This is a genomic window from Sinomonas sp. R1AF57, from assembly GCF_002224485.1.
Taxonomy (GTDB): Bacteria; Actinomycetota; Actinomycetes; order Actinomycetales; family Micrococcaceae; genus Sinomonas; species Sinomonas flava.
This window is the reverse complement of the sequence record NZ_CP022463.1, coordinates 1,980,406-2,037,514: the sequence shown is the minus strand read 5'-3', so window position 1 is coordinate 2,037,514 and position 57,109 is coordinate 1,980,406. Positions and strand designations below refer to the sequence as shown.

Here is a 57,109-nt window from a genome sequence, read left to right as displayed (position 1 = left end):
CCTCCGCGTGGCACGCGCAACGGTCCAGGCGCGGCTCGACCGGATGGTCTCGAGCGGCGTCATCTCCCGCTGGGTGCCCCAGCCCGATCCCCGGGCCTTCGGCTTCCCGGTCGTCGCGTTCTGCTCCCTCACCATCAGCCAGGACCTAGGACACGAGGCGGTGGCGGAGGCGCTCTCCCGGATCCCGGAGGTCCTTGAAGTGCACACCGTCTCGGGCGACAGCGACCTCATGGCCCGGGTCGCGGCGAAGTCGAACTCGGACCTCCAGCGCGTGCTGGACGCCGTCACTGCGACCAAGGCGGTGCTGCGCTCTTCCTCGGTCATCGTGCTCAACACCCATTTCGAGGACCGCACGCTTCCCCTCCTCGAGTCAGCTGCGCGTTCCTGACGCCCCGCGGCGCTGACGCCCCCGCTGCCTTGGCGCAACGTCACCTTTTGCGCACGGTCACGGATGCGCGTACCATGACTTAGAGTCAAATTGACTTTAACTGCCCGTGAACGGGCTGCCGGTGCGAAGGGAGGCACAGGGATGAGCCAGATCTTCTTCGGAGCGCCTCCGCGGCCCAGCGCCCCCGCCGGGGCGAACGTCTCGGAGCGCGCCCAGCTGCCGCCGTCGCTCGCCATCTCGACCGTGATCTTCGCCCTCAAGCCCGATCCGCTGGCCAACGGCGCCCCGACGCTCTGGCTGCCGCTGGTGAGGCGCATCAAGGAGCCCTTCCGCGGCCAGTGGGCGCTGCCCGGCGGCCCCCTCACGGCCGAGGAGTCCCTCGAGGATGCCGCGCGGCGCAACCTCCTCGAGACCACCGGCCTCGCGCCCGCCTACCTCGAACAGCTCTACGCCTTCGGCGGCCTCAACCGCTCGAGCAGGCCCGAGCGCGGGAGCCAGCGCGTCGTGTCGATCGTGTACTGGGCCCTCGTGCGCGCCACCGAGGCGCAGCTCTCGGTCGGGGGCGCGGGCGGCGACGAGAACGTCGCGTGGCACCGCGCGGACACGGCCGGTGCCGGGGAGGGAGGCCTTGCCTTCGACCACCGCGAGATCGTGGACTACGCGCTCTGGCGGGTACGCACCAAGATCGAGTACGCCCAGATCGCCTACCACTTCCTGGGCCCGACCTTCACCCTGGCCCAGCTCCGCGAGGTCTACGAGGCGGTTCTGGGCCGGTCCCTCGACCCGGCCAACTTCCGCCGCCAGCTCAAGTCGGCACCGCAGATCGAGGCCACCGACGAGTTCCTCGAAGGCGGCCGGCACCGGCCGCCCCGGCTCTACCGGTACACCGGGCCGCTCGACGCGACCCCCGGCGGCCCTGGCCCCGGCAGCACCCAGTCCTAGCCATCACCCGACCCCTCCGCCACCAACCCCAGCCCGTCCCAGGAGCACGCCATGACATCTGTCGCCACCGCCATCAGCCTCATCTCGCGCGCCGAAGCCGAAGCGTCGTCCGAGGCCCGTGCGCTCGGCGGTGCGGGCGCGAGCACGTGCGGCGCTGACCTCGCGAAGGGCCCGTGGGAGTTCGACGCCGCCGAGGCCCTCCGCGGCCTGCCCGCCTACGGCCCCGGCGCCTCCGTCGCTGACGCTGCTCCGCGGTCGACGCCCCGCCAGGGCCAGCTGCCGCAGGAGTACCGGGAGGCCTCCGAGGACGAGCTGCGGGCCCGGATCACCGCCGCGAAGGAGGCCCTGGGCGAGCGCGTCGTCGTGCTCGGCCACTTCTACCAGCGCGACGAAGTGGTGGAGCACGCCGACTTCGTGGGCGACTCTTTCCAGCTCGCCAACGCCGCGCTCACCAGGCCGGATGCCGAGGCGATCGTCTTCTGCGGCGTGCATTTCATGGCCGAGACGGCCGACATCCTCTCGCGCCAGGACCAGGCCGTCATCCTGCCCAACCTCGCCGCGGGCTGCTCGATGGCGGACATGGCGGACATCGACTCTGTCGAGCAGGCGTGGGCCCAGCTCGAAGCGGTGCTCGGCACCGAGCCGGACGCCGACGGCCGGGTCCCGGTCATCCCCGTGACCTACATGAACTCCTCGGCCGCGCTCAAGGGCTTCTGCGGCGAGCACGGCGGGATCGTGTGCACCTCCTCGAACGCGGCCACCGTCCTGGAGTGGGCCTTCGAGCGCGCCCAGCGCGTCCTCTTCTTCCCGGACCAGCACCTCGGCCGCAACACCGCCAAGGCCATGGGCGTGCCTCTGCAGCAGATGCCGATGTGGAGCCCGCGCAAGCCCCTCGGCGGCAACGACGCCGCGACGCTTCTGGAATCGCGCGTGATCCTGTGGCACGGCTTCTGCTCGGTGCACAAGCGCTTCACGGTGGCCCAGATCGAGCAGGCCCGCGCGGAGTACCCCGGCGTCCGCGTGATCGTCCACCCGGAATGCCCCATGGAGGTCGTCGACGCCGCCGACGAGTACGGCTCCACCGACTACATCCGCAAGGCCATCGCCGGCGCGACCGAGCCGACGGTGTTCGCGATCGGCACCGAGGTCAACCTCGTCAACCGCCTGGCGGCCGAGTACCCGCAGCACACCGTCTTCTGCCTCGACCCCGTGATCTGCCCGTGCTCGACCATGTACCGGATCCACCCCGGGTACCTCGCCTGGGTGCTCGAGGGCCTGGTCGAGGGCGAGGTCCGCAACCGCATCGAGGTCCCCGCAGACGTCGCGGCCACCGCGCGGGTCGCCCTCGAGCGCATGCTGGCGGCCCGTCCGTGACCACCCGTCCAGCGTCCGCCCGGCGCCGCCGGCTCGTCGTCGTCGGCAGCGGGGTCGCGGGGCTCACGGGTGCGATCCGGGCCGCCGATCCCGCCCGGGGCGAGGGGGCCGACGTCGTGCTCCTCACCAAGGCGCGGCTCGCCGACTCCAACAGCATGCTCGCCCAAGGCGGCTTCGCCGCTGTGCTGCCCGAGGGCCAGTGCGCACCCGGCGACTCGGTGGCGAGCCATGCCGCGGACACCGTCGCGGCGGGAGCGGGCCACGGGAACCGTGGCGCCATCGAGGCGATGTGCGCCGCGGCCGCCGGCGCCGTGGAGGCGCTCGTCTCCCGTGGCGTCGGCTTCGACCGCGACGCCGACGGGCGGCTCGCGCTCGGGCTCGAGGCCGCTCACTCCTTCCCGCGGATCCTGCACGCAGGCGGGGACGCGAGCGGCGCCGGCATCAGCCTCGCGCTCATCGCGGTGCTCCGTCGGCTCGAGGCCGAGGGCCGCGTGCAGGTCCTCGAAGGCGCGGCCGCCACCGAGATCCTCCTCGAGGCCGGGGAGGCCGTCGGCGTCGCGTACACGCTGGCCGGCGGGGCGGCCGCACCGCACACGTCGGGCCGCATCTCCGCCGACGCCGTCCTGCTCGCCACCGGGGGAGCGGGCCAGCTCTACGCGCAGACCACGAACCCCGCCGTCGCGACGGGCGACGGCGTGGCCCTCGCCTACCGCGCCGGGGCCGTCCTGCGCGACCTCGAGTTCTACCAGTTCCACCCCACCGCGCTGCAGACGAGGGACGCCGACGGCCGCCTGCGCTCGCAGCTCGTGTCCGAGGCGGTCAGGGGCGAGGGCGCGGTGATCCGGGACGCTGCCGGCCGCCGCTTCGTGGGCGACTACCACGCTCTCGGCGAACTCGCCCCGCGGGACGCCGTGTCCCGGGCGCTCGCCCTGCACGCCCGCGCCGGCGGAGGCCAGGCGTTCCTCGACGCGACGGGGCTCGAGGAACGGCACGGTCGGGGGTTCCTCGCGCGGCGCTTCCCCGGCCTGGACGCCATGACCCGCGCGGCCGGATTCGACTGGCGGCGTGAGCCGCTCCCCATCGGCCCCGCGGCCCACTACTGGATGGGCGGCGTTGCGACGGACCTCGACGGCGCCACGAGCGTCCCGGGCCTCTACGCGGCGGGTGAGACGGCGTGCACCGGGGTCCACGGTGCCAACAGGCTCGCCTCCAACTCGCTGCTCGAAGGCGCGGTGTTCGCGGCCCGTGCGGTGGAGCACGCCCTCTCACGCGTCGGGGGAGCGTGGCATGGTCCATCCCCGGCCGGGGAGCACTCGATCCTCTCCCCTGAGGCCGAGGACCAGGGCACGCCCGGAGACCTCCTGGCCGGTGCTGCCGGACGTGCGCGCCTCGCCGCCGCCATGCAGGCCGACGCCGGCGTGCTGAGGGAGCGGGAAGGCCTGGACCGGCTCCGGTCGGCCCTCGGCTCGTGGGCCTCCGAGGAGCCGGAGGCGGCCAACCTCCTGACGCTCGGACGCCTCCTGGCCGCGGCCGCCGCCGCCCGCGGGGAGTCCCTCGGCTCCCACTTCCGCCTCGACGCCCCCCAGCGGCGCGCCGACGGCCTCGGCGCGGCGGCGAGCATCGACGTCGTGCGCGCACCCGCCATCGCAGGAAGGACCTCGTGAGAATGACAGCCACCGCCACATCCACCTCGCCCGCTGCACGGGAGGCCGGGGGCACGCCGGCGCCGATCCCGCTCGCGCCCGCCGCGCTGCGCCGCGTCCTCGAGGCCGCCTACGCCGAGGACGCGCCCAGCGGCGACCTGACCTCGCTCCTGCTCATCCCCTCCGCCGCGCGGGCCACGGCCGAGCTGCGCGCCCGCGTCCCGGGCGTCTTCTCGGGCGGACCGGTCGTCGCGGCCGGTTTCGCCCTGCACGATCCCGCCGCGGACGTGCAGGTGCTGTTCGCCGAGGGGCAGGCGTTCGACGCCGGCGACGTCCTGGCCCGGGTGTCCGGCCGCGCCCAGTCGATCCTCACCGCGGAGCGGGTCGTGCTCAATCTGGTCCAGCGCATGAGCGCGATCGCGACCCAGACGGCGCAGTACGTGGCGCTCGCCCGCGGCACCAAGGCCAAGATCGTGGACACGCGCAAGACCACCCCCGGGCTGCGCGAGCTCGAGCGGTACGCCGTGCGCTGCGGCGGCGGACGCAACCACCGCTTCAGCCTCTCCGACGCCGTCATGGCCAAGGACAACCACCTCGCCGTCCTCACCGGGGGAGACCCGTCCCGGCTGACCGGCGTGCTCCGGGGCGCACGGGACCGCCTCGGCCACACCACGCACTTCGAGGTCGAGGTGGACCGACTCGAGCAGATCGAGCCGGTCCTCGCCGCCGGGGTCGACACGATCATGCTGGACAACTTCTCCCTGGCCGACCTCCGGACCGGAGTGGAGATGGTGGCGGGGCGCGCCACCGTCGAGGCGAGCGGCGGCGTGACCCTGGAGACCGTCGCCGACATCGCGGCCACCGGAGTCGACGTCATCTCGGTCGGGGCGCTCACCCACTCCGTGGTCAACCTCGACCTTGGCCTCGACCTCGTCATCGGCGGCCCCGCGGGGCAGGCGGCCCCGTGATCTACCTCGACGCCGCCGCCACGGTCCCCGTGCGCCGCGAGGTGCTCGAGGCCATGTGGCCGTACCTGACCGGCGACTTCGGCAACCCCTCGAGCCACCACGAGGTGGGGGACCGGGCCCGGGACGGCCTCGAGGGAGCGCGTGCGGATGTCGCCGGCGTCCTCGGCTGCCGCCCGTCCGAGGTCACGTTCACCTCCGGGGGCACCGAGGCGGACAACCTCGCCGTGAAGGGCATCGCCCTCGCCCGTCGTGCCGCCGACCCGCGGCGCACGCGTGTGGCGGTCAGCGCCGTCGAGCATCCCGCGGTCCTCGAGTCGGCGCGGAGCCTGGCCCGCCTGCACGGCTTCGCTGTCGACCTCGTGCCCGTCGACGCGCAGGGACGCGTCACGCCCGAGGCGCTCGCCGCCGTCGTGGGTCCCGGGACCGCCGTCGCGTCGGTGATGTACGCCAACAACGAGGTGGGCACCGTCCAGCCGGTCGGCGAGCTGGCCGCCGTCGCCCGGGCGGCGGGGGTTCCGCTCCACACCGACGCCGTCCAGGCAGCCGGCTGGCTCCCGCTGGGCGTCCGCTCCCTCGGTGTCGACGCGCTCTCGGTCTCGGGACACAAGCTCGGCGCCCCCAAGGGCGTGGGGGCGCTGTTCGCCGCTGGGCGCATCGCGGTCGAGCCGCTCGTCCACGGCGGCGGCCAGGAGCGCGGGCTGCGCTCCGGCACCGAGAACGTCGCGGGCGCCGTCGCGCTCGCCACCGCCCTGCGCCTGGCCGAGGCGGAGCGCACGACGGCGGCGGCGCGCCTGTCGCTGCTGCGCGACGGGTTCATCTCCCGGGTGCTCGAGCTCGTGCCCGATGCCACCCTGACCGGACACCCGACCGAGCGCCTCCCCGGGAGTGCGTCGTTCTGCTTCCCGCGTGTGAGCGGGGAGTCGGTGCTGCTCGAGCTCGAGCGGCGGGGAGTGGTGTGCTCGTCGGGCTCGGCGTGCGCCGCGGGTTCCAGCGAGCCGTCACACGTCCTGACCGCGATGGGCATCGCCTCCGACGTGGCGCAGACGGCTGTGCGCTTCACGCTGCCCGCATCAGTCACCGCCGAGGACCTCGACCGGGCCGCGGCTGCCCTCGCCGACGCCTGCGCGGCGGTCGCCGGGATCGCACGCCGCTAGCGCCTGCGCGTCGTCCAGTCGTCGGCGCGGCCTCAGGCGTCCCGCGCCCGGCGGAAGATCCACAGCCGCAGGAGCGCGAACCGCACGGCGGTGGCGGCCCAGCCCGCGACCGTCGTCGTCCACAGCTCCGCCACGACCCCTGCGGACGGGTCCACCCAGTGCAGGACCGCGAGGCTTCCGGAGGTGAGGGCGAGCGCGACCGCCATCGCCACGAGCCCGTTGAGGTGGTCCTTGGCGAGGCGCTCGGCACCGCGCACCTTGAAGGTGAACCGGCGGTTCAGCCCGGTGTTCATGATCGAGGTCAGGATGAGCGCCACCGCGTTCGCGGCCTGCGCGCCCAACCACGGCCGGCACAGCGCGAACAGGGCCAGCGAGCTGAGCGTGCACACGATGCCGACGCCGGTGAAGCGCGCCAGCTGCCGGGCCATCGGGACGCGCCAGAGCCGCAGGCCAGGGCTGGCCGCCGCGGGGCTGGCCGCTGCAGGGCTTCCCGCTGCAGGGCTGGCTGCCAGGGGCTCCGACGGGCGACGGCCCCGGCGGGAGGGCGCGATCGCCGATCCTGCCGAGGCCGTCGTCTCAGCCGGCTGGGGGTCCATGTAGCCAGACTCTCATGCTTCGCTGTGCCGCCGCTGTGCCGGGAGTGTGCCCCGGCACAGCGGGGCCCGCCCCTACGGGCGGGGTGCTGGCCGGTTGGCCACGACCGGGGCGGCGCCGGTGTACCCCTCGCGGGCCTCGGCGATCTCGTGGATCCGCTGCCGAAGCGCGTACCAGCCGATCACCATCAGCACGCAGGCGACGGCGGTCGCCAGGAGCGTCCAAGGGGAATCGATGAGGACCATGACCAGGACGGCGGCGAGGAACACGAGGGTGACGTAGCCCGTCCACGGGGCGCCGGGCATCCGGAAGGCCGGGCGCTGGGTCCAGCCCTTCTTGGCCCAGCGGGCCAGCTGGATCTGGCACAGCACGATCGTGGCCCACGTGGAGAGGATGCCCACGGAGGCGACGTTCAGGACGATCTCGAAGGCGTCTGCCGGGACGAGGTAGTTCAGCGGGACGCCCAGGAGCGACACCGCGGCAGTGATCGCAATGCCGCCGTACGGGACGCCGGCCTTGTTCATCCGCAGCGCGAACTTCGGCGCGGAGCCGGCCGCTGCCATGGAGCGCAGGATGCGGCCGGTCGAGTACAGGCCCGCGTTGAGGGAGGACAGGGCGGCCGTGAGGACGACGAGGTTCATGATGACGTCCACGCCCTGGACCCCGATCGAGCCGAAGAAGGTCACGAACGGGCTCACGCCCTTCTCGAAGGAGGTGTAGGGGAGCAGGAGGGAGAGCAGGATGACCGAGCCGACGTAGAACACGGCGATGCGGAAGACGACCGAGTTGATGGCCTTGGGCATGATCTTCTCGGGGTTCTCCGTCTCGCCGGCGGCGGTGCCGACCAGCTCCACCGAGGCGTAGGCGAACACGACGCCCTGCATGAGCAGGATCATCGGTGCGATGCCCATGGGGAAGATGCCGCCGTGGTCGGAGATGAGGGAGAAGCCGGTGGGGGCGCCGGTGGGGGTGCCGAAGAGGACGAAGTAGATGCCCAGGGCGAGGAAGGACACGAGGGCGGCGACCTTGATCAGGGCGAACCAGAATTCCATCTCGCCGAAGACCTTGACCGAGACGAGGTTCAGCGTCAGGACGAGCACGAGGGCGATGAGCGCCCAGAGCCACTGCGGGACCGCGGCAATCCACGGGACGTAGCGGCCGAAGAAGTGCATGTAGAGCGCGGCAGCCGTGGTGTCCACGATCGTGGTCATGGCCCAGTTGATCCAGTAGAACCAGCCGGAGACGTAGGCGGCCTTCTCGCCGAAGAATTCGCGGGCGTAGGAGACGAAGGAGCCCGAGGAGGGGCGGTGGAGCACGAGCTCGCCGAGCGCGCGCAGGATGAGGAAGACGAACGCGCCGCAGATCGCGTAGGCGAGCACGAGCGAGGGGCCGGCCGCGGCGAGGCGGCCGCCGGCGCCGAGGAACAGCCCGGTGCCGATCGCGCCGCCGATGGCGATCATCTGGATCTGGCGCGCCTTGAGGCCCTTGTGGTAGCCGGCGTCCTCGGCGTGGAGGACATGGTCGGCCGCGTGCGCGTGGCCGTGGTCCTCGAGGTGGTCCGGGATCTCCAGGCCGCCTTTGGCCCGGGTGGGGTCGACGGATGACATCCGCGTCCTTTCGGTTGTGTGGACAGGGTGCAGACAGGGGGAGGGGGTTCTGCTGATGGGGTGCGTGGGGCGGCCCCGCGAAGCCCGGGGGCAGCCGTTGCCGAGCTAGGCGGTGAGGTTCGCGAGCCGCTCAGGCTGCAGGAGCTCCTCCAGCCGCTCGGCGGTGAGGAGGCCGCGCTCGAGGACGAGTTCGGCGACGCCGCGTCCGCTCGCGAGGGCCTCCTGCGCGATCTGGGTCGCCGCCGCGTAGCCCACGTGGGGGTTCAGGGCGGTGACGAGGCCGATGGACTGCTCGACGCCCTCGCGCAGGCGTTCCGCGTTGGCCGTGATGCCCCGCACGCAGCGATCGGTGAGGGTGCCGCACGCAGCCGCGAGATGCGTGATGCTCTTGTGGAGGCTGTGCACGATGACGGGTTCGAACGCGTTGAGCTGGAGCTGGCCGCCCTCGGCCGCGAGGGTGATCGTGACGTCGTTGCCGATGACCTCGAACGCCACCTGGTTGACCACTTCGGGGATGACCGGGTTGATCTTGCCCGGCATGATCGAGGACCCGGACTGGACGGCCGGGAGGGTGATCTCGGCGAGCCCGGCCCGCGGGCCCGAGGAGAGGAGACGGAGGTCGTTGCAGATCTTCGACAGCTTGACCGCGACGCGCTTCAGCACCCCGGAGAGGTGCACGAACGCGCCCATGTCCTGGGTGGCCTCGATCAGGTCGGGGGAGGTCACGAGCGGCAGCCCGGTGACGTCGGCGAGGTGGCGGCATGCCGCCTCGGCGTAGCCCGCGGGGGCGTTGAGGCCGGTGCCGATCGCCGTGGCGCCCAGGTTGATCTCGTGGATGAGGGCCGAGGCGTCCCGCAGGCGCTCGCGGTCCTCGCCGATCGTCACGGCGTAGGTGCCGAACTCCTGGCCCAAGGTCATGGGCACGGCGTCCTGCAGCTGGGTGCGCCCCATCTTCACGACCGTCCGGAACTCCGCCGCCTTCTCGGCGAAGGCCGACTCGAGCCGGTGCAGCGCGGCCAGGAGCTCCTCGATCCCGGCCACCGTCGCGACGCGCACCGCCGTGGGGTAGACGTCGTTGGTGGACTGGCTCAGGTTCACATGGTCGTTCGGGTGCAGCGCGGCGTAGTCGCCCTTCTCGCGCCCCAGCAGCTCGAGGGCGCGGTTCGCGATCACCTCGTTGGCGTTCATGTTCGACGACGTGCCCGCGCCGCCCTGGATGACGTCGACGACGAACTGCTCCGCGAGCCGCCCGTCCAGGATCTCCCGGCAGGCCGCCTCGATCGCGTCGCCGCGCTCGGAGTCGAGGAGGCCGAGCTCGCGGTTGGCGCGTGCGGCGGCGAGCTTGACGGCCGCGAGGCCGCGCACGAGGTGGCCGTTGCGGGAGAGCGGCTGGCCGGTGATGGGGAAGTTCTCCACGGCGCGGAGGGTGTGCACGCCCCAGTACGCGTCCGCGGGGACGTCGCGGTCTCCGAGGAGGTCGTGCTCGGACCGCACTCCCGCGGAGGGGGCAAGGGTGGTCGAGGTCATGGGTGCCTTTCGGGTTCTGGTGTGGGAGGGGTCAGAGTGCCGATGCCGGGAAGGCCGCCTCGAGCGCGACAAGCTCGCCGACGCGGCGCCCCCCTCCGAGGACCGGCTGGGCTGCCAGGGCCTCGAGCGCGCCCGCGGGGGCCGCCTCGGGGACGCCCAGCGTCGACAGGGCGCGGACGGTGATGGGCATGCGGGCCCGGTCGCCGCCGTCGGAGACCTTGACCGCCACCGCCCGCCCGTCCGGCAGGCCGACGAGCTGGACGCCCTCGAAGCCGTCCTTCGCGACCGCACCGGGCAGGGCGCGCATGAGGGCGGTGACGTCGCGGCCCTCGCCGGCCACCATCTCGGGGTGCTGGGTCATGGCGCGGGCGACGGCGGCCTCGGCACCCGGGTGCGCGTCGTCGCCGTCGTGCGTGGGGGCCGCGGCACCCGCTGCGGCGAGGCGCCCGTACGCGCGGGCCATCCCCGCGAGGGTGAGGGCGGGCAGCGGCGTGCCGCAGCCGTCGGTGGTCCACGCGGCCGGCGTCTCGCCGGTGAGCTCGGCGATGGTCTCCGCGACGAGGAGCTGGAGGGGGTGCTGGGGGTCGAGGTAGGTGTCGGCGTCCCAGCCGTTGAGCTTGCACACGGCCGCCATGGCGGCGTGCTTGCCCGAGCAGTTCTGGCAGATCCGGTCGGCCCTGCCGCCGCTGCGGAGCCAGTCCTCGCGCTCGGCGGCTCCGTAGGGGAGGTCACGCGTGTTGCGCAGCGCCTCGGCGGTGAGCCCGTGCTGCCGCAGGATCTCGAGGGCGCCGCCGCGGTGGGCCGCGGAGCCGCTGTGGCTCGCGGCGGCGAGCGCCAGCAGCGCGTCCCTGACGCGGAGGCCCGCCCGGACGAGGGCGACGGCCTGGAGCGGCTTGAGTGCGGACCGGGGGAAGAACGGGACCGTGGACGCCCCGGCCGCGAAGACGAGTGACCCGTCCGCCTCCGTCGCCGCGACACTCCCGTAGTGAACCCCCTCGACGACGCCACCGCGCACCTGAGCGGCGAGCGGGACGTGCGCCGGAAGCGCCGGCAGGACCGGGGCCCCCGCGGAGGCCGTGGGGTTCTCCTCGTCGGTCTCGGCCGCGGGCATGGTCAGGGCAGGGCTGCGCATGGAGGGAGGGTCTCTTCCGGTGTCGTGGTGGGCGGATGCAGGGCCGGGTCGGCTCAGCGGCCGATGAGCGTCCCGAGGGCGCGGTCGACTGCGGCGAGGTGCTCGGCCATCGCCGCGCTCGCGAGCTCCGCGGACCCCGCCTCGATGGCGGCGACGATCGCGCGGTGCTCGATGTCGGAGGCCCGCTGGCGGTCGTGGGCCACGAGGTTGAGGGTCTCGGACTGGTGGGCGAGCGCCTCGCGGAGTTCCGCGACGACGCTCTCGAAGACCTTGTTGCCGCTGGCCCGGGCAATCAGCCCGTGGAACGAGGCGTCGAGAGCCACCCACGCAGCGGGGTCGTCCTCGACGGACATCTCCTCGATGATGCCCTTGAGGGCGGAGACGTCCTCCTGGGTGTGGCGCCGGGCGGCCAGGGCGGCCGCGGGGACCTCGATGTGCGGACGGGCCTCGGTCAGGTCACGCGCCGAGTAGCGCCCCAGGACGAGGTCGCCGGACGCGCGGGGGGAGACGACGAACGTCCCCCGCCCGGTGTGGGTCTGCGTGAGCCCGAGGGCGGCACAGGAGCGCAGTGCCTCGCGCACCACCGAGCGGCTCACCCCGTAGCGGGCGGCGAGCGCCGCCTCGGAGGGCAGCTTGCTCCCGACCGGGACCCCGCCGGCTTCGATCTCGCCGCGGAGGTCGGCCAGGACCGCCTCGGCCGCGCTGAGCCGGGCGAGGGGCCGGCGCGTGGCCCCGGGCTGGTCCAGCTGTCGAGGTGTCGGGCTGTCGGACAGGTTCACGTCCAGAACTATGGCAGACGTCACAGAGGGCTGTCAAGCCGTGGGCCCGCGACGAGGCCGGGCCCGCGGGGAGGCCCGGCGGGGCCTATCCCCGCGTCAGGGACGGGTACAGCTCGCCCACCGGGACCTCCGCGGGCAGACGGTTCTCGGGGCCGGGCAGGGGGCACGCCCAGGCCTCGTTGTAGGCGCAGCTCGGGTTGTACGCGAAGTTGAAGTCCAGCACGTACAGCGGCAGGTGGGGCTCCGGCGCCGGGTGGGTGCCGCAGTCGTGTGTGGCGTCCACGGCGTCCCGGGCCCCGAGGAACGCGCCCTTGATCGTGTCGACGAGGTAGCGGCCCGCGCCGTAGGAACCGCCTGCACGGCCGGCCGTCGCATCCCGGAACGGCACGAAGACCCCGCCGCCGTAGCCGGCGTGCCGCCAGGCCGCGAGGCTGCCGAGGCCGGGCAGGTCGAACGTGCCGATCCGCACGAAGGGCACGATGCCGTCCGTGCCGGTCCGGACCGGCCGCTCCTGCCCGCGCCCGAGGGGCAGGAGCGGGACCTCGAACCGGAACGCAGGGTCGTAGGGGGCCACGCGGAGGCCAGCGAACGAGGCCCTCTCGTGCGGCAGGAGCGGGGACGCGGGGTGCGTGCCCATCAGCCGGTCCCTGCCGCTGCGCCACAGCGCGTGGCCGTCGCGGGGCGTCGCCGCGGCGCGCACGCGCTCGTAGAGGGAGAACATTCTCAGGCGCCAGTCGGCCACGGCGTGCGGCGGGAGGTCGAGGGCGGCCTCGGACTCGTCCCACTCCACTTCGTCGGCCGCGCCGTCGTCCGCGTGTTCGCGCATGGCGCCACAGTACCCCGGACCGCCTTCGCTAGGGTGGTTCCATGGCACGCCTCGCCCCGGCACTCCTGATGGCATCAGTGCTCCTTGTCACGACGTGCGGCGTCACCGCGTGCGGCGGCGGCTCGACCGGGCCCGTGTGGACCGGCGCCACGTCGGCCTCGGGCGGCCCCTCGGCCTCGGACGGGTCGTCCTCGCCGGGCGCGACGGCGTCCGCCTCCACAGGCGCGGCGAGCACCCCCAGCGGCTCGGCGTCCGCTTCCGGCTCCGGTGGGGCCACGCCGTCGCCCGCTGCCACGAGCGCGGAGTGGAAGACGTACACCGACCCGGGCAAGACGCTCAGCTTCGACCTGCCGGCCCAGTGGATCGTGCAGACTGCCGCGCCTGCCGAGGGAGCCTCCGCCGGCGCGCTCAACATCGAGGTCAAGACGGCCGACGGCGCGTTCGTCGCCGCGCTCAAGACGGGCCTTCCGCTGCCCTCGCCCGCTCCCTGCGACTCCGCGAATGCCCGGTCCTACACCGTCCTCAACAGCGTCCCGGTCGACCTTCCCTTCACGGACGGGCCCGGCGTGATCACGCCGCGCTTCGTGTTCCGCGTCATCCAGGGGTACAAGTTCTTCGGGTCGTTCGGCCTGACCGGTGTGGCCACCGCGGCGCAGGACGGGAAGGCTTGCGAGCTCGTGAACGTCGTGCCGGGACCGCCGGGTGTCGGCGGGTACTCCTTCGCGGACGTCACCGAGGTGACCGCGCCCGCGCCCAGCGCCAGAGTTGCGCCGCTGGCATCTTTCGATAGCCTTGCTCAGGCGTCGGACTACGTGCACACGTCCGCGAAGTTCGCCGACGCCCAGCGCATGGTCATGTCGCTGAAGTTCACCCCGAAGAACTAGTCTCCCTGGAGCCCCATGCAGCGTACTGTCGGCGCCCGTCTCTCGTTCACCACAGCGGCGCGGACCAAGCTTGCCATGGCCATCGCGGTCGCCCGCAACCCGGGCTACGAGTCGCTGGAGGAGGAACTCGTCATCACGTCGGGCGGGGAGCCGGTCGCCCCGCGTGAGCTGCTGGACGGGCACGGCGGCCGCTTCCACGTCCTGGAGCTCGACGAGCCGGCGGAGGTCGAGGTCGAGTACCGTGCGGTTGTGGTCGGCAGCGGCGAGCCCGAGCCCGCCGACGAGATCGAGCTGATCCGGTACGTCCGGCCCAGCCGCTACGCCGAGAGCGACCGGCTCCTGCCGACCTCGTACGCGCAGTTCGGCTCCCTCGGCGGGGCGGAGCTCGTCCAGGCCGTGCGCGAGTGGGTCCACGGCCAGCTGGCGTACGTGAGCGGGTCCTCACGGGGCACGGACGGGGCTGTCGAGACGCTCCTGCACCGGCGCGGGGTGTGCCGCGACTTCGCGCATCTCGCTGTCGCGCTGCTGCGCGCGAAGGACCTCCCCGCCCGGATTGCCGCCGTCTACGCCCCGGGGCTGAAGCCGATGGACTTCCACGCCGTGGCGGAGGCCTACGTCGACGGCGCGTGGCACGTCATCGACCCCACCGGGCTCGCTCCGCGCGGGTCGATGCTGCGCATCACGGCCGGGCGGGACTCCTCGGACACGGCGTTCCTCTCGACCGTCGGGGGGCGCCTCACCCTCAAGCGCCTCACCGTCACCGCCGAGGCCGACGCCCTCCCCGACGAGGACCCCCACCGCCTCCTGCGCCTCGCCTGAGCCCCCGCCTCCCTTGCCGTTTCGGGTACGGGTGTTTCGCCTTCTGGGCGTTTCGGGTACGGCTTTTTCGCCCCTCGCCGTTTCGGGTACGCACGACGGCGGGTGCGAACCCGGCGGTGGCGGCGCGCGGCGTCGTGCGCGGGAGGCGGAAGGGGAGGCGCCTCAGCGCACATGAGACGCCCTCCGGACCCCCGCGAGGCGCCCTGCTGCAGGTGAGATGCCTCCTGGCGATCTCGCCCGCAACAAGCCGTCTCGGACGAGCCCTCGCAGCCACGACCCGGAAGTCGCCGGCGTACCCGAAACGGCGCTGGGCGCGAATTGGCGTACCCGAAACGGGACGAGGCGCGACTTGGCGTACCCGAAACGGCGCCGGGCGCGACTTGGCGTACCCGAAAGGGGAGGAGGCGCGGGGAGGCCGGCGTCAGAGCGGGTGGTTCTCCACGACGCGGGAGCGGAGCCGCGTGGACAGGTCCTGGAGCTCGGAGAGCTCGCCGGGAGTGAGCGCGTCGCCGAAGATCCGCGCGATCTCCCGGACGTGAGCGCGGCCGATCTCGCGCTGGACCCTCTCGCCCTCCGCGGTGAGCCGCACGACGACGCCGCGCCCGTCGCCGGGCGCCGCCTCCCGGGCGACGAGTCCCTGCTTCACGAGCCGTTCCACGAGCCGCGAGAGGCTCGACTGCGCGAGCAGCACATGGTCGTTGAGCTCGTTGAGCCGCAGCCCGCCCGCAGGGCACTTGCTGAGGGTGAAGAGGACGTCGTACTCCTTGATGTCAAGGCTCCCGAACGCGGGATCGCGCGCGAGGCGCCTCATGACGGCGACCTGGGCACGGAACAGCGCCTCCCAGGCCTCGGCAGCCTCGCGCACCGTCGGGGTCCGGTCGCCCGGGTCCGGCACTGCGGTCACGAAGGCGAGCCCGGCGCTGCTGCGGTCGCCCCCTCCGGCGCGGCGCCGTCGTCGGACGCAGCGTCCCGCGCGAGCCTGGCGGCGACCCGGGCGGCGTGCGTGGGGGCTTCGGGGACGTCGGCGGGACGGCCCTGCGCGAAGCCGGCCTTCAGCTCCGGGAGCACCTCTCCGAGGAGGTCGAGCTGCTCCAGGACCGTCTTGAGCGGGAGGCCGGCGTGGTCGATGAGGAAGAGCTGGCGCTGGTAGTCCCCGAAGTAGTCGCGGAAGGCCAGCGTCTTCTCGAGGAACTCCGTCGGGCTCCCGACGGTCAGCGGCGTCTGGGCCGTGAAGTCCTCCATGGAGGGGCCGTGCCCGTACACGGGGGCGTTGTCGAAGTAGGGGCGGAACTCGCGCTTGGCGTCCTGGGAGTTCTTGCGCATGAAGAACTGTCCGCCCAGGCCGACGATCGCCTGGTGGGCCTTGCCGTGGCCGTAGTGCTCGTAGCGCTCACGGTAGAGGTTGATGAGCCGGATGTAGTGCTCCTTCGGCCAGAAGATGTTGTTGGCGAAGAAGCCGTCGCCGTAGTACGCGGCGAGCTCGGCGATCTGCGGCGTCCTGATCGAGCCGTGCCACACGAAGGGCGCAACCTCGTCGAGCGGCCGGGGAGTCACGGTGAAGTTGTGCAGCGGCGTGCGGAACTTGCCGCTCCACGTGACGGTCTCCTCGTCCCACAGCCGGCGCAGGAGGGCGTAGTTCTCGATGGTGAGCTCGAGCGCGTCCTGCGGGTTCTTGCCGAACCACGGGTATACCGGCGCCGTGTTGCCGCGGCCCAGCACGAGGTCCGTGCGGCCCCCCACGAGGTGCTGGAGCATGCCGAAGTCCTCGGCGATCTTCACCGGGTCATTGGTCGTGATCAGGGTCGTGGTCGTGGAGAGGATGAGGTTCTCGGTCTGCGCGCCGATGTACGCGAGGAGCGTCGTGGGCGAGCTCGGGTAGAACGGCGGGTTGTGGTGCTCGCCCGTGGCGAAGACGTCGAGGCCCACCTCCTCGGCGTGCTTGGCGATCTTCACGATGGCCTGGATGCGCTCGCCTTCGGTGGGCATGTGGCCAGTCGTGGGGTCGAGCGTGACGTCGCCGACGCTGAAGATTCCGAACTGCATGGGGGGAGACCTTTCCTCGGGTGCCAGCCAGTCTAGCAAGATATATGCGTTTGCATCTATCTGAACCGGTTCCGGTGCCCATTCATTCCCCGGGCCGACGTCGGCGCGCCGCCGGCCCCGCGGTCAGCGTCAGCCTTCGGCGGCCCGCCTCCCGGACACCTTGGGGACCTGGCCCGTGGTCCAGTCGCCGCCCGGGGCAGCGGGGGAGGGCGCCGCGGCGTCGGGCGCGGCAGGGGCCCGCCTGAGGTCGCGGAGCAGGCGACGGCGCTCGAGCCGTCCCTCGACCAGCCGGTAGAGCACGGGGACGAGCACCAGCGTCAGCGCGGTCGAGGACACGAGCCCGCCGATCACGACGACGGCGAGCGGCTGGGCGATGAACCCTCCGCCCCCGGTGAGCCCGAGCGCCATCGGCGTCAGCGCGAAGACCGTCGCGAGGGCCGTCATGAGGATGGGCCGCAGCCGCTGGCGCGCGCCCCGCTCGATCGCCTCGGCGAGGTCCAGCGCGGGCCTGCCCAGCCCGGACCTGCGGTACTGGTTGATCAGGTCTATGAGCACGATGGCGTTCGTCACCACGATGCCGACCAGCATGAGCATGCCGATGAGGCCCGGAAGGCCCAGGGGGATCCGGGCCAGGAGCAGCGCCGCGATCGCGCCCGTGGCGGCGAACGGGATCGAGACGAGGAGGATGAGCGGCTGGACGAGGCTCTTGAACGCGGCCACCATGATCACGTACACGATCGCGATCGCGGCGAGCAGCGCGAGCCCGAGCTGCCGGAACGACTCGGCCTGCTGGGCGCTCGCCCCGCCGACGCTCGCCGTCGCGCCGCGCTCGAGGCTCAGCCCCGAGATCCGGCGCTGCACCTCGGCGCTGACGGTGCCCAGGTTCGTGTCCTTCGGCGAGACCGAGACGGTCGCGGTGCGCTGGCCGGACGTGCTCGTGACGGTCACCGGCACATCCGTCTGCTCGACCGTGGCGATGGCCCCGAGCGTCAGGCCGCCCGGCGCCCCGGGGATCGGCAGGTTCCTCACCGCGTCGACGCTCGCGAACGGCGTCCCCCGGCCGATCCGCACCGGGTAGTCAGTGGTGCCGAAGCGGATGGTTCCGGCGGGCACGGGGCTTGCGGTGGCAGCAAGGGCGCCGGCGACCTGCTGCTCGTTGAGGTTGGCCGCGGCCGCCTTGGCCCTGTCCACCCTCACCTGGACGACCGGCTGACCGGCGGCGAGGTTGCTCGTCACGTCGGTGGCGCCGGGCACATCCGCGAGGGCCTTGAGCACCTCATCGTTGGCCGCGGAGAGCGATTCGGCGTCGGGGGCCTTGACGGTCACGTCCACGGTCGACGACGTCCCGAACCCGCCCTGCTGGCTCCCCACCGTCACCTTGCCGACGCCGTCGAGGCGCCCGACGGCGTCGCGCACCTGGTTCTGGAGGGCCTCCTGGTTGCGGGACTCGTCGGTGATGACCGTGAAGGTGGCGCTCGAGGCACCCGCCGAGAGGAAGGCGCCGAAGCCGGTGGTCGAGTTGCCGACCGTGGACTGGACCGTCTGGATGCCGTCGGTGCCGCGCAGGAGGCCCTCGACGCGCTCTGCCGCCGCTCCCGTGGCCTCGAGGCTCGTCCCGGGCGGCATCGTCTGGCGCACGGTGAAGGAGTTCTCCCCGGTGCCGGAGAGGAGGTTGGTCTGCAGGAGCGGCGTCATGGCGAAGGTGCCCACGAGCACGAGCACGCCCGCGACGAGCGTGATCACGGGGTGCCGTTGGGTCGTGCGGAGGATCGGGAGGTAGCCGCGCTGCAGGACCGAGGACTTCTCCTTCTCCTGGGCCTCGGCCCGCGCCTCGACGGCACTCGTGGCCGCCGCGGGACGGTAGCCGAGGAACCAGTAGGCGAGCACGGGGACGATCGTGAGCGAGACCGCGAGCGAGGCGAGCAGCGCGATCGTGATGGTGAGCGCGAACGGCCGGAACAGCTCGCCGGCAAGGCTGCCCACGAAGGCGATCGGGAGGAACACGGCCACGGTCGTCAGCGTGGAGGCCGTGACGGCCCCGGCAACCTCGCGCACCCCGGCGAGGATCGCCGTCGTCTTCTCCTCTCCGTACCCCAGGTGCCGCTTGATGTTCTCGATGACCACGATGGAGTCGTCCACGACGCGGCCGATCGCGATCGTGAGCGCGCCGAGGGTGAGCAGGTTCAGCGAGTACTTGGTCGCGTAGAGCCCGATGAACGTGATGAGCAGCGACAGCGGGATCGAGACCGCCGTGACGAGCGTCGAGCGGACCGAGAGCAGGAAGACGAGGATCACGAGCACCGCGAAGCCGAGCCCGAGCAGGCCCTCCGTGGTCAGATCCTTGATGGACTTCTCGATGAACGGCGCCTGGTCGAAGACGGTCGTGAGGCGCGCGTTCGAGCCGAGCTCCGCCTCGAGCTGGGGGATCAGGTCGCGCACCGCGTGGGAGATGGCCACGGCGTCGCCCTCGGGCTTCTTCGTCACGGAGATCGCGAGGGTGGGCTTGCCGTCGGTCCTCGTGATCGAGGTCGCGGGGTCGTCCTCGAGGGCCACGGCGGCGACGTCGCGGATCACCGTCGGGGTCTTGGCCCCCGTGAGCGGGAGGCCGGCGACGGCGTCTGGGGAGTCGAGCGGGCTGCCCGCCTGGAGGGAGAGGGTCTTGCCGTCGCCCTGGACCGTGCCGATCGGTGTGAGCGCGCCGTTGTTCTGCAACGCCGTCCGGATGGCGCCCGCGTCGACGCCCCGGGCAGCCAGGGCGGCAGGGTTCGGGGTGATCTGGAGGTGGCGGGTCGCGCCGCCCGTGACGTCGGCACCGCGGACGCCCGCGATTTTCTGTATCTTCGGCACCGCCACTTCGGCGAGCTGGCTGTTAAGCTCGCTCAGGGACTTGTCGGAGGAGGCCGCCAGGAACACGATCGGGAAGTCGGAGATGCTTCCCGCCACCGGCTGCGGGTCGACGTCGGAGGGCAGCTGCCGCTTCACGGTCGAGATCGCGCGGTCCACCTGGTTGCGCGCCCGGTCGAGGTTCGTGCCGTAGGCGAAGGACAGCCGGATGGTCGACACCCCGGTGCGGGAGGTCGAGGCGGAGCTCTCGAGTCCCTCGACCGCCTGGAGGGCCCGTTCGAGCGGCTGGCCCACCTGCCTGTCGACCACTTCCGGGGAGGCGCCCGGCATCGAGGACACCACCGTGAGCTGGGGGAACTCGATCGACGGGATGAGCTCCTGCTTGAGGCTGCCGGCCGTGATGACGCCGAATACGGAGGCGAAGACCGTGATCAGGGCGATGAGGGCCCTGTTCGCCATGGAGAGCGTAGCGAGGCGGAACATGGGGGCCTCTTCGTGTCGGGTGGGCGGAACGAATGGGTGCTCAACGGCCCGCGCCCCGAAGGGGGACGCGGGCCGTCGGGCGAGGCTACTTGGCGGGCGCCGCGAGCTGCAGCGCGGCAGCGGTGCTGGCCGCGACCTCCGCTGCGAGCTCGGGGTGCTCGTCGAGCTTGACGCCGTAGCCGGGCATCATCTCGCGCATCTTGGGCTCCCAGCCCTTGAAGCTCTTCGGGAAGCAGCGCTGCATGAGCTCGAGCATGATCGGCACGGCGGTCGAGGCGCCCGGGGAGGCCCCGAGCAGGGCGCCGATGGAGCCGTCGCGCGCGGTGATCACCTCGGTGCCGAACTGGAGCACGCCGCCCTTGGCGGAGTCCTTCTTGATGATCTGGACGCGCTGGCCTGCCGTGATCAGCTCCCAGCCCTCGGACGACGCCTCCGGGAAGTACTCCCGCAGCGCTCCGATCTTGGACTCGCGGCTCTTGGCGACTTCCTTGACCAGGTAGGCCGTGAGGTCCATGTTGTCCTTGGCCACCGCGAGCATCGGGATGATGTTGCTGGGCCGGATGGACAGCGGCAGGTCCCAGAGCGAGCCGTTCTTGAGGAAGTTCGTCGAGAACCCGGCGTACGGGCCGAACAGCAGCGAGCGCTGGCCGTTGACGTAGCGCGTGTCGAGGTGCGGGACGGACATGGGCGGCGCGCCGACGGACGCCTGGCCGTAGACCTTGGCGTTGTGCTGGAGGGCAACGCTCTCGTCGGTGCTGCGCAGGAACTGGCCCGAGACCGGGAAGCCGCCGTAGCCCTTGCTCTCCGGGATCCCGGAGGCCTGCAGGAGGTGCAGGGCACCCCCGCCGGCGCCCACGAACACGAACTTCGCATGGATCCCGCCGCGCTCGCCCGAGGCGAGGTGCTTGGTCGCCACGCTCCACCCGCCGCGGGAACGCTCGAGGTTGGTGACGTCGGTGCCGTAGTTGACCTCGACTCCGCTGTTCTCGAGGAACGTCACGAGTTCGCGGCTGAGCCGTCCGAAGTCGACGTCGGTGCCCTCCGGGACGCGGGTCGCAGCGACACGGCCCTCGCCTCGGCCGTTCATGACCAGGGGGGCCCACTCGGCGATGGTCGCCGGGTCCTCGCTGTACTGCATCGACGAGAAGAGTGTGTGCTTGCTCAGGGCCTCGTAGCGGGTGCGCAGGAAGTCCGAGTGCGCGTCGCCGATGACGAAGCTCATGTGGGGCACGGTGTGGATGAAGGACGACGGATCGCCGATGCTGCCGTCGTTCACCAGGTGGGACCAGAACTGCCGCGACAGCTGGTAGCCCTCGTTGATGCTGAGCGCCTTCGCCGGGTTGACGGAGCCGTCCTTGGCCTGCGGCGTGTAGTTGAGCTCGCAGTAGGCCGCGTGGCCGGTGCCGGCGTTGTTCCAGGGACCCGAGCTCTCGAGCCCCACCTCGTCGAGGCGCTCGAAGAGCACAATGCTCCAGCTCGGTTCCAGCTTCTTGAGGAAAGCGCCGAGGGTGGCGCTCATGATGCCTCCGCCGATCAGAACGACGTCGGCAGATCGGGTAGTGGAAATGAAGGTCACGGATGTCTCCCTGCGCAAATGGACCAGAGGCAGAATATCCCTCGTCTGCGCTGTTCGCTAAATCCTTCGGTGCGCCTTAGTCAAGACCCGTCGGCCTACTTTTTCAGCCGCACGCGGTTGAACGTCTCCGCGAGGACGGGAGACGTCGGGTAGCTCTCGACGCGCGGCGAGGTCGCCACGCCGGAGATCGGGTACGCGATCGGGACCGCGGGCGCCGTCCCCGCGAGCTGGGCGTTGATGCTCTGGTACGCGTCGGCGCGGTCCTTGCCCTCGGGGAGCTCCCGGGCGCGGTCGATCTTGCTGAAGAGCTGGGCGTCGAAGTAGCCGAACTCGCCGGTCTTCGCCCCGAACAGTGCCGAGAGGAAGCCGTCCGGGTCGGCATAGCCGCCGTTGATCCCGAGCAGGTGGAGGGCGTGGTCGCCTGCGGTCGTGACCCGCTGGAGGTAGCCCTCGGACCACTGGATCGGGACGGGCTTGATGGCGAGCCCGACCGTCGTGAGCTGGGCGCTGATCTCGGCGTAGATCTTGGCCGGGGAGGGCATGTACGACCGGCTGGTGTCGAGGGGGTAGGCGAAGGCGAGCTCCTCGCCCTTGTAGCCGGCCTCCGCGAGGAGCCGCTTGGCCCGTTCCGGGTCGTAGCCGGGGAAGTTCGCAGAGCTGTTGAAGCCGGCGAGGCGCGGCGGGATGAACTGCCCGGCCGAGGAGGTGTCCTCGAGGAAGAACCGCCGGATCACCGCGTCCTTGTTGATCGCCATGGCGATGGCCTGGCGGACCTTCTCCTGCTGCAGCGGCCCGACCGCCTGGTTCATCCCGAGGTAGAAGACGGAGAACGGGTCACGCCGTGCGATGGGGAAGCCCGCGCGCACGAGCGGCTCGACGGCGTCCACCGTGAGCGGGTCGAAACCGTCGATCCGGCCGGCCAGGAGGGCCTGGACGCGGCTCTGCGCAGTGTCATAGACCGCGAGGGTCAGCTTGGCGATCTGTCCCCGCTCGCCCCAGTACTTCGGATAGCTCGCGAGTTCGATCCGGTCCGGTGCCTGCGCGGTGAACGAGAACGGCCCGGTGCCCACCGGGTGCTGGCCGTAGCGCGAGAGCCGGCCGAACGAGGCGGTCTGGTCGAGCGTGTCGGCTGTCCCGGCGGCGAGGGCCGCAGGTGAGGAGATCGCGAAGGCCGGGGTGGTCAGGGCGCGGAGGAGTGCCGTGAACGGACGGGTGAGGTCGATCCGGACCTGCGACGGGGACAGGACGGTGCAGGCCTTGAACACGGAGAGGGACGCCTGGTCCGCGTGGGCCTTGAAGACATGGGTGAACCCCATGGTCGGATTCGCCGCCCTGAACTCGGGGGTGAAGGCGAACCAGCGGTCGAAGTTGGCCTTGACGGCGGCTGCATCGAAGGCGGTCCCGTCGTGGAATGTCACCCCTTCCCGCAGGGTGAACGTGTAGGACATGCGGTCGCTGCTCTCCTGCCACGAGGTCGCGAGCGCGGGGGAGGGCTCCGAGGTCGTCGGGTCCGCGGCGACGAGCCCTTCGAGGACCTGGCGTGCGATCCGCCACGACTCCAGATCGGAGGTCACCGCTGGATCGAGCGACGACGGCGGCGACGGCACAGCGAACGTGAAGGTCGCCTGGGGCTCGGCTGCGGTCGGCGCCGCGCTCGCGGAGGGGTCGGGCGAGGGGCTGGGGGTGCAGCCTGCGAGGACCACGGCAGCTGCCGCGCCCGCGAGGACGCTCCTTCGTGAGATGCTCCCTGCCACTGTCCGCCTTTCCTGCGCCCGCCCCCCGTTCTCGGCCCGCGCCCAGCCCTCGGGATGCAACGTATGAGTGCGCGAGGAGGGACTTGAACCCTCACGTCCGAAGACACAGGAACCTAAATCCTGCGTGTCTGCCAATTCCACCACTCGCGCGGGGCCCCGCCGCGGCGGGGCACTGCGTCAGTCTACCGGGCTGATCTTCAGATCCCGGTGGAGCTTTGCGACGTGGCCCTTCGCCCGCACGTTGTACTGGGCCGCCTCGATATGCCCGTCAGCACCGATCACGAACGTGCTGCGGATGAGGCCCTGGTAGACGCGCCCGTAGTTGCGCTTCTCGCCCCACGTGCCGTAGGACTCTGCGACGCGGTGGTCGGTGTCCGCGAGGAGGGGGAAGCCGAGCTCGTACTTCGCCGCGAAGCGGCGGACGGCGTCGGCAGGGTCGGGCGAGACCCCGACGACGGCGAGGCCCGCCGCTGCGAGGCCTGCGAGGCTGTCGCGGAAGTCGCACGCCTGCTGCGTGCACGCCGGCGTGTCGACCTGGGGGAAGAAGTAGAGCACCGTGCGCCGGCCCGCGAAGTCCGCGAGCGACGTCGTGCCTCCCGCCGAGTCGGGGAGGGAGAAGACGGGGGCGGGGTCGCCGGCTGCGAGGCGGATTTCGGGTGAGGAGCTGATCACCGGGACAGCCTACTCGGCGGCTGCCGGAGAACGCCCCAGAGGGGTGATGCGGCTCACCCGTTTTCGCCTGGTTTTCGATTTCGCTTTTCCCCGGGGCTCGTGTAGAGTTTCATGTCGTTGCGGGGCACGGAGACGGGCCGAAAGCGACCGGCAAGCCGGTCGCTGTGAACGCAGCAGGCCAGCGCCTCTAGCTCAACTGGCAGAGCAATTGACTCTTAATCAATGGGTTCCGGGTTCGAGTCCCGGGGGGCGCACAGCAGCCCCTCCCCCTTCCGCCTCGTGCGGATCGGGGAGGGGCTTTTCTGTTCCCTGCGGTCTGCCGCCGACTCCTTCCAGGATCACGTCCGCCACGAGTCCAGGCAGGGTGAACGGTACGAAGTGGTCGCAGTCCAGGATCCGCACGTCCGAGACACGCTCCCTCGCCCGGACCCAGGGCTGCTCGCCGTTGAAGGCATCGCGCCGTCCCAGCAGCACCGTGGTCGGAATGCGCATCCACGCCGCCGCGGGAACGGGGTCCGAGAGCGTCCGTCGCGTCACGGGCCGGCGGGGATTCGCGTCGAAGTGCGCGCGGACCTCGGCAGAGAACCCTGTTCCCTCGTCATGCCACCAGCCGCCCCGTGGGACGAACCGGCCGTCCTCGTGCCAGAGGTAGTCCGGGCTGCCGTCGAAGAGCGTCCCGTCGCGCGGCCGGGTGTGGATGGGCTGGGGGACCGACGAGACGAGGACGAGTCGGGAGACGGCCTCGCCGTCGGCTGCGATCGAGACGGCGTCGCAGCCGTAAGACCAGCCCACGGCGACCGCGGGGCCGTGGCTGCCTGCCGTGCGGATGGCCTCACGCACCGCCTCGGCGTCGTCGAGGAGCCCAGCGCCGGCCAGACGGTGGGACGGCAGGTCCGGGACGACCACCTCGACACGGCGCGCTTCGAGGAGTTCGCGGACCCAGTGCCAGTCGGCCGGGCATCCCCACATGCCATGCACCAGCACGGCGCTCCGGGGACTCGGATTCACAGCCGGGCCGCTATGGGAAGCGGTTCAGGCCTGGGCGGGGTGGCGCCGACGGTGCCGGCCACGGCCAGTGACGGAGACGTCCTCGCGGACGACCGTCCAGACGGCAAGAACCAGGGCGATGATGCCTGAGGTCCCGATGAGAACCCAGTCCATGGCAGCCTCCCACGCGATCCCGCCTCCTCTGGGCGGATAGCTCATTGAACGACTGGTCGCCCGCCGCGTCCAGTATCCGAGGGCCCATGTCTCGCCTCGGCGGCCCGACGTACCCTAGCCCGACGTACCCTAGAGGGCTGCGAGGTCCCTCAGGAACGCCGCGAAGTCCGCGGCGTCGTCCTCCTGGTAGAGACTGCCCGAGACGGCGTCGCCGAACGCGAGGCTGCACGTGTCGCGCAGGGTGAAGGTCACGATCCTCCCCGTGCTGGTCGAGATGTCGAACGTGCCGTGGGCGCCCTCGGCCACATACGCGAGGTTCGTGAGGTCGGCGGTGAGCGGGCGTCCCGCCGGCGCGAGGCTCGCGCGGTCGAACGGCGCGACCACGATCTCCGCAGGGCGGCGCCGGTAGCCGATGACGAGCCCACGGGCGAGGGGCCCGTGCGGCAGGGAGTCCGTGATGGTCCCGCCGCACTCCGTCGCGCAGACGAGGTTGTAGTCGCCGTAGTTCGGGATCGCCCCGTCGAAGACGCGGTGCAGGGCGGCCTTCAGCGTGTCGTCGGAGTCGTCGTCCGGCAGGCCGGACGGCTCGTTGGGGGCAGTGCTCACCACGTGGCTCCTCTCACGCCCCCCAGTCTACGGACGTCGGGCCCGCCGGCGCAGGTGCGACCCGGGTGCCGTTCCCTGGGCGCTCCATGCGTCTACCCTGTGCGGATGGACCTTCGCCGACTCCTGCTCCTGCGCGAACTCGCCGACCGCCGGACCGTCGGTGCGACAGCCGAGGCACTGGGCATCACGCCGTCGGCCGTCTCCCAGCAGCTCAAGACGTTCCAGGAGGAGCTCGGCGTCGTCCTGCTGGAGAAGGAGGGCCGCGGGGTGCGGCTCACCGAGGCAGGGGCCGCGCTCTCTGCCGCTGCGGCGGACGTCGCGGTGGCGATGGCGCGGGCCGAGGCCACGGCCGAGGACTACCGCGGCGGCAGGCAGAGCACCGTGAGCGCCGTCTTCTTCCCGAGCGCTGCCGAGATGATCCTGCCGGGGCTCCTGGACCGGGCCGGGGCGGTCGAGGGCCTGCGCATCCGGGCACGGCTCGAGGACCCGAAGGCGCAGGGCTTCGTCGACCTCGCCGCGGACTCCGACCTCGTCCTCGGCCACTCGGTCAACGGGCCGGCCGACTTCGCGCGGCCGGGACTCATCGTCGAGCCCCTGCTCGAGGAGCCCCTCGACGTCGCGCTCCCCGCCCACCACCCGCTGGCGGCGAAGCCCTCGCTCGGACCGTCCGACGTCGCGGGCGAGCCCTGGATCGGGGTCCCGGCCGGCTTCCCGTTCGACACGGTGCTGCGGCAGATCGAGCTCCAGGCCGGGCGGACGGTGGAGCGCGCGCAGCTCATGCCCGACCTCCGTGTCATGGAGGCCCTCGTGGTCGGCGGCCACGGGCTGAGCCTCCTGCCGCGGTTCACGGCCCGCGCCTCGCTCCGCCGAGGTCTCGTCCTGCGCCCCCTGGCCGGGGTCCACGCCCGGCGGAGCATCGTCCTGATCGCGCGGGCCGAAGTCGCCGCGCGGCCGACGGTCCGGTCCGTCATGGACATGGTCCACGCCGAGGCGCGGACCATCGCCGAGCACGACGGCGCGGCGGCACCCGAGGCGGGCGGCGCCTGAGCGGGCGGCGCCTGAGAAAGCCGCGCGGACACCTCCACGGAGCGCCGGAGGCGGTCCTAGACTGTGCGCCATGACTGATCTGAGCGGAGTCCAGGCAGCATCCCCGCGCGACGTCGACGTCAAGCCGCGCAGCCGGGCCGTCACGGACGGCATCCACGCCGCCCCCTCCCGGGGCATGCTGCGCGCGGTGGGGTTCGGCGACGAGGACTTCGAGAAGCCGCAGGTCGGCATCGCGAGCTCGTGGAACGAGATCACCCCGTGCAACCTCTCGCTCGACCGCCTCGCGAAGGCCGCCAAGGAGGGCGTCCACGCCGCGGGCGGGTTCCCCATGCAGTTCGGCACGATCTCCGTCTCCGACGGCATCTCCATGGGCCACGAGGGCATGCACTTCTCGCTCGTGTCCCGCGAGATCATCGCCGACTCCGTCGAGACGGTCATGCAGGCCGAGCGGATCGACGGGCAGGTGCTCCTCGCCGGCTGCGACAAGTCGCTCCCCGGCATGCTCATGGCCGCTGCCCGCCTCGACGTCTCGAGCGTCTTCCTCTACGCCGGGTCGATCATGCCCGGATGGGTCAAGCTCGAGGACGGTACGGAGAAGGACGTCACCCTCATCGACGCGTTCGAGGCCGTCGGCGCGTGCGCGGCGGGCAAGATGTCCGCAGGGGACCTCGACCGCATCGAGCGGGCCATCTGTCCCGGCGAGGGCGCCTGCGGCGGGATGTACACCGCGAACACCATGGCCAGTGCGGCCGAGGCGCTCGGGATGTCCCTCCCCGGCTCCGCGGCCCCGCCGTCGGCCGACCGGCGCCGCGACATGTTCGCGCACCGCTCGGGCGAGGCGGTCGTGAACCTCCTGCGGCAGGGCATCACCGCGCGGGACATCCTCACGCGCGAGGCCTTCGAGAACGCGATCTCGGTCGTCATGGCCTTCGGCGGGTCGACGAACGCTGTCCTCCACCTGCTCGCGATCGCCCGCGAGGCCGAGGTGGAGCTGCGCCTTGAGGACTTCAACCGGGTCGGCGACCGGGTGCCGCACCTCGGCGACCTCAAGCCGTTCGGGCGCTACGTCATGAACGACGTCGACCGGGTCGGGGGAGTGCCCGTGGTCATGCGGGCCCTGCTGGACGCCGGGCTCCTGCACGGGGACGCGCTCACCGTCACGGGGAGGACCGTGGCGGAGAACCTCGCCGAGATCGCCCCGCCGGACCTCGACGGGAAGATCGTGCGTGCCCTCGACAACCCGATCCACGCCACCGGCGGCATCTCGATCCTCCACGGCTCGCTCGCGCCCGACGGCGCCGTCGTGAAGACGGCGGGATTCGACGCCGAGGTCTTCGAGGGCACGGCGCGGGTCTTCGAGCGGGAGCAGGGCGCCCTGGACGCGCTCGACGCCGGCCAGATCGCGGCGGGGGACGTCGTCGTCATCCGCTACGAGGGCCCCAAGGGCGGGCCGGGAATGCGCGAGATGCTCGCCATCACGGGGGCGATCAAGGGCGCGGGCCTCGGGAAGGACGTCCTGCTGCTGACCGACGGGCGGTTCTCGGGCGGCACCACCGGCCTGTGCATCGGGCACGTCGCGCCCGAGGCGGTCGACGGCGGCCCGGTCGCCTTCGTGCGCAACGGCGACCGCATCCGAGTCGACATCCCGGCGAGGACGCTCGACCTGCTCGTCGACGACGCCGAGCTCGCGCGCCGTCGTGAGGGATGGGAGCCCCTCCCCGCGCGCTTCACGAGGGGCGTCCTCGCCAAGTACGCCAAGCTCGTGCACTCGGCGAGCGAGGGCGCCGTCGTGGGGTGAGGGCCAGCACGCACCGGCCGCGTCTCAGTGAGTGGAACCGATTCCACATGGTGAGACGGCAGATGCCCAAATTGACACTCGCGAAGGCCAGCCGGGAGACTGTGGGCATGCAGATCGTCCCCGCCGACACGGTGCTCGATGTCGTCGTCGTTGCCAAGCGCGTGGCTCACTGAGCCCGTCCTGGCACGATCTGTCACGCGCAACCCCTCGAAAGGCCGACTGGCCGAGGGGTTGTTTTTGTTTGAGCACGGCACCGGCTCGAACACAGCACCTTCGCCACGAAGATCCTAAGGAAGAGACTGATGAGCAAAGGAACGCCGATCAGCCCATCGCTGATGGCTTCGAAGCCGTCCCCGGCCAAGGCCGCGGATGCTGTCGACACCGTTGACAGTGCCTCTGCCGTCCTGGGGCCCAACCGCGTCGTTGAGCCCACAGAGATGACTGGATCTGAAGCAATTGTCCGCTCGCTCGAGGAACTGGGCGTGGACGATGTCTTTGGTCTCCCGGGCGGCGCGATCCTGCCGACCTACGACCCTCTGATGGCTTCGAAGATCAACCACGTGCTGGTGCGCCACGAGCAGGGCGCGGGCCACGCTGCCCAGGGCTATGCCATGGTCACCGGCCGTGTGGGAGTCTGCATCGCGACGTCGGGTCCGGGAGCCACCAATCTGGTGACCGCGATCGCGGACGCGCACATGGACTCCGTCCCCCTCGTCGCAATCACCGGCCAGGTCTCGAGCTCGGTCATCGGCTCGGACGCCTTCCAGGAAGCGGACATCGTGGGCATCACCATGCCCATCACGAAGCACTCCTTCCTGGTCACCAAGGCCGAGGACATCCCGCGCACGCTCGCCGAGGCGTTCCACCTCGCCTCGACCGGCCGCCCCGGTCCCGTCCTCGTGGACATCACGAAGGACGCCCAGCAGGCCAAGACCATGTTCAGCTGGCCGCCCAAGGTCGACCTCCCCGGCTACCGGCCCGTCACCCGCGGCCACAGCAAGCAGGTGCGCGAGGCCGCGAAGCTCATCGCGGCGTCGTCCAAGCCCGTCCTCTACGTGGGCGGCGGCGTCATCAAGGCCCACGCTTCGAAGGAGCTGCTGGCCCTGGCCGAGGCGACCGGCGCCCCGGTCGTCACCACCCTCACCGCGCGCGGAGCCTTCCCGGACTCGCACCCGCAGCACGTCGGCATGCCCGGAATGCACGGCGGCGTCGCCGCCGTGACCGCGCTCCAGCAGGCGGACCTCCTCATCACGCTCGGCGCGCGCTTCGACGACCGCGTCACGGGCGTCCTGAGCTCCTTTGCGCCCAACGCGAAGGTCATCCACGCTGACATCGACCCGGCCGAGATCTCCAAGAACCGCTCGGCCGACGTGCCGATCGTGGGCTCGGTGAAGGAGATCATCCCCGAACTGACTGAGGCGGTCCGTGCCTCCGAGTCGACCCCGGACCTCGAGGCGTGGTGGTCGTTCCTGCGGAAGCTCCGCCAGGACTACCCCCTGGGGTGGACCGAGCCCGAGGACGGCCTCCTCGCGCCGCAGCACGTCATCGAGCGCATCGGCGAGCTCACCGGTCCCGAGGGCGTGTACGTCGCCGGGGTCGGCCAGCACCAGATGTGGGCGGCGCAGTTCATCAAGTACGAGCGTCCGGGCGCGTGGCTCAATTCGGCCGGACTCGGCACGATGGGCTACTCGGTCCCCGCCGCGATGGGCGCCAAGGTCGGCAACCCGGACCGTGTGGTCTGGGCGATCGACGGCGACGGCTGCTTCCAGATGACCAACCAGGAGCTCGCCACCTGCGCCCTGAACAACATCCCGATCAAGGTCGCGGTCATCAACAACTCCTCGCTCGGCATGGTGCGGCAGTGGCAGACCCTCTTCTACGACGGCCGCTACTCCAACACCGACCTGCACACGGGCCACGAGACCGTGCGCATCCCCGACTTCGTCAAGCTCGGCGAGGCCTACGGCTGCGCCTCCTTCCGGGTCGAGCGGCCCGAGGAGGTCGACGCCGTCATCGAGAAGGCACTCGAGATCAACGACCGCCCTGTCGTGATTGACTTCGTGGTGAGCCCGAACGCGATGGTGTGGCCGATGGTCCCCGCCGGCGTCAGCAATGACCTGATCCAGGTCGCCCGCAATTCCACCCCCGACTGGGAAGAGGAGGACTGAGGCATGTCCCGCCACACCCTGTCCGTGCTGGTCGAGGACAAGCCCGGCGTCCTGACGCGCGTCGCCGGACTGTTCGCCCGCCGGGCCTTCAACATCCACTCGCTCGCCGTCGGCCCCACCGAGGTGGGCGGCGTCTCGCGCATTACGGTCGTTGTCGACGCCGAAGGCGACCTGCTCGAGCAGGTCACCAAGCAGCTGAACAAGCTCGTGAACGTGATCAAGATCGTGGAGCTCCTGCCCGAGAACTCGGTGCAGCGCGACCACCTCCTCATCAAGGTCCGCGCCGACTCGGCGGCCCGGCTGCAGGTCACGCAGGCCGTGGACCTCTTCCGGGCCTCGGTCGTGGACGTCTCCACCGACTCGCTCGTCGTCGAGGCGACGGGCACCACGGAGAAGCTCAACGCGCTGCTGACCGTCCTCGAACCCTTCGGCATCCGGGAGATCGTCCAGTCCGGAACCCTTGCGGTCGGCCGCGGCTCGCGCTCCATGAGCGACCGCGCGCTCCGCGCCAGCTAGACCCGCCCCAGCGGCACCCCTTTCCTCACCAGCAAGTCAAGGAGACACGAAGTGACAGAGCTGTACTACGACGACGACGCCGACCTCTCGATCATCCAGGGCCGCAAGGTCGCCGTGATCGGCTACGGCAGCCAGGGCCACGCCCACGCCCTCAACCTGCGCGACTCGGGTGTCGACGTCCGCGTCGGCCTCCAGGAGGGCAGCAAGAGCCGCGCCAAGGCCGAGGACGAGGGCCTGCGCGTCCTCACCCCGCGCGAAGCCGCCGAGGAAGCCGACGTCGTCGTCATCCTCGCCCCCGACCAGGTGCAGCGCCACCTGTACGCGGACGAGATCGCCTCGGCCCTCAAGGAGGGCGACGCCCTCGTCTTCGGCCACGGCTTCAACATCCGCTTCGGCTACATCCAGCCGCCGGCCGGCGTCGACGTCATCCTCGTCGCCCCGAAGGCCCCGGGCCACACCGTGCGGCGCGAGTTCGTCGCGGGCCGCGGCATCCCGGACATCATCGCGGTCGAGCAGGACGCCTCGGGCAAGGCCTGGGACCTCGCCAAGTCCTACGCGAAGGGCATCGGCGGCACCCGCGCCGGCGTCATCAAGACCACGTTCACCGAGGAGACCGAGACGGACCTCTTCGGCGAGCAGGCCGTCCTCTGCGGCGGTGTCTCCCACCTCGTCCAGGCGGGCTTCGAGACCCTCACCGAGGCCGGCTACCAGCCGGAGATCGCCTACTTCGAGGTCCTCCACGAGCTCAAGCTGATCGTCGACCTCATGTGGGAGGGCGGCATCGCCAAGCAGCGCTGGAGCATCTCGGACACCGCCGAGTACGGCGACTACGTCTCGGGCCCGCGCGTGATCTCCCCGGCCGTCAAGGAGTCCATGAAGGAGATCCTCGCCGACATCCAGTCGGGCGCGTTCGCAAAGCGCTTCATCGACGACCAGGACAACGGCGCCAAGGAGTTCCTCGAGCTCCGCGAGAAGGAGGCCGGCCACCCGATCGAGGCCACCGGCCGCGCGCTGCGCTCCCACTTCGCGTGGAAGCAGCAGGACGCTGACTACACCGAGGGCTCGGCCGCGCGCTGATCCCCACACCGCAGCGGCGGGCGCGAGATCGCCCGCCGCTGCGCCTGTCTCAGGCCGACGCGCCTGGACCCGCACCCCTTCCCCCTCATCCCATCCCCAGCCCGACTTGGAGAGGCCCCGCCCAGTGTCCATCGAGAAGCCCGTCGTCCTCCTCGCCGAGGAACTCTCTCCCGCCACGATCGCCGCCCTCGGCCCGGACTTCGAGATCCGGCACACAGACGGCGCAGACCGCGCCCAGCTGCTTCCCGCCATCGCCGACGTCGACGCGATCCTCGTCCGTTCCGCGACGCAGGTCGACGCCGAGGCGATCGCCGCGGCCAAGCGCCTGAAGGTCATCGCCCGCGCCGGCGTGGGCCTGGACAACGTCGACATCAAGGCGGCCACTCAGGCCGGCGTCATGGTCGTCAACGCCCCGACCTCGAACATCGTCTCCGCCGCGGAGCTGACCTGCGGCCACATCCTCTCGCTCGCGCGCAAGATCCCGGCAGCCAATGGCTCGCTCAAGGGCGGCGAGTGGAAGCGCTCGAAGTACGCCGGCACCGAGCTGCTCGACAAGAAGCTCGGCGTGATCGGCCTCGGCCGCATCGGCGCGCTCGTCACCGCGCGCATGCAGGCGTTCGAGATGGAGGTCCTCGCCTACGACCCGTACGTGACGGCCGCCCGCGCCGCCCAGCTCGGCGTCAAGCTCGTCACGCTCGACGAGCTCCTCGCCCAGAGCGACTTCATCACCATCCACATGCCCAAGACGCCGGAGACGGTCGGCATGCTCGGCAAGGACGCGTTCGCGAAGATGAAGAAGACGGCATTCGTCGTCAACGTCGCCCGAGGCGGCCTCGTCGACGAGGAGGCGCTCGCCCAGGCGCTCGAGGACGGCCAGATTGCCGGCGCAGGCATCGACGTCTTCGCCAAGGAGCCGAGCACCGACCTGGCGTTCTTCGGCCACGAGAGCGTCGTGGTCACCCCGCACCTCGGCGCCTCCACCGACGAGGCCCAGGAGAAGGCCGGCGTCTCGGTCGCGAAGAGCGTCCGCCTCGCGCTTGCGGGCGAGCTCGTGCCCGACGCCGTCAACGTCGCCGGCGGCGTCATCGCCCCGGACGTGCGCCCCGGCATCCCGCTCATCGAGAAGCTCGGCCGCATCTTCACCGCGCTCGCGCACGACTCCGTCACCCAGATCGAGGTCGAGGTCGCCGGCGAGATCGCCGCCCTCGACGTCAAGTCGCTCGAGCTCGCCGCGCTCAAGGGCGTCTTCACCGACGTCGTCTCGGAGAAGGTCTCGTACGTCAATGCCCCGGTGCTCGCCGAGCAGCGCGGGGTGGCGGTGCGCCTCCTCACCACGACCGAGGCCGAGGACTACCGCAACGTCCTCACGATCCGAGGGCTCCTCCAGGACGGCTCGCAGGTGTCCGTGGCGGGCACGCTCACTGGGCCGAAGCAGATCCAGAAGCTCGTGGGCATCAACGGCTACGACGTCGAGATCCCGATCTCCGAGCACCTCGTCGTCATGTTCTACTCGGACCGCCCCGGCGTCATCGGCACGATCGGCCACATCCTCGGGATGAACGACATCAACATCGCGGGCATGCAGGTCGCCCGCGCCGACGCCTCCGGCCAGGCCATGGCACTCCTGACGGTCGACTCGGCGATCCCCACGACCGTCCTGGAGACCGTCAAGAGCGAGATCGGCGCGACCGTCATGCGCGAGATCGACCTCGTCGAGGACTGATCGGACGCACCCTGTGCCCGCTGAGCCGGGCACGCACGACGGCGACCCCCACCGCGCGCGGTGGGGGTCGCCGTCGTGCGTGGGGCGCCCGGGTTTGCCTCACTTCGGGGGCCCTTTCGCCGTTGACCGGCGCATCCGGTAATTTCTTAGGGTGACGTCCGCAGCTGAGAAGACCCCCTTCTACATCACCACCGCCATCACCTACCCGAACGGTGCCCCGCACATCGGGCACGCCTACGAGTACATCTCCGCGGACGCGATGGCGCGCTTCAAGCGGCTCGACGGGTACGACGTCTTCTTCCTCACCGGGACGGACGAGCACGGGCTCAAGATCGCCCAGACGGCCGAGAAGGAGGGCATCACCCCGAAGGAGTTCGTGGACCGGCAGGCGGACGTGTACCGCGAGGTCCACGAGATCCTCGGCACGAGCTACGACCGGCTCATCCGGACCACCGACTCCGACCACTACGCCGCAGCCCAGGACATCTGGAAGCGGATGGAGGCCAACGGCGACATCTACCTCGACAAGTACGAGGGCTGGTACTCCGTCCGCGACGAGGCCTTCTACACCGAGGAGGACACGGTCGAGCGGGACGGCGTCCGGTACTCGAAGGAGACGGACACCGAGCTCACGTGGACGGCAGAGGAGAGCTACTTCTTCCGCCTGTCCGCGTACCAGGACAGGCTCCTCGCGTACTACGAGTCGCACCCCGAGTTCGGCGCCCCGAACTACCGCTTCAACGAGGTGGTCTCGTTCGTGCGGCGCGGCCTGGAGGACCTCTCCATCTCGCGCACGTCGTTCGACTGGGGTGTCCCCGTTCCGGGCTCGGACTCGCATGTCATGTACGTGTGGGTGGACGCCCTGACCAACTACCTCACCGGCGTCGGGTACCCGGACACCGAGTCGGAGATGTTCGCCAGGTACTGGCCCGCCGACGTGCACATCATCGGCAAGGACATCTCGCGGTTCCACGCCATCTACTGGCCCGCGTTCCTCATGAGCGCCGGCCTCGAGGTGCCCAGGCGCGTCATGATCCACGGCTTCCTGCAGAACAACGGCGTGAAGATGTCCAAGTCCCTCGGCAACGTCGTGGCGCCCGCGGACATGATCGAGCAGTACGGGCTCGACTCCGTCCGCTACTTCTTCCTCCGCGAGGTCCCCTACGGCGCGGACGGCAGCTACAGCCACGACGCGATCGTGGGCCGCATGAACGCGGACCTGGCCAACAACCTGGGCAACCTCGCCCAGCGCTCTCTCTCGATGGTCGCGAAGAACCTCGACGGCGTCGTGCCCGAGCCGGGGGAGTTCACCGAGGCGGACCGCACGATCCTGGACGCCGCGGGGTCCCTGCTGCCCACGGTGCGCGCCTTCTTCGACCGGCAGGAGTTCTCCCGGGCGCTCGAGGCGGTCTGGGGCGTGCTCGGGGACACCAACGCGTACTTCGCGGAGCAGGCGCCGTGGGTGCTGCGCAAGACCGATCCCGCCCGCATGGCGACGGTCCTCTACGTGACGCTCGAGGTCGTCCGGCAGGTTGCGCTGCTCGTCCAGCCGGTCATGCCCGAGTCCGCCGGGAAGCTCCTGGACGTGCTCGGGCAGGGCGAGGGCGATGCGCGGCAGTTCGCGGCGCTCGGCACCCCGATCGCGCCCGGCACGCAGCTGCCCGCCCCGGCGCCGGTCTTCCCGCGCTACGACGAGCCGACAGGCGCCTGAGGCGACGGGCGGCACAGGCTGGGGCGGCACGGGCTGGGGCGGCACGGGCTGGGGCGGCACGGGCCTCTGATTCCCGGCGAGCCCGCTGGGGTACGTTCCTCCTATGGGACCACACGCTCAGCAACTCGACGCTGGCCCGGATCAGCTGGCGGCCGCCGCGCACGACGCGACAGACGACTGGCCGGACCGGGCGCTCGCCCTCGCCCGGTCCCTCGGCGAGCTGGCCCCGGCGCCCGGCGAGGGCCGGACGGGCGAACTGTGGGACCTCCTGAGCGTGCTCGGTGCCGCGCAGCTCTCGGTGGCCCGAGTCGTGGAGCCTCATCTCGACGCCCTGGCCATCCTGCGCCAGGCCGGCCTCGGGGATCCTGAAGCCGGAAGCACGTGGGGCGTGTTCGCCGCGGAGGGCCGGGATGCCCGCCTCGAGGCCCGCGAGACGCCCGACGGCTGGAGGCTCCACGGCGTCAAGCCCTGGTGCTCGCTCGCCGGCGCCCTGACGCACGCCGTCGTCACGGCCCACACGGGAGAGGCCACCCGGCGGGCCTTCGCCGTCCGGCTCGGCTCGCCCGGAGTGGACATCCTGCCCTCCGCGTGGCGCGCCCTGGGGCTTCCGGGGATTCCGAGCGGCCCCGTCCGATTCGACGACGTGCCGGCGGAGCCGGTGGGTGCGGACGGGTGGTACCTCGACCGCCCCGGCTTCGCCTGGGGCGGCATCGGCGTCGCCGCCGTCTGGTACGGCGGCGCCGTGGGAGTGGGCCGCCGGCTCTGGGACGCCGCGTCCGAGCGTGAGCCGGACCAGATCGGGCTTGCCCACCTTGGGAGCGCCGATCTCGCGCTCGGCAGCGCCCGGGCCGCGCTCGCCTCGGCGGCCGCGGCGGTGGACGACGGCACGGCCGAAGACTCCGCGGGCGCGCTGCTCGCGCTGCGCGTGCGGGGAACCGTGGCTGCGGCAGCTGAGACGGTGCTGGGGATCGTCGACCACGCGCTCGGCCCGGCGCCGCTGGCCTTCGACCCCGACCATGCCCAGCGCGTGGCCGACCTCAGGCTCTACCTCCGCCAGCACCACGCCGAGCGTGACACCGCGGCGCTCGGGCGCTCCCTCCTCGCGGCGGGGGAGGCCCCATGGTGACCTTCACCCATCGGGACGCCGGTACCCCTGAGGAGGTCTGGCTGCACGAGCGGCGGGTCCGCGCCGCCGAACCGCTCGAGCTGGCCCCGCTCTCCCGTCTCATCGTCGTGGCCGCGCACCCCGACGATGAGACGCTGGGCGCCGGCGGCCTCATCGCGCTGGCGTCCGCCCAGGGCGCCGCCGTGCACGTCATCGTGGCGACAGATGGCGAGGCATCCCATCCGGAGTCGCCCACGGTCACGGGTGCGGAACTCGCCGTCGTGCGCCGGCGGGAGGTCGAAGCAGCCCTCGCGGCCCTGGCCCCCGCGGCCCGGCTCGAATGCCTCGGGCTTCCCGACGGTGAGCTGGCCGGTCATCGGGCCGCGCTCGAGTCCGCCCTCGCCGCGGCTCTCGGCGACGCCGGTGCGGCGGGTGGGGACGGCGCCGTCGTGCTTGCCGCGCCCTGGCGGATGGACGCGCACCCCGACCACGACGCCGCCGGCGAGGCCGCGGCCCGGGCCGCGCGCGGGGCCGGGGTCCTGCTGCTCGAGTACCCGGTGTGGATGTGGCACTGGGCGGAGCCCGAGAGCCCCGGGATCCCGTGGCACAGGGCGCGGAGGATCGAGCTCGGTGCCGCAGGCCGCCGAGCAAAGGGCCGGGCCATGGCCGCCCACGTGAGCCAGGTCTCCCCGCTCTCGGCGCATCCGGGCGACGAAGCGCTCCTGAGCCCGGGCATGCAGGCCCACTTCGAGCGGGACTTCGAGCTGTTCTTCGCCTCCCCGCCGGAGGATGCGGGCGCGACCTTCGACGCGGTCCACGCCTCCAGCCCTGACCCATGGCACTTCACCACGAGCTGGTACGAGCAGCGGAAGCGGGCCGTCACGCTCTCCGCGCTGCCGGATCGCCGGTACTGGCGGGCGCTTGAAGTCGGCTGCTCGATCGGAGTGCTCACCGCTGAGCTGGCCGAGCGGGCGGAGGAGGTGGTCGCGACTGACATCAGCCAGATCGCCCTCGACCACGCCGCATCCCGCCTGCGAGAGGTGCAGAACATCCGCTGGGAGCGGCTCACGGTGCCCGGGGAGTGGCCCGAGGGCCGCTTCGACCTCATTGTCGCCTCCGAGGTGGGGTACTACTTCGGAGACGCCGAGCTCGACGAGTTCGTGCGGCGCTGCCTGACGAGCCTGACCGGCGACGGCGCGCTGGTCGCCTGCCACTGGCTCGGCCCCATCGACGGGTGGCCCCTGACGGGGGAGGACGTCCACGAGCGGCTCCGCGCCGATGACGGCCTCGAGACGCTCGTGCAGCACCGCGAGCGGGATTTCCTGCTCGAGGTCTTCGCCAAACCGCCGGCGTTGTCGGTGGCGCAGCGCGAGGGCATCGCGTGAAGAGGGCGCACCCCATCGCCGAGGTCGCGGTCGTGGTCCCGGCCAAGGACGAGGAAGAGCTGCTGCCCCGGTGCCTCTCCTCTGTCCACGCCGCCGTGGCTGCCCTTGCAGGCGCTTGCCCGCACGTGCGGGCCTCGGTGACGGTGGTGCTGGATGGCTGCCGGGATGGCTCGGCAGCGGTGGTCGCAGGATGGCCTTCCACCCACGCTGTGGAGGCAGATGCCGGGAACGCGGGTGGCGCAAGGGACATCGGCGTGCGCCGGGCGCTCGCCGCGGCCCGCGCGTCGACCGACCAGGTGTGGGTTGCCACGACCGATGCCGACAGCCGTGTTCCCCCAGACTGGCTCCTGCAGCACCTCGCTCTCGCAGAGCAGGGAGTGAGCCTTCTCATCGGCACTGTGGAGCCGGACGGCGCCGACCTCGGGGCCAGCCGACTGCGGGCATGGTTCGACGCCCACCGTCTCGGGGACGGGCATCATCATGTCTTCGGTGCGAACCTCGGCATCCGCGCCGACGTCTACGAAGCGCTCGGAGGCTTCCCGGGCCTGGACTCGGGTGAAGACGTGGCGCTGGTGCAGGCGGCGAAGGCCCACGGCGTGCGATGGCGGGCCACGGATGCGTGCCGGGTCCTCACCTCCGGACGGCTGCATGGCAGGGCGTCTGGCGGCTTCGCCGACTACCTCGCCGCCGCCTTGCCGCCCTGAGGTCACCCCCTGTGCTGCCGAGGTCACCGGGTGTGGTGTCGAGGTCACCCGCTGTGGTGCCGAGGTCACCCCCTGTGGTGCCGAGGTCACGCCCTGTGGCGCCGAGGTCACCCCCTGTGGTGCCGAGGTCACCCCCTGTGGCGCCGAGGTCACCGCATGTGGTGCCGAGGTCACGCCTTCCGCGCACGACGGCGACCACGCGCCGTCGTGCGCGACATGCTCCCGGGCCGCGACCCTATGCGACACCGATGAGTGCGTGGGGCGTCGTCAGGAAGGCACGGACCCTGGCCCGGAGCGTCTCGTGATCGTCGAGTTCTGGCCAATAGATGTTCAGGACCCGCCACCCCGCGGCCACCAGCCTCGCCTCGCGCGCCTGCTGCGCTGCGATCTTCTCGTCGGGCGGACCGTAGTCGAAGTACTTTGCGTAACCGTGGACTTCGATCACGAGCCGCCGCGACGACCAGCCGAAGTCAACACGCTCGCGCCCGCCCGTGGTGGAGATCCAGAGCTGAAGCTCAGCCTCGGGGAGGTTCCACTCGTCCAGCAGCAGCCGGAAACGCGTTTCGGCCGGCGACTCCGCCCGTCCATCCGCTGCCGCGAGCACCTCTCGCACTCGTCGGATGCCCCGCGTTCCGCGGCCCTCCGCGACAAGGTGCCGCAGCGCATCCTGGTCTGCGCCGTGGGCGAGGCCGGAGTCGGCGACGATGACTCCGAGCTCGAACGGAAGGAGCCGAGCGCAGTCGATGATCGTGCGCTCGAGCGATGTGAGTCTCATGCCGTTCAGGATCCTCACGTCGGACTCGGGGATGATCTGGTTGTGGCGCACCACATCGTCCGCTGGACCACGGTTCCCGCGCCGCCCTGCATGGGCGACGTGGACCAGCGGCCGCGCACGCCACACCGAAAGGCCCCACAGCAGCGCCGCAGAGGTGTGGGTGTAGACATGCGACTGGCCTGTCGAAGCGGCGTTGTGGGCACAGATCCGAACGATCATCGGGTCGGGTGTGCCTGACAGCTCCGGAGCGTAGATTCCGCGTTCAAGCCTGGAAAGCTGCCCGGATTCGGTGAGGCTTCGGATGTCGCGCTCGTCCAGGCCTGCAGCGATGAGCCCGGAGCGGGCGATCATGGGTGCCGGCGACGTCGCAGTGCTCGCGAGCGCTTCGAGACGTCGGCGGGCGCTCGTATTCAGGGTGAGGTCCATGGTCGGAGTGTGACGCGATCGGGCTTCGGGACGGCTGCTGCCGGAGCGGTATGTGGACAAGTCGGGGCGATCTCCGGGACCTGTGGAGGACCAATGGAAGGGGTGACTTCGGCCCCACGCGGGGTGACTTCGGCCCTACGCGGGGTGACCTCGGCAGCACACGGGGTGACCTCGGCGGGAGGAGTCCGCATGATGAGACAGATGTGACCAGCATGTGGATGGCAGCGTTACGCTTGCGTCATGACGCAGACGCAGCTCGACCTCGCAGTGATCCCCGGTGACGGCATCGGCCCCGAAGTGACCGCCGAAGCGCTAAAGGTCCTCCACAAGGCGCTCGAGGGCACGGGTCTCGACGTCAAGGAGACCAGCTACAGCCTGGGCGCCCAGCACTGGCTCGAGACCGGCGAGGCGCTCACCGATGAGACGCTCAGCGACATCCGCGGCCGAGACGCGATCCTGTTCGGCGCCGTCGGCGCGGCGCCGGGGGACACGCGCATCCCCTCGGGCATCCTCGAGCGGGAGATCCTCCTCAAGCTTCGCTTCAGCCTCGACCACTGCGTCAACCTCCGCCCCTCCAGGCTCTACGCGGGCGTCCCCACTCCGCTGGCGAACCCCGGCGACGTGGACTTCGTCGTTGTCCGAGAGGGCACAGAGGGCCCCTACACGGGCAACGGCGGCGCACTCCGGGTCGGCACCCCACACGAGATCGCCACGGAGGTCTCCGTAAACACCGCCTACGGCGTCGAGCGCGTGGTCCGCGACGCCTTCCGCCGCGCCGAGGGCCGCCGCAAGAAGGTCACCCTCGTCCACAAGCACAACGTCCTGGTGCACGCCGGCCACCTGTGGAAGCGCACGGTCGAGGCCGTCGCCGCCGAGTTCCCGGGCGTCGAGCACGACTACCTCCACGTCGACGCCGCCACGATCTTCCTCGTCACGGATCCGTCGCGCTTCGACGTCATCGTCACGGACAACCTGTTCGGGGACATCCTCACCGACCTCGCGGGCGCCGTCACGGGCGGGATCGGCCTCGCCGCCTCCGGCAACATCAACCTCGACGGCACCGCGCCGAGCATGTTCGAGCCCGTCCACGGTTCCGCGCCGGACATCGCGGGGCAGCAGAAGGCCGACCCGGCCGCAGCGATCCTCTCGGCAGCCCTCCTCCTGGACCACATCGGCCAGCCGGAGGCCGCCGAGCGCATCCACGCGGCCGTGCAGGGCGACGTCGAGTCCCGCGTTGCGGGGCAGACGCGCACGACGGCGCAGATCGGCGACGCGATCGCGGCCCGCCTCTAGCGGTCCCACCGGGGCGCACGACGCCGCGCACGCACCCGCCGTCATGCGCCCCCTTCTACCCGCGCGGGCCAGCTTTCCGCTGGCTTCCGCGCACGTGGCGCAGGCGTAAGCTTGGAGGCACTGACAGGCCCCGGGACCGCGGCGGAGCTGCCGCGGCCTCGGCATGATGTGGAGGAACCATGACGCAGAACGCCCTGGGCGTTGAATTCGAGCTGCGGCTCTCCGAGAACCCGAAGAGTGAGCAGGAGCGCGCGGCGGTCCTGGCCAACCCGGGCTTCGGCAACCACTTCACGGACCACACCGCTATCGTCGACTACACCGTCGACTCCGAGGGCAAGGGCGGCTGGCACGACGCCCGCATCGAGCCCTACGGGCCGATCGCCATGGACCCGGCCGCCGCGGTCCTCCACTACGGCCAGGAGATCTTCGAGGGGCTCAAGGCGTACCGTCACGCCGACGGCACCGTCTGGACGTTCCGCCCCGAGGCCAACGCGGCGCGCTTCAACCGGTCGGCTCGCCGCCTCGCCCTGCCCGAGCTCCCGCCCGAGGTGTTCATCGAGTCCCTCCGCCGTCTCGTCGCGGTGGACAAGGCCTGGGTCCCGACCAACGAGGGCGAGTCGCTCTATCTCCGTCCCTTCATGATCGCCACGGAGGCCTTCCTGGGCGTCCGTCCCGCCCACGAGGTGTCCTACCGTGTCATCGCCTCGCCTGCGGGCAACTACTTCGGCGACATCAAGCCGGTCTCGATCTGGCTGTCCGAGAAGTACGCCCGTGCCGGCCACGGCGGCACCGGCGAGGCGAAGTGCGGCGGCAACTACGCGGCATCGCTCGCGGCCCAGCTCGAGGCCGAAGAGCACGGCTGCAAGCAGGTCCTCTTCCTCGACCCGACCGACGACTACGCGGTCGAGGAGCTCGGGGGCATGAACATCTTCTTCCTGTTCACCGACGGCACGCTGGTCACGCCGGCACTCAACGGGAACATCCTCCACGGCGTCACGCGTGACTCGATCCTCCAGCTGGCCACGGACCGCGGGCTGACGGTCCAGGAGCGCAAGATCACGATCGCCGACTGGCGCCAGGCCGTGGCCGACGGCACGCTCGCGGAGGTGTTCGCGTGCGGCACGGCGGCGGTCATCAACCCTATCGGCGAGCTCAAGACCGCCGAGGGATCGCTCGTGACGCCGGAGCTTCCGGAGGACTCGGTCGCGATGTCGATCCGCGAGCAGCTGCTGGGCATCCAGACCGGCATGGTCGATGACCTGCACGGCTGGCTCACGCAGCTCGCCTAGCACCGGAAGCAGCCAGCGCACGACGGCGCGTCCCCACCTCGGGTGGGAACGCGCCGTCGTGCGTTGGAGCCGCGGGCGGCCGGGGCGGCCGCTACCCCGGGCCCGCAGTCGTGCAGGATTCGCTTCATGTCACACGCATGACTGGTAGCGTGACAGATGTCACGCGCATCCGCCGATGGATGCCCCACGGGCGGCAGCGACGCCGCCAGGAAGGCAGCACAGCACCATGCACCTGAACACCACTCGCACCACACGAACGCTCTCCGCAGCAGTCCTCGCAGGGCTCCTCGCGGTCGGAAGCATCGGCGCCATGGGGACCGGCGCCTTTGCGGTTGGAGAAGGGCCCAACCCGGGGAACGGTTCGACCCAGACCTCGATCCTGCACACCTATGAGTCCATGGTCGCCGAGCTCAAGGCGCAGGCCGCGAAGCAGCCTGCCATGGAGCTCGAGGTCATCGGGCAGACCGTCAAGGGGCGGGACATCCACCTCGTGAAGTACATCTCGAACCCCGACAACCCGACCATCCTGTACCTCACGCAGCAGCACGGCAACGAGCAGCTCACCACGGAGGGCGCGCTCGCGTTCATCAGGAGCCTCGGCACGGCGAGCACCAAGGGCATCCTGGACAGGGTGAACATCCTCGTCGTGCCGATGCTCAACGCGGACGGGGCGATGGGAGACGTAGACTTCCCGCTCACCGACTACGTGGCTGACGGCGGGCGGCACCTCACGCGCTACAACGCCGTCGGCACCGACCTCAACCGCGACCACGTGGCCAAGGCCCAGCCGGAGACGAGGGCACTGCACGAGAACGTCCTGTCCAAGTACCCGATCCAGTACATGATCGACCTCCACCACCAGGGCACCCAGAGCGAGATCGACGGCAAGCTGGTCTCCGGCTCGATCCTCTACCCGACCTCCCCGAGCGTGGACCCTGCCGTCGTCGAGCGGTCCAAGCAGCTCGGCTCGGTCGTCTACGGTGCCATCAGCTCGAAGGGCTGGGGGAACCTGGGCAAGTACGTGGGCGGGTCCGAGGACCGGATCGGGCGCAACGGGGCGGCAGCGCAGTACGGGATCTCCACGCTCCTGTTCGAGATGCGCGGCATGTCGGACCACTACATCGACTCGTACGCCCTCGGGCAGAAGAGCAACGGCTACCTCATCCAGCAGACCGTGCTCACGCTGACCTCCACGGCCCGAGCGGTCGGGGACGGGTCGGTCGCCACGGCCGACACGTCGTTCTGGGACTCGCTGCCCGAGCAGACCAGCCGCCCCGGCGAAGAGGCCGACGAGTAGACCGGCGCCCACACGCACGACGCCGCGCGCCCGCCCCAGGTGGGCCCGCGGCGTCGTGCGCCGTGCGGCCGCGGTAGGGTGAACGCCATGCGCATTGCCCGTTGTGTTGTCGATTCGGAACCCTTCTACGGAGTGGTCCAGGGGGAGCCCGGCCATGAGACGGTCGCCGCCATCAAGGGCGACCCGTTCTTCTCCGGCGTCGAGCCCACCGGGGTCACGCACCCGCTCGAGGACGTCCGCCTCCTCGCCCCCATCATCCCCCGCAGCAAGGTGGTCGGGATCGGCCGGAACTACGCGGACCACGCGAAGGAGCTCGGCAACGACCTGCCCACCGAGCCCTCCATGTTCCTCGTCGCCAACACTGCGGTTGTCGGCCCGGGCGACCCGGTGGTGCTGCCCGAGTGGAGCGAGGAGGTCTCCTTCGAGGGCGAGCTCTGCGTCGTGATCGGCCGCATCTGCAAGGACGTCCCCGCGGAGAAGGCCGGCGACGTGGTCTTCGGCTACACGGTCGGCAACGACTTCACCGCCCGCGACAAGCAGCGCACCGACCTGCAGTGGGCGCGCGCGAAGTCGTTCGACACCTCCAAGCCGCTCGGCCCGTGGATCGAGACGGACCTGGACGTCGAGGACCTCCGGCTCACCACGCGGGTCAACGGCGAGACGAAGCAGGACGGCACGACGGCGGACATGGTCTTCGGCGTCAACGAGCTCGTCGCGGCGGTGTCGTCCGCCTTCACCCTCCTGCCCGGGGACGTGATCATGACGGGGACGCCCGCCGGCGTCGGCCTCGTGTCCGAGGGAGACCGCATCGAGGTCGAGATCGAGGGCATCGGCGCGCTCTCGAACCCGATCGTGCGGCGTTAGGGCCCGCTCGCTCGTAAGGGCCGGCGGGCGGCGCCCTAGAATGGGGGCACTATGACTTCCTCGCCCGCTGAGCCCCTGCTCGACCCCGCCTCCATCCCGTCCGTCACGCCCGACACGCCTGTGCGCGTGCGCTTCTGCCCGTCCCCGACCGGCACCCCACACGTTGGCATGGTGCGCACGGCCCTCTTCAACTGGGCCTACGCGCGCCACACCGGCGGCACGTTCGTGTTCCGCATCGAGGACACGGACGCGCAGCGCGACACGGAGGAGAGCTACGAGCAGATCGTCGAGGCCCTGCGCTGGCTCGGCCTCGCCTGGGACGAGGGCATCGACGTCGGCGGCCCGCACGAGCCGTACCGCCAGTCCCGCAGGCTCGAGCTCTACAAGGACGTCGCCGCCAAGCTCAAGAACGCGGGCTTCCTCTACGAGTCGTTCTCGACTCCTGAGGAGATCGAGGCGCGCCACCGCGAGGCGGGCCGGGACCCCAAGCTCGGCTACGACAACTACGACCGCGACCTCACGGACGAGCAGAAGGCCGCGTTCCGCGCGGAGGGCCGCGAGCCCGTGCTGCGCTTCCGCATGCCCGCGGAGGACGTCGTGTTCAACGACCTCATCCGCGGCGAGATCACGTTCAGGGCGGGCTCTGTCCCGGACTTCGTGGTGGTGCGTGCGGACGGCTCGCCGCTGTACACGCTCGTGAACCCGGTCGACGACGCGCTCATGGGCATCACCCACGTGCTCCGCGGCGAGGACCTCCTGTCCTCGACCCCGCGCCAGGTCGCGCTCTACTACGCGCTGCACGCCGTCGGGGTCGCGAGCTACATGCCGCTGTTCGGCCACCTCCCGTACGTCATGGGCGAGGGCAACAAGAAGCTCTCCAAGCGGGATCCGCAGTCCAACCTGTTCCACCACCGGGACCGCGGCTTCATCCCCGAAGGCCTCCTGAACTACCTCGCGCTGCTGGGCTGGTCGCTCTCCGCGGACGAGGACATCTTCACTGTCGACCAGCTGACCGAGCACTTCGACATCGCCGATGTGCTGCCCAACCCGGCGCGCTTCGACGTCAAGAAGGCCGAGGCGATCAACGGCACGCACGTGCGCATGCTCGAGGCGGCAGACTTCCGCGGCCGGCTCGTGCCGTACCTGCGTGCGGCGGGCATCGTGGGGGACTCGCTGACGGAGCGCCAGGAGGAGATCCTCACCGAGGCCGCGCCGCTCGTCCAGGAGCGCATCACCCTCCTCGGCGAGGCCCCCGAGATGCTCGGCTTCCTCTTCGCCGAGGACTCGGCCATCGAGATCGCCGACGACGCGCGCAAGGGCATGCCGGAGAACCTCGCCGAGGTGCTCGACGCAGCCCTCGCCGCCCTCGAGCCGCTCGATGACTGGACCGCCGAGGCCATCCAGTCCGCCCTCCGCACCGCGCTGGTCGACGGACTCGGGATCAAGCCGCGCTTGGCCTTCGGCCCGGTCCGCACCGCCGTCTCCGGCCGGCGCATCTCACCGCCGCTGTTCGAATCGATGGTCATCCTCGGCAAGGAGTCCTCGCTCGCGCGGATCAAGGCCTTCCGTGGCTGAGACCGCGGCTCCAGGCACCACCGCGGAGGCGACGCACGACGGCGCGCACGCGCCCGCCGTCGTGCACCCGCCAGCCGCAGGGGAGACGCCCCGGGTGCGGGGCGTCCTGCTGGACATCGACGAGACGGTCGTGGACCTCGAGGGTGCCATGGACCGCGCGCTGCGCGAGGTCAGCGGGCCGCTCCTTCCCCACCTCGGCGAGCACGAGTGGCTCACGTTCTGCCGCATCTTCACGCGGGGCTCGGATGACATCTACGACCGCTACATCGCCGGTGAGATCACGTTCGCCCAACAGCGGGTCCTGCGCGCCGAACGGTGCCTTGCCCACTTCGGCGCGGCGTTCGCCTCCGGCGCCCAGGCCGCGTCCTGGCTCGAGGCCTACGAGACCGCGCAGCCGGCCTACGTCCGGGCGTTCGACGACGTCCACCCGTTCCTCGACGCGCTCGAGGCCGCTGGCATCGCCTACGGCGCGGTGAGCAACAACGTCCACGACTACCAGCGGGCCAAGCTCGACACCGCCGGGCTGGAACGGATCCGGATCCTCGTGGGCATCGACGCAGTCGGGGTGGCCAAGCCGGACCCGGCGATCTTCCACGAGGGGCTGCGGCGGCTCGGCACCGCGGCCGAGGAGACGGTCTACGTGGGCGACAACCCCGCCCACGATGTGGTCGGCGCGGCCGGAGCAGGGCTTCGTGGCATTTGGCTGAACCGGCGGTCGGCGACCCTCGACGCCGAGGCCGCCGCGGCGGTGCCCGTGCAGGTGGCGAGCCTGTCCGAGATCCCCGCGCTCATCCGCTCCTGACAGGCACCGCCCGGCGATCGGCAGCTCAGGCGAGCGCGGCCTTGCGCCGTGCCTGCCGCCCGATCAGGGCCGCGGCGACGCCGAGCACGACGAGTGCCCCGACGGTCGCCAGCGCCGCCGGTGCGCCGTCGCCCGTCGGCGAGACCCCCGCGACGCCGTCGTGCAGCTGCACTGTCCCGTCGGCGAGGCGCCGGTTGCCGTCGGCGAGCTGGCCGGACCCGTCGGCGAGCTGCTGCGTCCCGTCGGCGAGCTGGTCCGCCCCCGAGGCCACCTGATGGGTCCCGGTCGCGATCGCGGTGTTGCCGTCGGAGAGCTGGCCGGCGCCGTCGGCAAGCCTGGATGCTCCGCCGAGGAGGCCGTTCGCCGGGTCTGCTCCGCCGGTGACGCCGTCGTTGAGCTGCCCTGCGCCGGTGGCGAGGGCCTGGCTGCCCTCGCGCAGCGAGGTCGCGGCCTTGAGGAGTCCGGGGTGCTCGGGGTCGCCGGGGACGCCGTCCATCCCGACCACGATGGCGGAGGTGCCCGAGGCGAGGAGCTCGGTCCCCATGACGAGGCCGGGAGCGCTCGGGTCCCGGCCGTTGAGCTTGCCGTCGAGGATGACGAAGCCGTCCGAGAGCCGCTTGGCTCCGGCACTCAGCTGCCCGGCCCCTGCGTTGAGCCGGTCGGCGCCGTCGTGCAGCTGGGCGGCACCGGCGCTGACCTGGCCCGCTCCGGCCTGCAGCTGCCCGGCGCCTGCGTCGAGGCGTGCGGCACCGCTGGCCAGGGCGGCGATCTTGTCCTTCAGCAGGGCAAGCGGCACGAGCCCCTGCGGGCCGTTGGCCGCGTCGAGGAGCTGCTGCAGGCCCTGGGCAAGTGCGGCCGTGCCGCTGCCCTGGGCCGCGTCGCCGTTGGCGCCGGGATAGCCCTTGAGCTGGGTGGTCCCGGCAGCCACCTTGGCGGCGCCGTCGGCAAGTTTCGCGCTGCCGTCGTCCAGCTGGGCTGTGCCGTTGGCGAGCTGGGCGGACCCGGCGGCGAGCTGGCCGGCGCCGTCGGCAAGGTTGTTCGGCGCGGTGCCCGACGCGGTGGGGGTGAGGGCGGCGGCGAGGGCCGAGGCTCCGTCGCGGAGCTTATGGGCTCCGTCGTCGACCTTGTAGACGCCGGGGGCCAGCTTGGCCGTCACGTCCGCTTCGACCTTGCCGGTCCCCGCGAGCAGCCGCTGGGCGCCGTCCGCGAGCTGCTGGGTGCCGGGTGCGAGCTTCTCGCGGATCCCGTCGCGGAGCTGGACTGCCCCGCCGCTGAGCGCAGCCGCCCCGGTCTTCGCCTGCTGGGCGCCGTCGTCCAGCTTCCCGGCGCCGTCGGCGAGCTTCGAGGATCCCGCCGCGGCTCTGCTGGAGCCGTCTGCGAGCTGGGCGGCCCCGTCACTGGCACGTGCTGCGCCGTCCCGGAGCTGGGCGGCGCCGTCGGCGAGCCTGGCCGTCAGGAGGGTGTAGAAGACGAGGAAGGCCGCGAGCAGGAACGCGAGGATCAGTATGGCGATCCTGCGGCCGCGGGGGAGGGTGGCGGCCGATGCGCGGGCGCCGGCTGGCTTCGGTCGGACGAGCGTGCTGAGCATGGGCAAGGGATCCTCTCGACGTGTCGCGGCAACGTTGCCGCTATGGGGGAGGGCAGTCCGTGGGGAAGTTACCAACGAGTAACTTCCCGAGTCTAAACATGACGGGGATCACACGCGCAAGGGGGTGTCCGGGCCCGATCGGGATCCCGCCGAGGTGGAGCCTCGGCGCGGGCGGGGCCGATTTGAAGAGGGCGGGAGCATCCGGTAGAGTAATTACTCGTGCTGAGGGGCACGGAACGGAACGGTGCGGAAAAGCGCACGGGCCGGCCGGAGCCGCCGAAGACAATGGGATATGGTGTAATTGGCAACACTACGGTTTCTGGTACCGTCATTCTAGGTTCGAGTCCTGGTATCCCAGCTCCTGATGACCGCGGGAAAACGCGGTCTGACGGTCAGGTAAAGTACACGGCCCCATCGTATAGCGGCCTAGTACGCCGCCCTCTCACGGCGGTAACGCGGGTTCGAATCCCGCTGGGGTCACGAAGGAATTCAGGCGGATGCCCGAATTCCTTCTTCTTGCCCTCCCTTGCGGGAAGGCGGAAATCCTCCCTCAGGGGAGAAAAGGCGAGGCCCCATCGTATAGCGGCCTAGTACGCCGCCCTCTCACGGCGGTAACGCGGGTTCGAATCCCGCTGGGGTCACCTCGAGAAGGGCCCGGTCCTCGGACCGGGCCCTTCTGCTGTCCCGGCTGCTCCCGCGGCGTGTCGGCCGCCGGGCCGGCGAGGGAGCCTGCTGGCATGATGGGGGCGTGAGCTCTCAGATCCCATCAGGAGGCCTTCCGCCCGCAGACGCGCTCGGTCTCCTCGCGGACGTGAGAGACCGCCTCGCGGCCCTCCGCCTCCCCCTCGCGATCGCCGGGGCCGCGGACGCTCGCGCCGATGCCGCGGCAGCCGTCGCCCAGCTCGACGACTACATCCTGCCGCGCTACCGAAGCCTCGACGCACCGCTGCTTGCCGTCGTCGGCGGCTCGACGGGCGCCGGCAAGTCCACGCTCGTCAACGCGCTCGTGGGCCACCCCGTGACCCGCGTGGGCGCCGTCCGCCCCACCACCCGCCGGCCGATGCTCCTGCACCACCCCGAGGACGCGCGCTGGTTCGAAGACACGCGCATCCTGCCCGGGCTCGCACGCATCCGGGGAAGCCGGACGGGGCCCGGTGTGCCCGCGCGGGCCGCCGGACCCTCGCCGGACTCCGCGGATGCAGGCTCGATCGTCCTGCTGTCCGAAGACTCCGTCCCGCAGGGCCTGGCGCTGCTCGACGCACCGGACGTCGACTCCGTCGCCGACGACAACCGCCGCCTGGCCGGCCAGCTCCTCTCCGCCGCCGACCTGTGGCTCTTCGTCACGACCGCCAACCGGTACGCCGATGCCGTCCCCTGGCGGATCCTTGCCGAGGCGGCCCAACGGGACATCCTCGTCGCCGTCGTGCTAGACCGCGTGCCTCCGGAGGCCGAGCAGGAGGTGTCCGCCGACCTTCTCGGCATGCTGGGCCGCCGGGGCCTCGGCGACGCGCGCCTCTTCGTCGTGCCCGAAGCCCGCCTCGACGGCCTCGGCATGCTGCCCGCCGGGGCCACGGCGCCGATCAGGGCCTGGCTCGAGGGCCTCGCCGAAGACGCGGCCCAGCGCTCCGCCGTGGCCCGACGCACGTTGCACGGCGCGGTGCGGGCACTCGCGTCGCGGGTGGAGTCCGTCGCAGCCGCAGTCGACGCCCAGGACGACGCCGCGCGGCAGCTCGCGTCCGACGCCGCGGCCGCCTACGGCCAGGCCCTCGCACGCATCGCCTTGGCGACGCAGGACGGCGCGCTCCTGCGCGGCGAGGTGCTGGCGCGGTGGCAGGACTTCGTGGGAACGGGAGAGCTTGTGCGTGGGATCGAGCAGGGGATCGGGCGGGCGCGGGACCGGATCGGAGCGTTCCTCCGCGGCGAGCCCGCGCCGGTCGCCCGGGTCGAAACCGCCATTGAGAGCGGGCTGCTCGCGGTCATCGTCGACGAGGCAGGCACGGCGGCGGAGGACACGGACCGGCGCTGGCGCTCCGACCCGGCCGGCCGCGCCCTGCTCGGCCGCGACGACCTCTCCGCGGCCTCGACGGGCTTCGCCGACCGCGCGGCGGAGGAGGTCCGCGCATGGCAGGGGGCGCTGCTCGAGCTCATCCGCCGCGAGGGCGCCCAGAAGCGCAGCCGGGCACGCTGGCTGTCGTTCGGCATCAACGGACTGGGCGCGGCCCTCATGGTCGTCGTGTTCTCGATGACCGGCGGCCTGTCCCTGGCAGAGGGCGGGATTGCGGCTGGGACGGCCCTCGTGGGCCAGAAGGTCCTCGAGGCAGTGTTCGGGGAAGACGCCGTCCGACGCCTGGCCAAGGCGGCCCGCGCTGATCTGGCCGCGCGCTGCGAGCGGCTGCTCGCCGAGGAGCGTGGGCGATTCGATGCCCGCCTGGACTCGGCACGCGATGCCAGCGCCGCCGGAGGCCTGCGGTCCGCGGCGGGCGGGCTGGCCCGTCTCGGCGGGGCCGCGTGAGCCGCCACCGCGGCCAGCGCCGCTCGTCCCGCCTCGACGACCGGCTCGAGGCCCTCAACGAAGCGCGCGAGCTCGCCGAGGGCGTCCTCCCGGCCGAGGCCCTCTCCGCGGTCTACGGGGTCCTGGACCGGGCAGCGTCGCGCCGCTCGCTCTCCCGCGAGCACACGGTCGTGGGATTCTTCGGGGCGACCGGCAGCGGGAAGTCCTCCCTCTTCAACGCCGTGCTCGGCGAGCGGATCGCGACGGCCGCCGCCACCCGTCCCACGACCGACGAGCCGCTCGCCGCGGTCTGGGGCGCCGAGGGGAGCGGGCCGCTGCTCGACTGGCTCGGCGTGGCGCGCCGTCACCTCGCCCCTCCCGTCGAGGGCTTCGCGGACGAGCGGAGCGGGATCATCCTGCTCGACCTGCCGGACTTCGACTCGACGGTCCGGGAGCACCGCGAGACGGTCGAGCGGCTCGTGGGCATGGTCGACGTCCTCGTGTGGGTCCTCGACCCCCAGAAGTACGCCGACGACGCGCTGCACGCGGGATTCCTCGCTCCGCTGGCGGGCCGCGACGCAGTCACGCTCGCGGTCCTGAACCAGACGGACCGCCTCGGCGCCGAGGATCTCCCCGACGTGCTCGCCTCCCTCCGCTCGCTGCTCGACGCGGAGGGGCTCGAGGGCGTGGACATCGTTCCCGCGTCCGCCCTCACGGGCCACGGCGTCGGCGCTGTCCGGGGCGCGGTCAGGCGCGTGGCGGCCGGAAACCAGGCTGCCGCCGCCCGGCTTGCGGCCGAGGTCACCGCCGCCGCGCGCACGCTCGCGGCGGCCTCCGGCGACGGGACGCCCGCGGGCGCATCCCCCGGCTCCGTGAGGCGCCTCGCGGACCAGCTCAGCGCGGCGGCGAACGTTCCGCTCGTCGTGGAGGCCGTGCGCGTCCACACCCGCCGTGAGGCCGCCGCCCGCACCGGCTGGCCCCTCATCCGGTGGGTACGGAAGGTCGGCCGGGACCCGCTCGCACGGCTCGGCCTGACCAGGACAGGAGGCACGCCGAGCGCCAGCCGCACGTCGCTGCCCCCGCCCTCGCCAGCCGAACGGGCCCGCACGGACGCCGCCGTCCGGGGTTTCGCCGACGCCGCGAGCGAGGGCGCGCCGGGGCCGTGGCGCGCGCTCATCCGCTCGGCGGCCCGGGAGGGCCGGGACAGGCTCTCCGACGCGCTCGACCTCGCCGTCGCAGGCACCGACCTCGGCGCCAGGCGCCGCGCCTGGTGGTGGGGCCTGGCGAACGCTGTGCAATGGCTCGCCCTCGTCACGGCGGTCGGAGGCCTCGTGTGGCTGGGCGCCCTCGCGGGCCTCGGATTCCTCCAGCTGCCCGTGCCGGAGACCCCGCGCGTGGAGGGGTGGCCGGTGCCGACGCTGCTGATCGTCGCGGGCATCGTGACGGGCCTCGCCCTGTCGGTGCTCCTCGCGCCGTTCGCAGCGCTGAGCGCACGACGGCGCGCGGCGAAGGCCCGCCGCAGGCTCACCGAGGCCGTGCGGAGCGTCGCGCAGCGAGAGGTCGTCGATCCGGTGCGCGAGGCGATCGGCCGTCACGCGCGGTTCGTCTCCGCGCTCGAGGACGCCCGCGGCTGACCAGGGGGCGTCTCAGGCCGCGGGCTCCGGAGGGAAGGCGGCCTGGACCTTCAGGAGCGTGCGCAGGTTCCGCGTCGTCGTGGTGGCCTTGAACTTCGGCTTGGCGGTGGCCTTGGACATCGGCGAGTCGAGTGTCGAGCCCTTCGGGCAGCGCCACGCCGTCGCGACGGGAGAGAGCCGCGCGCGCTCGTCTGTCCCGTCCCCGGCCGTGGCGTCCCACAGCTCGTCGAGTGCCGCCGGGTCGGAGGACAGCGTGATGTAGGAGTGGGTTGAGGCATCGTCGGCCGGGTAGGGGCAGGCGTCGATGAGCGACCTCACGTCGTCGCGGTCCAGGACGATGACCCACGCGTCGTAGCCGAACGCGTCCCTGAGCGCCTGCTCGACGCGGCTCTTGAGCTCCTTCACGCCGAGGCGGGTGGCGAGGACCACGTTCCCGCTCGCGAGCAGAGTGGTGACACCCTCGACGGGGAGCGCCGAGAGCGCCTCGCGCAGCGCCGCCATCTTGACGGTGATGCCCCCGACGTTCACGCCCCGCAGGAAGACGGCGTACTCGCTCCTGACGGACATGGCACTCCTCTGGCTCGAGCCGGCAGGTCCGCTGCGCTCGGGCGCGGTCAGTCGTTGCCCTTGCGCAGGGCCTCGGTCAGGAGCCGTCCGGCGTTGCAGACCACCTCAGCATGCTGGCGGCCCGGCTGGCGGGTCAAGCGCTCAATGGGCCCGGAGATGGACACGGCCGCGATGACCCGTCCCGAGGGGCCGCGGACCGGTGCGGAGACCGAGGCGACCCCCGGCTCGCGTTCGCCGAGCGACTGGGCCCAGCCGCGCCGTCGCACGCCCGCGAGGACGGTGGGGGTGAAGCGTGCCTGGTTGAGGCCCTCGAGGAGCCGGTCGTGGTCCTCCCAGGCGACGAGGACCTGCGCCGCCGAGCCGGCCTTCATGCTCAGCTGGGTCCCGACGGGGATGGTGTCCCGCAGGCCGACCGGGCGCTCGGCCGAGGCCACGCACACGCGCCAGTCTCCCTGGCGGCGGAAGATCTGCGCGCTCTCGCCTGTCGCGTCCCGGAGCTGGACGAGGATCGGTCCGGCCGCCGCAATGAGCCTGTCCTCGCCCGCCGCCGAGGCCAGCTCGACGAGGCGGGAGCCGAGGACGAACCGACCCTGGATGTCGCGGCTCACGAGACGGTGGTGGACCAGCGCAAGCGCGAGCCGATGGACCGTGGGGCGTGCGAGGCCGGTCGCGGCCACGAGCTGGGCCAGGGTCGTCGGGCCGGCCTCGAGGGCGTCGAGAACGAGCGCGGCCTTGTCGATCACTCCGACACCGCTAGAATTGTCCATAGGTTGATATTGGCGTCTCATTATCTGAGATGCAAGTCAGCGGAGTGGCCCCCCGTGCGGAGGGCTGGTCCACTTGTAGGACAGGCGGCCCTCCAGGCCGCCGTGAGGGCGACTGCCGAAGGGAGCTGGGCCGTGGGACGCACACTGGCCGAGAAGGTCTGGGACGCGCACGTGGTGCGCAAGGGCGAGGACGGCCAGCCCGACCTCCTCTACATCGACCTCCACCTCGTCCACGAGGTCACGTCGCCGCAGGCCTTCGAGGGGCTCCGCCTCGCCGGACGCCCGCTGCGCCGGCCTGACCTCACGATCGCCACGGAGGACCACAACACGCCGACGATCGACATCGACAAGCCGATCGCGGACCCGACGAGCCGGACCCAGATCGAGACGCTGCGGACGAACTGCAGGGAGTTCGGCGTGCGCCTCCACTCCCTGGGCGACAAGGAGCAGGGCATCGTCCACGTCGTGGGCCCGCAGCTGGGGCTGACCCAGCCCGGACTGACCATCGTCTGCGGCGACTCCCACACCTCCACCCACGGCGCCTTCGGCGCCCTTGCGATGGGCATCGGCACGTCCGAGGTCGAGCACGTCATGGCGACGCAGACCCTGCCGCTCAAGCCGTTCAAGACGATGGCCGTCACGGTCGAGGGCACCCTCAAGCCCGGCGTGAGCAGCAAGGACATCATCCTCGCCGTGATCGCCAAGATCGGCACCGGCGGCGGGCAGGGCTACGTCCTGGAGTACCGCGGGTCCGCGATCCGCGCGCTCTCCATGGAAGCGCGCATGACCATCTGCAACATGTCGATCGAGGCTGGCGCACGCGCCGGCATGGTCGCCCCGGACGAGACCACGTACGAGTTCATGAAGGGCCGCCCCCACGCACCCGAGGGCGCCGAGTGGGACGCGGCGGTCGAGTACTGGAACACGCTCCGCACCGACGACGACGCGGTGTTCGACGCCGAGGTCTTCCTCGACGCCGACGAGCTCGAGCCGTTCGTCACGTGGGGCACCAACCCCGGCCAGGGCGTGTCGCTCTCCCAGGCGGTGCCGAACCCGGATGACTTCGCCGACGAGAACGCCAAGGCCGCTGCGCGCCGCGCCCTCGACTACATGGGCCTCGCCGCCGGCACGCCGATGAAGGACATCCGCGTCGACACGGTCTTCCTCGGGTCCTGCACGAACTCCCGCCTCGAGGACCTGCGCGCGGCCGCGGAGATCGTCCGCGGCCGGACCAAGGATCCGAACGTGCGCATGATGGTGGTGCCCGGGTCCGCCCGCGTCCGCCTCGAGGCCGAGGCCGAGGGGCTGGACAAGGTCTTCACCGAGTTCGGCGCCGAATGGCGCTTTGCCGGGTGCTCCATGTGCCTGGGCATGAACCCGGACCAGCTGGCCCCGGGCGAGCGGTGCGCCTCGACGTCGAACCGCAACTTCGAGGGCCGCCAGGGCAAGGGCGGCCGGACGCACCTCGTCTCGCCGGTGGTCGCCGCGGCGACCGCGGTCCGCGGGACCCTGTCGTCGCCGTCGGACCTCGCCGCCGTCCCCGCTACCACCGCCGTCTAGGAAGGACCCCGCCATGGAGAAGTTCACCACCCACACCGGCATCGGCGTCCCGCTGCGGCAGAGCAACGTGGACACGGACCAGATCATCCCGGCCGTGTTCCTCAAGCGCATCACGCGCACCGGATTCGAGGACGCCCTGTTCGCCAACTGGCGCAAGGATGACTCCTTCATCCTCAACCAGGCTCCGTTCGATGCCGGCTCCGTGCTCGTGGCCGGCCCCGACTTCGGTACCGGGTCGTCCCGCGAGCACGCGGTCTGGGCGCTCAAGGACTACGGGTTCCGCGTCGTCCTGTCCTCCCGGTTCGCCGACATCTTCCGCGGCAACTCCGGCAAGCAGGGGCTCCTGGCCGCGGTCGTGGCCCAGGACGACATCGAGCTCATCTGGAAGGAGCTCGAGAACCACCCGGGGACCCAGATCACGGTCGACCTGACGTCGAAGACCGTCAGCTGCGGGAACCTCGTCGCACCGTTCGAGATCGACGACTACACGCGCTGGCGCCTCCTCGAGGGCCTGGACGACATCGGCCTCACGCTCCAGCATGCGGATGAGATCGCCGCGTACGAGGCCGCCCGGCCGTCCTTCAAGCCCACCACGCTGCCCGCCCGGACCTGATCCGAGCGCTGACCTGAGGCTCGCGTCCGGCGGTTTTCACCTCGCCGGACGCGAGCTTCTATGCTTAGCAGGGTCCTGACGCCGCCCGGCGTGGGATGCAGGCAGGCTGTGGGGGCCATATTGAGGAATAGGTGCAGATGAGCAGTGTCCTGACCATCCGTGGCGGCGTTCCCCTCTCGGGGAGGGTCACCGTCCGCGGGGCGAAGAACCTCGTTCCCAAGGCCATGGTGGCGGCCCTCCTGGGCAGCGAGCCGTCCGTGCTCCGGAACGTCCCGGAGATCAAGGACGTCGAGGTCGTCACGAGCCTGCTGCAGCTGCACGGCGTGTCGGTGGAGCGTGACGAGGTCTCCGGAGACCTTACACTCGACCCCAAGGAAGCCAAGACGGCCCACGTGGCGGACATCGACGCCCACGCCGGCGACTCGCGCATCCCGATCCTGCTCTGCGGGCCGCTCATCCACGCGATCGGCGAGGCCTTCATCCCGGACCTCGGCGGGTGCCGCATCGGGGACCGGCCCATCGACTACCACCTGAACGTCCTGCGGCAGTTCGGCGCCG

47 protein-coding genes, 5 tRNA genes and 1 pseudogene (2 of these 53 running past the window's edge) are annotated in these 57,109 nt (G+C 71.6%); 33 read left to right on the top strand and 20 right to left on the bottom strand.

Going from position 1 to position 57,109, the window contains the following annotated elements:
• From CGQ25_RS09370 to CGQ25_RS09345, 6 genes are all read left to right on the top strand, one after another.
• Window positions 1–388: the 3' portion of an Lrp/AsnC family transcriptional regulator gene (locus CGQ25_RS09370; RefSeq protein ID WP_208709092.1), read on the top strand. The gene continues 83 nt to the left of window position 1, outside the view; the window shows 388 of its 471 coding nt (coding positions 84–471); its start codon lies beyond the left edge, outside the window; its stop codon occupies window positions 386–388.
• 141 nt (window positions 389–529) lie between these two features.
• Window positions 530–1,330 (top strand): NUDIX domain-containing protein, encoded by an 801-nt coding sequence (locus tag CGQ25_RS09365; protein WP_208709090.1) that lies wholly within the window; start codon window positions 530–532, stop codon window positions 1,328–1,330.
• 51 nt (window positions 1,331–1,381) lie between these two features.
• Window positions 1,382–2,704 carry a quinolinate synthase NadA gene (gene nadA, locus CGQ25_RS09360; protein ID WP_208709088.1) on the top strand — a complete coding sequence of 441 codons (1,323 nt, stop codon included), beginning with the start codon at window positions 1,382–1,384 and terminating at the stop codon, window positions 2,702–2,704.
• Window positions 2,701–4,368 (top strand): L-aspartate oxidase, encoded by a 1,668-nt coding sequence (locus CGQ25_RS09355; RefSeq protein WP_208709086.1) that lies wholly within the window; start codon window positions 2,701–2,703, stop codon window positions 4,366–4,368. Before nadA ends, CGQ25_RS09355 begins: the two co-directional genes overlap by 4 nt.
• 2 nt (window positions 4,369–4,370) lie before the next feature.
• The gene (gene nadC / locus CGQ25_RS09350) at window positions 4,371–5,315 is read left to right on the top strand and encodes a carboxylating nicotinate-nucleotide diphosphorylase (RefSeq protein ID WP_208709084.1); all 945 of its coding nucleotides are present in this window, start codon (window positions 4,371–4,373) and stop codon (window positions 5,313–5,315) included.
• Entirely contained in the window at window positions 5,312–6,469 is a 1,158-nt protein-coding gene (locus CGQ25_RS09345) for a cysteine desulfurase family protein (protein ID WP_208709082.1), read from the top strand. The genes nadC and CGQ25_RS09345 overlap by 4 nt, the downstream gene beginning before the upstream one ends.
• A 32-nt stretch (window positions 6,470–6,501) precedes the next feature.
• Here the strand turns inward: CGQ25_RS09345 and CGQ25_RS09340 are convergent, their stop codons facing one another.
• From CGQ25_RS09340 to CGQ25_RS09315, 6 genes are all read right to left on the bottom strand, one after another.
• A complete protein-coding gene (locus tag CGQ25_RS09340; protein ID WP_369802208.1) occupies window positions 6,502–7,065 on the bottom strand; it encodes a GtrA family protein in 564 nt (187 codons plus the stop codon).
• A 72-nt stretch (window positions 7,066–7,137) separates the two neighbouring features.
• On the bottom strand, window positions 7,138–8,670 hold the full coding sequence (locus CGQ25_RS09335; RefSeq protein WP_208709080.1) for an amino acid permease: 1,533 nt from the start codon (window positions 8,668–8,670) through the stop codon (window positions 7,138–7,140).
• 105 nt (window positions 8,671–8,775) lie between these two features.
• Window positions 8,776–10,197: an aspartate ammonia-lyase gene (aspA, locus tag CGQ25_RS09330; protein WP_208709078.1), complete on the bottom strand. Its 1,422-nt coding sequence runs from the start codon at window positions 10,195–10,197 to the stop codon at window positions 8,776–8,778.
• 31 nt (window positions 10,198–10,228) lie between these two features.
• Entirely contained in the window at window positions 10,229–11,329 is a 1,101-nt protein-coding gene (locus CGQ25_RS09325; protein ID WP_208709076.1) for an asparaginase, read from the bottom strand.
• A 53-nt stretch (window positions 11,330–11,382) separates the two neighbouring features.
• Entirely contained in the window at window positions 11,383–12,108 is a 726-nt protein-coding gene (locus CGQ25_RS09320) for a FadR/GntR family transcriptional regulator (RefSeq protein ID WP_369802207.1), read from the bottom strand.
• Window positions 12,109–12,193: 85 nt separating this feature from the next.
• The gene (locus tag CGQ25_RS09315; RefSeq protein ID WP_208709072.1) at window positions 12,194–12,934 is read right to left on the bottom strand and encodes a DUF1684 domain-containing protein; all 741 of its coding nucleotides are present in this window, start codon (window positions 12,932–12,934) and stop codon (window positions 12,194–12,196) included.
• 41 nt (window positions 12,935–12,975) lie between these two features.
• On the opposite strand from CGQ25_RS09315, the gene CGQ25_RS09310 reads away from it, so the two are divergent.
• Both CGQ25_RS09310 and CGQ25_RS09305 read left to right on the top strand, forming a co-directional pair.
• Window positions 12,976–13,818 carry a hypothetical protein gene (locus CGQ25_RS09310; RefSeq protein WP_208709070.1) on the top strand — a complete coding sequence of 281 codons (843 nt, stop codon included), beginning with the start codon at window positions 12,976–12,978 and terminating at the stop codon, window positions 13,816–13,818.
• 15 nt (window positions 13,819–13,833) lie between these two features.
• Complete coding sequence (locus tag CGQ25_RS09305; RefSeq protein ID WP_208709068.1) at window positions 13,834–14,637, top strand: transglutaminase family protein; 804 nt, start codon at window positions 13,834–13,836, stop codon at window positions 14,635–14,637.
• 421 nt (window positions 14,638–15,058) lie between these two features.
• On the opposite strand, the gene CGQ25_RS09300 is transcribed toward CGQ25_RS09305, so the two are convergent.
• The 7 genes from CGQ25_RS09300 to bcp form a co-directional block, all read right to left on the bottom strand.
• On the bottom strand, window positions 15,059–15,532 hold the full coding sequence (locus CGQ25_RS09300; RefSeq protein WP_369802328.1) for a MarR family winged helix-turn-helix transcriptional regulator: 474 nt from the start codon (window positions 15,530–15,532) through the stop codon (window positions 15,059–15,061).
• Between the two features lie 5 nt (window positions 15,533–15,537).
• Window positions 15,538–16,680, bottom strand: a complete 1,143-nt coding sequence (locus CGQ25_RS09295) for a CE1758 family FMN-dependent luciferase-like monooxygenase (RefSeq protein WP_208709066.1) — start codon at window positions 16,678–16,680, stop codon at window positions 15,538–15,540.
• 129 nt (window positions 16,681–16,809) lie between these two features.
• Entirely contained in the window at window positions 16,810–20,007 is a 3,198-nt protein-coding gene (locus CGQ25_RS09290) for an efflux RND transporter permease subunit (protein ID WP_208709064.1), read from the bottom strand.
• 85 nt (window positions 20,008–20,092) lie between these two features.
• Window positions 20,093–21,583: a malate:quinone oxidoreductase gene (locus CGQ25_RS09285; protein ID WP_208709062.1), complete on the bottom strand. Its 1,491-nt coding sequence runs from the start codon at window positions 21,581–21,583 to the stop codon at window positions 20,093–20,095.
• A 95-nt stretch (window positions 21,584–21,678) separates the two neighbouring features.
• Window positions 21,679–23,337, bottom strand: coding sequence for an ABC transporter substrate-binding protein (locus CGQ25_RS09280; protein ID WP_208709060.1), 1,659 nt, complete (start codon window positions 23,335–23,337; stop codon window positions 21,679–21,681).
• A 68-nt stretch (window positions 23,338–23,405) separates the two neighbouring features.
• Window positions 23,406–23,487, bottom strand: a tRNA-Leu gene (locus CGQ25_RS09275).
• Between the two features lie 27 nt (window positions 23,488–23,514).
• Window positions 23,515–24,009, bottom strand: a complete 495-nt coding sequence (bcp, locus tag CGQ25_RS09270) for a thioredoxin-dependent thiol peroxidase (RefSeq protein WP_255405219.1) — start codon at window positions 24,007–24,009, stop codon at window positions 23,515–23,517.
• Between the two features lie 181 nt (window positions 24,010–24,190).
• Here bcp and CGQ25_RS09265 point away from each other — a divergent pair.
• Window positions 24,191–24,263 (top strand) — tRNA-Lys (locus tag CGQ25_RS09265).
• On the opposite strand, the gene CGQ25_RS09260 is transcribed toward CGQ25_RS09265, so the two are convergent.
• The 3 genes from CGQ25_RS09260 to CGQ25_RS09255 form a co-directional block, all read right to left on the bottom strand.
• Window positions 24,229–24,987, bottom strand: coding sequence for an alpha/beta fold hydrolase (locus CGQ25_RS09260; protein ID WP_255405768.1), 759 nt, complete (start codon window positions 24,985–24,987; stop codon window positions 24,229–24,231). The two genes, CGQ25_RS09265 and CGQ25_RS09260, sit on opposite strands and share 35 nt — an antisense overlap.
• Before the next feature lie 54 nt (window positions 24,988–25,041).
• Entirely contained in the window at window positions 25,042–25,170 is a 129-nt protein-coding gene (locus CGQ25_RS18450; protein WP_255405218.1) for a hypothetical protein, read from the bottom strand.
• A 129-nt stretch (window positions 25,171–25,299) separates the two neighbouring features.
• Window positions 25,300–25,776 (bottom strand): hypothetical protein, encoded by a 477-nt coding sequence (locus tag CGQ25_RS09255; RefSeq protein WP_208709056.1) that lies wholly within the window; start codon window positions 25,774–25,776, stop codon window positions 25,300–25,302.
• 105 nt (window positions 25,777–25,881) lie between these two features.
• Between CGQ25_RS09255 and CGQ25_RS09250 the strand changes: the two genes are divergently transcribed.
• From CGQ25_RS09250 to CGQ25_RS09205, 10 genes are all read left to right on the top strand, one after another.
• A complete protein-coding gene (locus CGQ25_RS09250; protein ID WP_208709055.1) occupies window positions 25,882–26,823 on the top strand; it encodes a LysR family transcriptional regulator in 942 nt (313 codons plus the stop codon).
• A 70-nt stretch (window positions 26,824–26,893) separates the two neighbouring features.
• Complete coding sequence (ilvD, locus tag CGQ25_RS09245; RefSeq protein ID WP_208709053.1) at window positions 26,894–28,621, top strand: dihydroxy-acid dehydratase; 1,728 nt, start codon at window positions 26,894–26,896, stop codon at window positions 28,619–28,621.
• Window positions 28,622–28,923: 302 nt separating this feature from the next.
• Window positions 28,924–30,789, top strand: a complete 1,866-nt coding sequence (locus CGQ25_RS09240) for an acetolactate synthase large subunit (protein WP_208709052.1) — start codon at window positions 28,924–28,926, stop codon at window positions 30,787–30,789.
• A 3-nt stretch (window positions 30,790–30,792) separates the two neighbouring features.
• Window positions 30,793–31,305: an acetolactate synthase small subunit gene (gene ilvN, locus CGQ25_RS09235; protein WP_208709050.1), complete on the top strand. Its 513-nt coding sequence runs from the start codon at window positions 30,793–30,795 to the stop codon at window positions 31,303–31,305.
• 51 nt (window positions 31,306–31,356) lie between these two features.
• A complete protein-coding gene (gene ilvC / locus CGQ25_RS09230) occupies window positions 31,357–32,382 on the top strand; it encodes a ketol-acid reductoisomerase (protein WP_208709048.1) in 1,026 nt (341 codons plus the stop codon).
• A gap of 130 nt (window positions 32,383–32,512) precedes the next feature.
• Window positions 32,513–34,105 (top strand): phosphoglycerate dehydrogenase, encoded by a 1,593-nt coding sequence (serA, locus tag CGQ25_RS09225; protein WP_208713008.1) that lies wholly within the window; start codon window positions 32,513–32,515, stop codon window positions 34,103–34,105.
• Window positions 34,106–34,256: 151 nt separating this feature from the next.
• Window positions 34,257–35,816, top strand: a complete 1,560-nt coding sequence (gene metG, locus CGQ25_RS09220) for a methionine--tRNA ligase (protein WP_208709046.1) — start codon at window positions 34,257–34,259, stop codon at window positions 35,814–35,816.
• Between the two features lie 103 nt (window positions 35,817–35,919).
• Window positions 35,920–36,942: an acyl-CoA dehydrogenase family protein gene (locus tag CGQ25_RS09215; RefSeq protein ID WP_208709044.1), complete on the top strand. Its 1,023-nt coding sequence runs from the start codon at window positions 35,920–35,922 to the stop codon at window positions 36,940–36,942.
• Window positions 36,936–38,306, top strand: a complete 1,371-nt coding sequence (locus CGQ25_RS09210; RefSeq protein WP_208709042.1) for a PIG-L family deacetylase — start codon at window positions 36,936–36,938, stop codon at window positions 38,304–38,306. The genes CGQ25_RS09215 and CGQ25_RS09210 overlap by 7 nt, the downstream gene beginning before the upstream one ends.
• Complete coding sequence (locus CGQ25_RS09205; protein ID WP_208709040.1) at window positions 38,303–39,010, top strand: glycosyltransferase family 2 protein; 708 nt, start codon at window positions 38,303–38,305, stop codon at window positions 39,008–39,010. Before CGQ25_RS09210 ends, CGQ25_RS09205 begins: the two co-directional genes overlap by 4 nt.
• Before the next feature lie 235 nt (window positions 39,011–39,245).
• Here CGQ25_RS09205 and CGQ25_RS09200 read toward each other — a convergent pair whose 3' ends face one another.
• Window positions 39,246–40,211 carry a type IV toxin-antitoxin system AbiEi family antitoxin domain-containing protein gene (locus CGQ25_RS09200; RefSeq protein WP_208709038.1) on the bottom strand — a complete coding sequence of 322 codons (966 nt, stop codon included), beginning with the start codon at window positions 40,209–40,211 and terminating at the stop codon, window positions 39,246–39,248.
• A gap of 240 nt (window positions 40,212–40,451) precedes the next feature.
• Between CGQ25_RS09200 and CGQ25_RS09195 the strand changes: the two genes are divergently transcribed.
• The 6 genes from CGQ25_RS09195 to CGQ25_RS09170 all read left to right on the top strand — a co-directional run bounded on the left by CGQ25_RS09195 (window position 40,452) and on the right by CGQ25_RS09170 (window position 47,331).
• A complete protein-coding gene (locus CGQ25_RS09195; RefSeq protein WP_208709036.1) occupies window positions 40,452–41,504 on the top strand; it encodes a 3-isopropylmalate dehydrogenase in 1,053 nt (350 codons plus the stop codon).
• Window positions 41,505–41,683: 179 nt separating this feature from the next.
• Window positions 41,684–42,793: a branched-chain amino acid aminotransferase gene (locus tag CGQ25_RS09190; RefSeq protein ID WP_208709034.1), complete on the top strand. Its 1,110-nt coding sequence runs from the start codon at window positions 41,684–41,686 to the stop codon at window positions 42,791–42,793.
• 226 nt (window positions 42,794–43,019) lie between these two features.
• Window positions 43,020–44,090 carry a M14 family zinc carboxypeptidase gene (locus CGQ25_RS09185; protein ID WP_208709032.1) on the top strand — a complete coding sequence of 357 codons (1,071 nt, stop codon included), beginning with the start codon at window positions 43,020–43,022 and terminating at the stop codon, window positions 44,088–44,090.
• Window positions 44,091–44,177: 87 nt separating this feature from the next.
• Window positions 44,178–44,954, top strand: coding sequence for a fumarylacetoacetate hydrolase family protein (locus CGQ25_RS09180; protein WP_208709030.1), 777 nt, complete (start codon window positions 44,178–44,180; stop codon window positions 44,952–44,954).
• Between the two features lie 51 nt (window positions 44,955–45,005).
• Complete coding sequence (gene gltX / locus CGQ25_RS09175; RefSeq protein ID WP_208709028.1) at window positions 45,006–46,529, top strand: glutamate--tRNA ligase; 1,524 nt, start codon at window positions 45,006–45,008, stop codon at window positions 46,527–46,529.
• Window positions 46,530–46,590: 61 nt separating this feature from the next.
• Window positions 46,591–47,331, top strand: coding sequence for an HAD family hydrolase (locus tag CGQ25_RS09170; RefSeq protein ID WP_255405767.1), 741 nt, complete (start codon window positions 46,591–46,593; stop codon window positions 47,329–47,331).
• A 25-nt stretch (window positions 47,332–47,356) separates the two neighbouring features.
• Here the strand turns inward: CGQ25_RS09170 and CGQ25_RS09165 are convergent, their stop codons facing one another.
• The gene (locus CGQ25_RS09165; RefSeq protein WP_208709026.1) at window positions 47,357–48,919 is read right to left on the bottom strand and encodes a hypothetical protein; all 1,563 of its coding nucleotides are present in this window, start codon (window positions 48,917–48,919) and stop codon (window positions 47,357–47,359) included.
• Between the two features lie 286 nt (window positions 48,920–49,205).
• Between CGQ25_RS09165 and CGQ25_RS09160 the strand changes: the two genes are divergently transcribed.
• The 5 genes from CGQ25_RS09160 to CGQ25_RS09140 all read left to right on the top strand — a co-directional run bounded on the left by CGQ25_RS09160 (window position 49,206) and on the right by CGQ25_RS09140 (window position 53,044).
• Window positions 49,206–49,277: transfer RNA gene (locus CGQ25_RS09160), tRNA-Gln, on the top strand.
• A 49-nt stretch (window positions 49,278–49,326) separates the two neighbouring features.
• Window positions 49,327–49,399, top strand: a tRNA-Glu gene (locus CGQ25_RS09155).
• An 88-nt stretch (window positions 49,400–49,487) separates the two neighbouring features.
• A tRNA-Glu gene (locus tag CGQ25_RS09150) sits at window positions 49,488–49,560 on the top strand.
• A 107-nt stretch (window positions 49,561–49,667) separates the two neighbouring features.
• A complete protein-coding gene (locus tag CGQ25_RS09145; RefSeq protein WP_208709024.1) occupies window positions 49,668–51,431 on the top strand; it encodes a dynamin family protein in 1,764 nt (587 codons plus the stop codon).
• A complete protein-coding gene (locus CGQ25_RS09140) occupies window positions 51,428–53,044 on the top strand; it encodes a GTPase (RefSeq protein WP_208709022.1) in 1,617 nt (538 codons plus the stop codon). The genes CGQ25_RS09145 and CGQ25_RS09140 overlap by 4 nt, the downstream gene beginning before the upstream one ends.
• A gap of 12 nt (window positions 53,045–53,056) precedes the next feature.
• Here CGQ25_RS09140 and CGQ25_RS09135 read toward each other — a convergent pair whose 3' ends face one another.
• Together CGQ25_RS09135 and CGQ25_RS09130 are read right to left on the bottom strand one after the other, a co-directional pair.
• A complete protein-coding gene (locus tag CGQ25_RS09135; RefSeq protein ID WP_208709020.1) occupies window positions 53,057–53,611 on the bottom strand; it encodes a DUF1697 domain-containing protein in 555 nt (184 codons plus the stop codon).
• Window positions 53,612–53,658: 47 nt separating this feature from the next.
• Window positions 53,659–54,378 carry an IclR family transcriptional regulator gene (locus tag CGQ25_RS09130; protein WP_208709018.1) on the bottom strand — a complete coding sequence of 240 codons (720 nt, stop codon included), beginning with the start codon at window positions 54,376–54,378 and terminating at the stop codon, window positions 53,659–53,661.
• A gap of 132 nt (window positions 54,379–54,510) precedes the next feature.
• Between CGQ25_RS09130 and leuC the strand changes: the two genes are divergently transcribed.
• The 3 genes and pseudogenes from leuC to murA all read left to right on the top strand — a co-directional run.
• On the top strand, window positions 54,511–55,938 hold the full coding sequence (leuC, locus tag CGQ25_RS09125; RefSeq protein WP_208709017.1) for a 3-isopropylmalate dehydratase large subunit: 1,428 nt from the start codon (window positions 54,511–54,513) through the stop codon (window positions 55,936–55,938).
• 13 nt (window positions 55,939–55,951) lie between these two features.
• A complete protein-coding gene (leuD, locus tag CGQ25_RS09120; RefSeq protein ID WP_208709015.1) occupies window positions 55,952–56,551 on the top strand; it encodes a 3-isopropylmalate dehydratase small subunit in 600 nt (199 codons plus the stop codon).
• Between the two features lie 137 nt (window positions 56,552–56,688).
• Window positions 56,689–57,109 (top strand): annotated as a pseudogene (murA, locus tag CGQ25_RS09115) (UDP-N-acetylglucosamine 1-carboxyvinyltransferase); it runs 885 nt beyond the window's last position.

What these genes read in the sequence shown, in the direction of transcription:
- nadC (WP_208709084.1), top strand. Translation starts at nt 4,371, where the DNA reads ATGACAGCCACCGCCACATCCACCTCGCCCGCTGCACGGGAGGCCGGG.
- CGQ25_RS09165 (WP_208709026.1), bottom strand. Translation starts at nt 48,919, where the DNA reads ATGCTCAGCACGCTCGTCCGACCGAAGCCAGCCGGCGCCCGCGCATCG.
- CGQ25_RS09240 (WP_208709052.1), top strand. Translation starts at nt 28,924, where the DNA reads ATGAGCAAAGGAACGCCGATCAGCCCATCGCTGATGGCTTCGAAGCCG.
- CGQ25_RS09215 (WP_208709044.1), top strand. Translation starts at nt 35,920, where the DNA reads ATGGGACCACACGCTCAGCAACTCGACGCTGGCCCGGATCAGCTGGCG.
- CGQ25_RS09295 (WP_208709066.1), bottom strand. Translation starts at nt 16,680, where the DNA reads ATGCAGTTCGGAATCTTCAGCGTCGGCGACGTCACGCTCGACCCCACG.
- nadA (WP_208709088.1), top strand. Translation starts at nt 1,382, where the DNA reads ATGACATCTGTCGCCACCGCCATCAGCCTCATCTCGCGCGCCGAAGCC.
- CGQ25_RS09180 (WP_208709030.1), top strand. Translation starts at nt 44,178, where the DNA reads ATGCGCATTGCCCGTTGTGTTGTCGATTCGGAACCCTTCTACGGAGTG.
- CGQ25_RS09290 (WP_208709064.1), bottom strand. Translation starts at nt 20,007, where the DNA reads ATGTTCCGCCTCGCTACGCTCTCCATGGCGAACAGGGCCCTCATCGCC.
- CGQ25_RS09325 (WP_208709076.1), bottom strand. Translation starts at nt 11,329, where the DNA reads ATGCGCAGCCCTGCCCTGACCATGCCCGCGGCCGAGACCGACGAGGAG.
- CGQ25_RS09340 (WP_369802208.1), bottom strand. Translation starts at nt 7,065, where the DNA reads ATGGACCCCCAGCCGGCTGAGACGACGGCCTCGGCAGGATCGGCGATC.
- CGQ25_RS09365 (WP_208709090.1), top strand. Translation starts at nt 530, where the DNA reads ATGAGCCAGATCTTCTTCGGAGCGCCTCCGCGGCCCAGCGCCCCCGCC.
- ilvD (WP_208709053.1), top strand. Translation starts at nt 26,894, where the DNA reads ATGACTGATCTGAGCGGAGTCCAGGCAGCATCCCCGCGCGACGTCGAC.
- CGQ25_RS18450 (WP_255405218.1), bottom strand. Translation starts at nt 25,170, where the DNA reads ATGGACTGGGTTCTCATCGGGACCTCAGGCATCATCGCCCTGGTTCTT.
- CGQ25_RS09315 (WP_208709072.1), bottom strand. Translation starts at nt 12,934, where the DNA reads ATGCGCGAACACGCGGACGACGGCGCGGCCGACGAAGTGGAGTGGGAC.
- gltX (WP_208709028.1), top strand. Translation starts at nt 45,006, where the DNA reads ATGACTTCCTCGCCCGCTGAGCCCCTGCTCGACCCCGCCTCCATCCCG.
- CGQ25_RS09250 (WP_208709055.1), top strand. Translation starts at nt 25,882, where the DNA reads ATGGACCTTCGCCGACTCCTGCTCCTGCGCGAACTCGCCGACCGCCGG.
- ilvN (WP_208709050.1), top strand. Translation starts at nt 30,793, where the DNA reads ATGTCCCGCCACACCCTGTCCGTGCTGGTCGAGGACAAGCCCGGCGTC.
- CGQ25_RS09200 (WP_208709038.1), bottom strand. Translation starts at nt 40,211, where the DNA reads ATGGACCTCACCCTGAATACGAGCGCCCGCCGACGTCTCGAAGCGCTC.
- CGQ25_RS09195 (WP_208709036.1), top strand. Translation starts at nt 40,452, where the DNA reads ATGACGCAGACGCAGCTCGACCTCGCAGTGATCCCCGGTGACGGCATC.
- CGQ25_RS09185 (WP_208709032.1), top strand. Translation starts at nt 43,020, where the DNA reads ATGCACCTGAACACCACTCGCACCACACGAACGCTCTCCGCAGCAGTC.
- CGQ25_RS09305 (WP_208709068.1), top strand. Translation starts at nt 13,834, where the DNA reads ATGCAGCGTACTGTCGGCGCCCGTCTCTCGTTCACCACAGCGGCGCGG.
- CGQ25_RS09210 (WP_208709042.1), top strand. Translation starts at nt 36,936, where the DNA reads ATGGTGACCTTCACCCATCGGGACGCCGGTACCCCTGAGGAGGTCTGG.
- CGQ25_RS09310 (WP_208709070.1), top strand. Translation starts at nt 12,976, where the DNA reads ATGGCACGCCTCGCCCCGGCACTCCTGATGGCATCAGTGCTCCTTGTC.
- CGQ25_RS09130 (WP_208709018.1), bottom strand. Translation starts at nt 54,378, where the DNA reads ATGGACAATTCTAGCGGTGTCGGAGTGATCGACAAGGCCGCGCTCGTT.
- leuD (WP_208709015.1), top strand. Translation starts at nt 55,952, where the DNA reads ATGGAGAAGTTCACCACCCACACCGGCATCGGCGTCCCGCTGCGGCAG.
- CGQ25_RS09190 (WP_208709034.1), top strand. Translation starts at nt 41,684, where the DNA reads ATGACGCAGAACGCCCTGGGCGTTGAATTCGAGCTGCGGCTCTCCGAG.
- CGQ25_RS09335 (WP_208709080.1), bottom strand. Translation starts at nt 8,670, where the DNA reads ATGTCATCCGTCGACCCCACCCGGGCCAAAGGCGGCCTGGAGATCCCG.
- CGQ25_RS09135 (WP_208709020.1), bottom strand. Translation starts at nt 53,611, where the DNA reads ATGTCCGTCAGGAGCGAGTACGCCGTCTTCCTGCGGGGCGTGAACGTC.
- aspA (WP_208709078.1), bottom strand. Translation starts at nt 10,197, where the DNA reads ATGACCTCGACCACCCTTGCCCCCTCCGCGGGAGTGCGGTCCGAGCAC.